The 56,385-nt window shown below is 61.9% G+C and carries 54 protein-coding genes (2 of these 54 only partly in view); 29 read left to right on the forward strand and 25 right to left on the reverse strand.

What is annotated here, in order from left to right; translation table 11 throughout:
• The 4 genes from NKI69_RS15270 to NKI69_RS15285 form a co-directional block, all read right to left on the reverse strand.
• On the reverse strand, nt 1–667 hold the 5' portion of the coding sequence (locus NKI69_RS15270; protein ID WP_352721839.1) for a transglycosylase domain-containing protein. 1,487 nt of this gene lie to the left of the window's left edge; the window shows 667 of its 2,154 coding nt (coding positions 1–667); the start codon lies at nt 665–667; its stop codon lies beyond the left edge, outside the window.
• A gap of 242 nt (nt 668–909) precedes the next feature.
• Nucleotides 910–2,349 (reverse strand): FAD-binding oxidoreductase, encoded by a 1,440-nt coding sequence (locus NKI69_RS15275; RefSeq protein ID WP_023812798.1) that lies wholly within the window; start codon nt 2,347–2,349, stop codon nt 910–912.
• A gap of 239 nt (nt 2,350–2,588) precedes the next feature.
• On the reverse strand, nt 2,589–3,521 hold the full coding sequence (locus tag NKI69_RS15280) for a dimethylarginine dimethylaminohydrolase family protein (RefSeq protein WP_352609863.1): 933 nt from the start codon (nt 3,519–3,521) through the stop codon (nt 2,589–2,591).
• A gap of 22 nt (nt 3,522–3,543) precedes the next feature.
• Entirely contained in the window at nt 3,544–5,127 is a 1,584-nt protein-coding gene (locus NKI69_RS15285; protein WP_031213575.1) for a zinc-binding metallopeptidase family protein, read from the reverse strand.
• Nucleotides 5,128–5,211: 84 nt separating this feature from the next.
• Here NKI69_RS15285 and NKI69_RS15290 point away from each other — a divergent pair, with 84 nt between their 5' ends.
• The 5 genes from NKI69_RS15290 to NKI69_RS15310 all read left to right on the forward strand — a co-directional run bounded on the left by NKI69_RS15290 (nt 5,212) and on the right by NKI69_RS15310 (nt 10,171).
• Nucleotides 5,212–6,108 (forward strand): LysR substrate-binding domain-containing protein, encoded by an 897-nt coding sequence (locus NKI69_RS15290; protein ID WP_023812801.1) that lies wholly within the window; start codon nt 5,212–5,214, stop codon nt 6,106–6,108.
• Nucleotides 6,109–6,227: 119 nt separating this feature from the next.
• Entirely contained in the window at nt 6,228–7,322 is a 1,095-nt protein-coding gene (locus tag NKI69_RS15295; RefSeq protein ID WP_023812802.1) for an ABC transporter ATP-binding protein, read from the forward strand.
• Nucleotides 7,323–7,390: 68 nt separating this feature from the next.
• On the forward strand, nt 7,391–8,506 hold the full coding sequence (locus NKI69_RS15300) for an ABC transporter substrate-binding protein (protein WP_023812803.1): 1,116 nt from the start codon (nt 7,391–7,393) through the stop codon (nt 8,504–8,506).
• 25 nt (nt 8,507–8,531) lie between these two features.
• Complete coding sequence (locus NKI69_RS15305) at nt 8,532–9,365, forward strand: ABC transporter permease (protein WP_023812804.1); 834 nt, start codon at nt 8,532–8,534, stop codon at nt 9,363–9,365.
• Nucleotides 9,365–10,171 carry an ABC transporter permease gene (locus NKI69_RS15310; protein ID WP_023812805.1) on the forward strand — a complete coding sequence of 269 codons (807 nt, stop codon included), beginning with the start codon at nt 9,365–9,367 and terminating at the stop codon, nt 10,169–10,171. Before NKI69_RS15305 ends, NKI69_RS15310 begins: the two co-directional genes overlap by 1 nt.
• On the opposite strand, the gene NKI69_RS15315 is transcribed toward NKI69_RS15310, so the two are convergent.
• Complete coding sequence (locus NKI69_RS15315; RefSeq protein ID WP_023812806.1) at nt 10,168–10,953, reverse strand: 2-keto-4-pentenoate hydratase; 786 nt, start codon at nt 10,951–10,953, stop codon at nt 10,168–10,170. The two genes, NKI69_RS15310 and NKI69_RS15315, sit on opposite strands and share 4 nt — an antisense overlap.
• A gap of 287 nt (nt 10,954–11,240) precedes the next feature.
• On the opposite strand from NKI69_RS15315, the gene NKI69_RS15320 reads away from it, so the two are divergent.
• The 9 genes from NKI69_RS15320 (at nt 11,241) to NKI69_RS15360 (ending at nt 19,120) form a co-directional block, all read left to right on the forward strand.
• Nucleotides 11,241–11,648: a DUF3168 domain-containing protein gene (locus NKI69_RS15320; protein ID WP_023812807.1), complete on the forward strand. Its 408-nt coding sequence runs from the start codon at nt 11,241–11,243 to the stop codon at nt 11,646–11,648.
• A gap of 175 nt (nt 11,649–11,823) precedes the next feature.
• Entirely contained in the window at nt 11,824–12,126 is a 303-nt protein-coding gene (locus tag NKI69_RS15325) for a hypothetical protein (RefSeq protein WP_023812808.1), read from the forward strand.
• Nucleotides 12,127–12,244: 118 nt separating this feature from the next.
• Nucleotides 12,245–12,910, forward strand: a complete 666-nt coding sequence (locus NKI69_RS15330; protein WP_023812809.1) for a response regulator transcription factor — start codon at nt 12,245–12,247, stop codon at nt 12,908–12,910.
• Nucleotides 12,894–14,327 (forward strand): ATP-binding protein, encoded by a 1,434-nt coding sequence (locus tag NKI69_RS15335; RefSeq protein WP_352721843.1) that lies wholly within the window; start codon nt 12,894–12,896, stop codon nt 14,325–14,327. The genes NKI69_RS15330 and NKI69_RS15335 overlap by 17 nt, the downstream gene beginning before the upstream one ends.
• Nucleotides 14,328–14,512: 185 nt before the next feature.
• Entirely contained in the window at nt 14,513–14,950 is a 438-nt protein-coding gene (locus NKI69_RS15340; RefSeq protein ID WP_127292574.1) for an RT0821/Lpp0805 family surface protein, read from the forward strand.
• Between the two features lie 93 nt (nt 14,951–15,043).
• Nucleotides 15,044–16,183, forward strand: a complete 1,140-nt coding sequence (ccmI, locus tag NKI69_RS15345; protein ID WP_352721846.1) for a c-type cytochrome biogenesis protein CcmI — start codon at nt 15,044–15,046, stop codon at nt 16,181–16,183.
• An 8-nt stretch (nt 16,184–16,191) separates the two neighbouring features.
• Nucleotides 16,192–16,635, forward strand: a complete 444-nt coding sequence (ccmE, locus tag NKI69_RS15350) for a cytochrome c maturation protein CcmE (RefSeq protein WP_352721848.1) — start codon at nt 16,192–16,194, stop codon at nt 16,633–16,635.
• 32 nt (nt 16,636–16,667) lie between these two features.
• Entirely contained in the window at nt 16,668–18,659 is a 1,992-nt protein-coding gene (locus tag NKI69_RS15355; protein WP_352721850.1) for a heme lyase CcmF/NrfE family subunit, read from the forward strand.
• Nucleotides 18,656–19,120 (forward strand): cytochrome c-type biogenesis protein, encoded by a 465-nt coding sequence (locus tag NKI69_RS15360; RefSeq protein ID WP_352721852.1) that lies wholly within the window; start codon nt 18,656–18,658, stop codon nt 19,118–19,120. Before NKI69_RS15355 ends, NKI69_RS15360 begins: the two co-directional genes overlap by 4 nt.
• On the opposite strand, the gene NKI69_RS15365 is transcribed toward NKI69_RS15360, so the two are convergent.
• Nucleotides 19,117–19,425, reverse strand: a complete 309-nt coding sequence (locus NKI69_RS15365; protein WP_128303003.1) for a type II toxin-antitoxin system RelE/ParE family toxin — start codon at nt 19,423–19,425, stop codon at nt 19,117–19,119. The genes NKI69_RS15360 and NKI69_RS15365 overlap by 4 nt on opposite strands.
• The gene (locus NKI69_RS15370; protein ID WP_023812816.1) at nt 19,422–19,691 is read right to left on the reverse strand and encodes a CopG family ribbon-helix-helix protein; all 270 of its coding nucleotides are present in this window, start codon (nt 19,689–19,691) and stop codon (nt 19,422–19,424) included. Before NKI69_RS15370 ends, NKI69_RS15365 begins: the two co-directional genes overlap by 4 nt.
• 196 nt (nt 19,692–19,887) lie before the next feature.
• Between NKI69_RS15370 and NKI69_RS15375 the strand changes: the two genes are divergently transcribed.
• The 4 genes from NKI69_RS15375 to NKI69_RS15390 all read left to right on the forward strand — a co-directional run bounded on the left by NKI69_RS15375 (nt 19,888) and on the right by NKI69_RS15390 (nt 26,912).
• Complete coding sequence (locus tag NKI69_RS15375) at nt 19,888–21,441, forward strand: Do family serine endopeptidase (RefSeq protein WP_352721854.1); 1,554 nt, start codon at nt 19,888–19,890, stop codon at nt 21,439–21,441.
• Nucleotides 21,442–21,791: 350 nt separating this feature from the next.
• A complete protein-coding gene (locus tag NKI69_RS15380; protein ID WP_352721856.1) occupies nt 21,792–22,466 on the forward strand; it encodes a response regulator transcription factor in 675 nt (224 codons plus the stop codon).
• A 7-nt stretch (nt 22,467–22,473) separates the two neighbouring features.
• Complete coding sequence (locus NKI69_RS15385; protein WP_352721858.1) at nt 22,474–23,952, forward strand: sensor histidine kinase; 1,479 nt, start codon at nt 22,474–22,476, stop codon at nt 23,950–23,952.
• Nucleotides 23,952–26,912 carry a bifunctional [glutamine synthetase] adenylyltransferase/[glutamine synthetase]-adenylyl-L-tyrosine phosphorylase gene (locus NKI69_RS15390; RefSeq protein ID WP_352721860.1) on the forward strand — a complete coding sequence of 987 codons (2,961 nt, stop codon included), beginning with the start codon at nt 23,952–23,954 and terminating at the stop codon, nt 26,910–26,912. Before NKI69_RS15385 ends, NKI69_RS15390 begins: the two co-directional genes overlap by 1 nt.
• 484 nt (nt 26,913–27,396) lie before the next feature.
• Here the strand turns inward: NKI69_RS15390 and NKI69_RS15395 are convergent, their stop codons facing one another.
• From NKI69_RS15395 to pepN, 3 genes are all read right to left on the reverse strand, one after another.
• Complete coding sequence (locus tag NKI69_RS15395) at nt 27,397–27,657, reverse strand: type II toxin-antitoxin system prevent-host-death family antitoxin (protein WP_023812822.1); 261 nt, start codon at nt 27,655–27,657, stop codon at nt 27,397–27,399.
• A 108-nt stretch (nt 27,658–27,765) separates the two neighbouring features.
• Complete coding sequence (locus tag NKI69_RS15400) at nt 27,766–30,087, reverse strand: PAS domain-containing sensor histidine kinase (protein WP_352721862.1); 2,322 nt, start codon at nt 30,085–30,087, stop codon at nt 27,766–27,768.
• A 187-nt stretch (nt 30,088–30,274) separates the two neighbouring features.
• Nucleotides 30,275–32,920, reverse strand: coding sequence for an aminopeptidase N (gene pepN / locus NKI69_RS15405; RefSeq protein WP_352721864.1), 2,646 nt, complete (start codon nt 32,918–32,920; stop codon nt 30,275–30,277).
• 156 nt (nt 32,921–33,076) lie between these two features.
• Here pepN and NKI69_RS15410 point away from each other — a divergent pair, with 156 nt between their 5' ends.
• On the forward strand, nt 33,077–35,383 hold the full coding sequence (locus NKI69_RS15410) for a xanthine dehydrogenase family protein molybdopterin-binding subunit (RefSeq protein WP_352721866.1): 2,307 nt from the start codon (nt 33,077–33,079) through the stop codon (nt 35,381–35,383).
• Nucleotides 35,384–35,454: 71 nt separating this feature from the next.
• Nucleotides 35,455–36,357 (forward strand): DMT family transporter, encoded by a 903-nt coding sequence (locus NKI69_RS15415; RefSeq protein ID WP_245273271.1) that lies wholly within the window; start codon nt 35,455–35,457, stop codon nt 36,355–36,357.
• Here NKI69_RS15415 and NKI69_RS15420 read toward each other — a convergent pair whose 3' ends face one another.
• Both NKI69_RS15420 and NKI69_RS15425 read right to left on the reverse strand, forming a co-directional pair.
• Nucleotides 36,358–37,170, reverse strand: coding sequence for a helix-turn-helix domain-containing protein (locus NKI69_RS15420; RefSeq protein WP_023812827.1), 813 nt, complete (start codon nt 37,168–37,170; stop codon nt 36,358–36,360).
• A 92-nt stretch (nt 37,171–37,262) separates the two neighbouring features.
• Complete coding sequence (locus tag NKI69_RS15425; RefSeq protein ID WP_023812828.1) at nt 37,263–38,132, reverse strand: uracil-DNA glycosylase; 870 nt, start codon at nt 38,130–38,132, stop codon at nt 37,263–37,265.
• A 352-nt stretch (nt 38,133–38,484) separates the two neighbouring features.
• Between NKI69_RS15425 and NKI69_RS15430 the strand changes: the two genes are divergently transcribed.
• Complete coding sequence (locus NKI69_RS15430) at nt 38,485–38,862, forward strand: hypothetical protein (RefSeq protein WP_023812829.1); 378 nt, start codon at nt 38,485–38,487, stop codon at nt 38,860–38,862.
• Nucleotides 38,863–38,897: 35 nt separating this feature from the next.
• Nucleotides 38,898–39,059 (forward strand): hypothetical protein, encoded by a 162-nt coding sequence (locus NKI69_RS15435; protein ID WP_155930594.1) that lies wholly within the window; start codon nt 38,898–38,900, stop codon nt 39,057–39,059.
• A 187-nt stretch (nt 39,060–39,246) separates the two neighbouring features.
• Here NKI69_RS15435 and NKI69_RS15440 read toward each other — a convergent pair whose 3' ends face one another.
• Nucleotides 39,247–39,891 carry a hypothetical protein gene (locus NKI69_RS15440; RefSeq protein WP_023812832.1) on the reverse strand — a complete coding sequence of 215 codons (645 nt, stop codon included), beginning with the start codon at nt 39,889–39,891 and terminating at the stop codon, nt 39,247–39,249.
• Between the two features lie 10 nt (nt 39,892–39,901).
• Here NKI69_RS15440 and NKI69_RS15445 point away from each other — a divergent pair, with 10 nt between their 5' ends.
• The 3 genes from NKI69_RS15445 (at nt 39,902) to NKI69_RS15455 (ending at nt 42,520) form a co-directional block, all read left to right on the forward strand.
• The gene (locus NKI69_RS15445) at nt 39,902–40,048 is read left to right on the forward strand and encodes a hypothetical protein (protein ID WP_155930595.1); all 147 of its coding nucleotides are present in this window, start codon (nt 39,902–39,904) and stop codon (nt 40,046–40,048) included.
• A 63-nt stretch (nt 40,049–40,111) separates the two neighbouring features.
• Nucleotides 40,112–41,791: an electron transfer flavoprotein-ubiquinone oxidoreductase gene (locus NKI69_RS15450; protein ID WP_352721869.1), complete on the forward strand. Its 1,680-nt coding sequence runs from the start codon at nt 40,112–40,114 to the stop codon at nt 41,789–41,791.
• Nucleotides 41,792–41,920: 129 nt separating this feature from the next.
• Entirely contained in the window at nt 41,921–42,520 is a 600-nt protein-coding gene (locus NKI69_RS15455) for a DUF922 domain-containing protein (RefSeq protein ID WP_023812834.1), read from the forward strand.
• A 4-nt stretch (nt 42,521–42,524) separates the two neighbouring features.
• Here the strand turns inward: NKI69_RS15455 and NKI69_RS15460 are convergent, their stop codons facing one another.
• The 5 genes from NKI69_RS15460 to NKI69_RS15480 all read right to left on the reverse strand — a co-directional run bounded on the left by NKI69_RS15460 (nt 42,525) and on the right by NKI69_RS15480 (nt 46,997).
• On the reverse strand, nt 42,525–43,571 hold the full coding sequence (locus NKI69_RS15460; RefSeq protein WP_352721871.1) for an endonuclease/exonuclease/phosphatase family protein: 1,047 nt from the start codon (nt 43,569–43,571) through the stop codon (nt 42,525–42,527).
• A 70-nt stretch (nt 43,572–43,641) separates the two neighbouring features.
• Nucleotides 43,642–45,105, reverse strand: coding sequence for an AMP nucleosidase (locus NKI69_RS15465; protein ID WP_245273264.1), 1,464 nt, complete (start codon nt 45,103–45,105; stop codon nt 43,642–43,644).
• 116 nt (nt 45,106–45,221) lie between these two features.
• Nucleotides 45,222–45,416: a hypothetical protein gene (locus NKI69_RS15470; RefSeq protein ID WP_023812837.1), complete on the reverse strand. Its 195-nt coding sequence runs from the start codon at nt 45,414–45,416 to the stop codon at nt 45,222–45,224.
• Nucleotides 45,417–45,456: 40 nt separating this feature from the next.
• The gene (locus NKI69_RS15475; RefSeq protein WP_023812838.1) at nt 45,457–45,615 is read right to left on the reverse strand and encodes a hypothetical protein; all 159 of its coding nucleotides are present in this window, start codon (nt 45,613–45,615) and stop codon (nt 45,457–45,459) included.
• A 641-nt stretch (nt 45,616–46,256) separates the two neighbouring features.
• Nucleotides 46,257–46,997 carry a DUF4145 domain-containing protein gene (locus tag NKI69_RS15480; RefSeq protein ID WP_352721874.1) on the reverse strand — a complete coding sequence of 247 codons (741 nt, stop codon included), beginning with the start codon at nt 46,995–46,997 and terminating at the stop codon, nt 46,257–46,259.
• A gap of 99 nt (nt 46,998–47,096) precedes the next feature.
• Between NKI69_RS15480 and NKI69_RS15485 the strand changes: the two genes are divergently transcribed.
• Together NKI69_RS15485 and NKI69_RS15490 are read left to right on the forward strand one after the other, a co-directional pair.
• Nucleotides 47,097–47,354 (forward strand): DUF982 domain-containing protein, encoded by a 258-nt coding sequence (locus NKI69_RS15485; RefSeq protein WP_352721876.1) that lies wholly within the window; start codon nt 47,097–47,099, stop codon nt 47,352–47,354.
• 52 nt (nt 47,355–47,406) lie between these two features.
• Complete coding sequence (locus tag NKI69_RS15490) at nt 47,407–47,691, forward strand: hypothetical protein (protein WP_352721878.1); 285 nt, start codon at nt 47,407–47,409, stop codon at nt 47,689–47,691.
• Between the two features lie 396 nt (nt 47,692–48,087).
• On the opposite strand, the gene NKI69_RS15495 is transcribed toward NKI69_RS15490, so the two are convergent.
• Nucleotides 48,088–48,318 carry a hypothetical protein gene (locus NKI69_RS15495; protein WP_352721880.1) on the reverse strand — a complete coding sequence of 77 codons (231 nt, stop codon included), beginning with the start codon at nt 48,316–48,318 and terminating at the stop codon, nt 48,088–48,090.
• A 549-nt stretch (nt 48,319–48,867) separates the two neighbouring features.
• Complete coding sequence (locus NKI69_RS15500; RefSeq protein ID WP_352721882.1) at nt 48,868–52,182, reverse strand: DEAD/DEAH box helicase; 3,315 nt, start codon at nt 52,180–52,182, stop codon at nt 48,868–48,870.
• Between the two features lie 587 nt (nt 52,183–52,769).
• Here NKI69_RS15500 and NKI69_RS15505 point away from each other — a divergent pair.
• Both NKI69_RS15505 and NKI69_RS15510 read left to right on the forward strand, forming a co-directional pair.
• Nucleotides 52,770–53,246: a hypothetical protein gene (locus tag NKI69_RS15505; RefSeq protein WP_352721884.1), complete on the forward strand. Its 477-nt coding sequence runs from the start codon at nt 52,770–52,772 to the stop codon at nt 53,244–53,246.
• Between the two features lie 95 nt (nt 53,247–53,341).
• Complete coding sequence (locus tag NKI69_RS15510; RefSeq protein WP_352721886.1) at nt 53,342–53,641, forward strand: hypothetical protein; 300 nt, start codon at nt 53,342–53,344, stop codon at nt 53,639–53,641.
• Nucleotides 53,642–53,782: 141 nt separating this feature from the next.
• Here the strand turns inward: NKI69_RS15510 and NKI69_RS15515 are convergent, their stop codons facing one another.
• From NKI69_RS15515 to NKI69_RS15535, 5 genes are all read right to left on the reverse strand, one after another.
• Nucleotides 53,783–54,322: a cell division protein ZapB gene (locus tag NKI69_RS15515; RefSeq protein WP_352721888.1), complete on the reverse strand. Its 540-nt coding sequence runs from the start codon at nt 54,320–54,322 to the stop codon at nt 53,783–53,785.
• Between the two features lie 2 nt (nt 54,323–54,324).
• The gene (locus NKI69_RS15520; protein ID WP_352721890.1) at nt 54,325–54,486 is read right to left on the reverse strand and encodes a hypothetical protein; all 162 of its coding nucleotides are present in this window, start codon (nt 54,484–54,486) and stop codon (nt 54,325–54,327) included.
• 103 nt (nt 54,487–54,589) lie between these two features.
• The gene (locus NKI69_RS15525) at nt 54,590–55,309 is read right to left on the reverse strand and encodes a hypothetical protein (protein WP_352721892.1); all 720 of its coding nucleotides are present in this window, start codon (nt 55,307–55,309) and stop codon (nt 54,590–54,592) included.
• A gap of 14 nt (nt 55,310–55,323) precedes the next feature.
• On the reverse strand, nt 55,324–55,851 hold the full coding sequence (locus tag NKI69_RS15530; protein WP_352721894.1) for a hypothetical protein: 528 nt from the start codon (nt 55,849–55,851) through the stop codon (nt 55,324–55,326).
• A 264-nt stretch (nt 55,852–56,115) separates the two neighbouring features.
• Nucleotides 56,116–56,385, reverse strand: the 3' portion of a protein-coding gene (locus NKI69_RS15535; protein ID WP_352721896.1) for a hypothetical protein. Its footprint extends 192 nt past the window's final position; only the last 270 of its 462 coding nucleotides appear in the window; its start codon lies off the right edge, out of view; it ends in the stop codon at nt 56,116–56,118.

Genomic DNA, 56,385 nt, shown 5'->3' on the forward strand with positions numbered 1-56,385 from the left:
CGCCGCCCATATAGGCGCGGTCGAGATAGAGTTGCAGGATCTCCTTCTTCGATAGATTGGCCTCGAGCCACAGCGACAGGAAGGCTTCCTTGATCTTGCGCTCCAGCGTGCGCTCATTGGTGAGGAACAGGTTCTTGGCCAGCTGCTGGGTGATGCTCGAGCCGCCCTGAACGACGGAGTTCGCCCGCACATTCTCGAAGATGGCGCGCGAAAGGCCGAGCACATCGATGCCGTAGTGATCGAAGAAGCGACGGTCCTCGGTGGCAAGCACCGCCTTGATGACGTGATCGGGCATCTCGTCGACCGGCACGGAATCGCGCTGGATGATGCCGCGCTGGCCGATCTCGTTGCCATAGCGGTCGAGGAAGGTGACGGCGAAGTCACCCTGGGCGCGCCAGTCGCCGGCCGTGTCCTGGAAAGCCGGAATGGCCAGCGCCAGCATCACCACGATGCCGACGGCGCCGAGCGTGAAACCTTCGCTCAACAGTTCGATGATGCCACGGCGCCAGCCGTTGACGCGGAAGCGCCGCGAGAAGATCGTCGCCGATTCCCAGAACTGGCGCGCCTTGAAACCGATCTCGTAGAGCGAGGAATCGATCCACGCGTCGAGCGCCAGCAGCCGGGCGGCGATCGGACCTCTTCTCTTGCGCGGTTCGGGACTGGCCATTCGATATCCGGCTAGCAATTGCACGACCTGAGAACCGCAAACCGGCAACTTCAGGGCGATGCATTCCGCAAGACTATTCCTCCATTTTTCCAGCACTCACAAGGGCGGCGAAGACACAGTATCGGGTTTGTTGCTGATGGGCCGGGCCGGGAATACAACTCGACGCCAACAGCATGTGACAGTAAAAGCCCGCGCCTCCAGCGGCGACGTGTGCTTTTTTATCACTGCAGCACGGGCGCGCCTCAAGCAGCTCGCAGGCTTTCTTTCGGGCGCAAATTCTGGTTCATGCGGAACAGGTTCAATGGGTCGTAGCGCTGCTTGATTTCCAGAAGCCGTCGATGGTTGCCACCATAGGCCGCTTCGACCCGGTCGACCTCGTCCTCTGGCATGAAGTTCACATAGGCGGTGCCGGCGGCATAAGGTTTGGCCGCCTCGCAGATTGAACGAGCCCAGTCGGTGCAAGCCTTGTCCATCGTCGGTTCGCGCCAGCGGGCGTGAACGTTCATGACGAAATGCGAACTGCGCTGTGGAAACGCCGTTGCGTCCTCCTTGACGCGACCTGCCGCGCCGCCGACATGGCCGATAAATATCTCGCATTCGGGTCCCGGCAGCCTGGCTATTGCCCCCCTGACGACCGCAGCCGCCTCCTCGGAAAACTCGGTGAAGTCATGGCTCTTCCAGTAGTTGCGGGCGCCGGGCGTGAGCAGTGGGTCGAATGCCTGCTGCCAGCCGGTGAACGGGCTGGGGCCCACGACATCGGCAATCGGCGTGCCGATGGCTCGAAGTTTTTGCGTCGCCTTTTCCCCTGCCTCGATGTCGCCGCAATAGCACATGGCCAGCACCAGAACCTCCTTGCCATGCCACTCCGCGGGCAGGAAGGGCAGCGGCGGCGCCTGCCGCATGACCACCCAGCAGGTCAACTCGTCAGGTGCGGTCTCGAGCGCCTTGCGATACTCCCGCAGCACCTTTTCGGCATCGGCGAAGGGATGGACGACAAGCCCCGCCAGCACTTGCGGTCCAAACTCATGGAGTTCGAACTCGAATGCCGTGACGACGCCGAAATTGCCGCCGCCGCCGCGCAGCGCCCAGAACAAGTCCGGATTTTCGGCATGGCTGGCCCGGAGCAGTTTGCCATCGGCGGTGACCACATCGACGGAGGCAAGATTGTCGATGGTCAGGCCGAATTTGCGGGTGATCCAGCCGAAGCCGCCACCCAGCGTCAGGCCGGATATGCCGGTGGTCGAGTTGATGCCGGTCGGTACCACCAGCCCGAAGGCCTGCGTTTCCTTGTCGACATCGGCAAGCGTCGCGCCAGGCCCGACCCATGCCCGCCGCGCAGCGACATCGACCCGCACCGATTTCATCAATGACAGATCAATCATCAGGCCACCATCGCAGACCGCACTTCCGGCAATGTTGTGGCCGCCGCCGCGCACCGAGACGAGAAGCCTGTTCTCCCTGGCGAAATTCACGGCACTGATGACATCGGAAGCTCCGACGCAGCACACGATCAGCCCGGGCAGCCGGTCGACCGTGGCATTCCAGACGGTCCGTGCTTCGTCATACGCTGCATCGCCTTCGCTCAGCATTTTGCCGCGCAATTGTGCCGAAAACGCTTCCAGGGCTGCGGCGTCGACTGTCGTTTTGCCGCGTTCAAGCGTGGTGAGGCTCATGGTGTTCATGGTTTCCTCCCGATTTGCAGATGAGCTGTCCTATCCCAAAAGACGGTTTTACTGTGCGCTTATATTAGCTATCGCGCAAGTTTCGCATCGGGCAGCGTTCCGACTCGCAAGCCGGGCACATGGTGCCGCCAGCCGGCGATCTCAGCCGTTTTGCCCGCGCGACCTTGCACCCTCGGCCGCCAGGATGCCGATCATGCTGATGCGAATGTGAGCGAAGCAGCGTAGCGCTATCCCACTCCTCAGGCCGGTTCGCGCTTCAGCGCCTGCGCCATGCAGTGGATGCCGCCGCCGGTCTTGGAAATCTCGTTCATGTCGACGGCCGCGACCTCGAAACCGCGCGCCTTGAGCTGGCCGATCAGCGTCTGGCTGGAGGTCGGCGCGATCACCCGGTCCTTGCCGAGCGACATGAAGTTGCAGCCGAGGGCCATCGTGTCCCGGAACGGCACGTCGATGATCTCGTGGCCCTTGCCCTTCAGCCAGTCGACGATGCCGGGTTCGGTGCAGGCGAGGCAGACGGCGGTCAGCTTTTCGGCGATCGGCACCACCATCAGGTCGATATGGACGTAGTATTCGTCGATGAAGGCGATGCGGGTTTCCCAGCCCTCCTTGTCGAACCAGGCTTGTACTTGGCGCGCGCCTTCCTCCTGCGTGCGGGCGCCGCCGCAGCCGATCAGCACGACGCCGTCCTCGATGACGTTGAAGTCGCCGCCCTCGAACGTACCAGCCGTGACCATGTCGTAGATCGGGATGCCGAGCTTTTCGTAGGTGCGGATTGCGGCATAATTCTCGCCGCGCCGCCACCAGTTGGCCATGGCGGTGATGAAGGCGCCGTAGGGCGTCATGACGCTGGAATCGCGGGAATAGACCTGCATCGGCAGTTCCGGCGTCGGCTCGTGCCAGTGGATGTTGACGCCGAAATGCTCGTAGGCGGCGACAAGGTCCTTGTGCTGCGCCTGGGCAATCTGCACGTTGCAGGGTGCCTCGCGCAGATGCTTTCGCGACAGCGAGCTAGTCGAGAGATGACGCAGGAAATTGGGTGAGCCGAGCAGCACGTCGGTCAGCACGTCGGTCTCGTTGGCGAAGCCCCAGGCGGTCAGCGGCTTGGTGCCGCCGGCAGGGTTGCGGCGCTGCAGCGAAAACGGCTCGGCGACAATGCGGTCATGAACGGTCATGGGGTGCTCCTCGTGAGGGTGTCTAATTGCTCGGTATCCACCAGTCGCGTCCGCGTGGGGTGGTGACATATTCAGGCCAACGAAATCCAATCGGCGGCTCGTAGTCGCAGAGCGGCGCGATCCAGTTCGAGCCGCCTATGCCGCCGCCGGTGCGGGCGACGAATTCATTCATCGCCGCATCGCGGGCGGTTTTGTCCTCGAGCAGGCGAAGGGCGGCGAGCGCGATCGTGCGGGAGGCGCAGGCCACCATCGGGTCGATGGTGGCGGGAATACCGCCCAACGCATTCATCACCCATGACGGATAGGGATAGCCGGTCTCCGAACGCAGCGCCGGGCGGGCGACATAGAAGCGCGCCGTCGGCGCATGCCACGACATGTCGGTGTAATCGTCGGAGGTCGAATTGACCTGCGAGGGCGGCAGATCGCGGCGCAGGATCGCTTCCGCCGCCTGCGGCTCGATCAGGCGCTCCAGTTCTTCTATGAACGGCTCGTCGCTCGCCATGCGCCCGGCATTGACCTGTATTTCGCGCGCGACTGCCTTGGCGTCTTCGTCCCAGCGCGGCGGCCCCACGCTCGACAGTGCTTCATAGGCGATTTCGGCCATGGCATGGTTGGCAAGTCCCGGCCGTGACTTCGACACCCAATGCCGCTCATGGCGGCAGCCGCTCATGCTGGCAGCGGCCTCGGCATTGCGGTCGAGCACCGCGGTGACCTGCTCGGCCATGGCAAGCGTCGGCACGCGGATCATGTACTGGATCTCGGCCAGCCCCGCCGGCAAATTGTCGGCGGTCGCTTGCCCCGCCGTCAGGATCGCCTCGCTGATCGACCAGCCGCCCTGGTGAGGCAGCATGGAATCGCGCAGAGCCTTGGAGGCCATGTACATCATCATCAATGCGTCGTTGGCGCCGGGCGCGCGCGCCGCCGAATGTGCTTGCGGAATGGGTGCGGCACCCGCAGCCAGCGCCCAGCGCTCCGGTTGGTCGCAGATGAATCGATAGATCATCGCGTAGGCCGCGCCGCAATGCGTGTCCCAGCGCGCCGTGTTGCAGAGCGGCAGCATATAGAACGGATGAAAGGAGATCATGCCGGCAAGGCCGTCATAATAACCCTTGGCGGCATGGATCGGCTTGGACCCACGCACCTTTTCCGCCGGTTCGCCGGTGAAGCGCAGCGTGCCTGATATGCCGTGGCGCTGCATCGCGGCCTTGGTCGCCAGCAGCCCGCCGAGGCTCGAAATACCCAGTCCGGAATGCGGGTCGGTGTGGCCGCCGGCCTGGTTGCCAAGTCCCCGGCGCGGACGCTCGACCGTAGCGGCATCCTGGCAATTGCCCGGCACCGCGTCGTATTCGGCGTACATGCCGATGGTCGGGCCGGGGCCATTGGTCCAATGCGCGCAGAAGGCGGTCGGCATGCCGCCGGAACCTTCTTCGACGGAAAAGCCTTCGAGTTTCAGCCGCTCGACATACCAGGCGGCTGATTGATACTCCCGCCACGCGGTCTCGCCGTAATCGAAGATGGTGCGTGTCCACGCGGACAACAACGGCTGGATGCCGTCGAGACAGGCAAGGGCGGTTGCTTGCGCCGAGGTGGCCACCGGTTTCTCCATGGCATGAGAAGAAAGCAGTGAAGCGGGTCGCTAAAAAGTGATATGTTTTCCTGGTTCGTGCAAATTCGGTTCACCTGAGGCTCCTTGCGTATACCATCGACACAAGCGCTGCGTGCGCTCGACAGCTTCGCCCGCCACGGCAGCGTCTGGCGCGCCGCCGACGAGTTGCACCTGACCCGCAGCGCTGTCAGCCATCAGCTTCGCCTGCTGGAGCGCGACCTCGGCTTCGACCTGCTCGAACGCATCGGCAAGGGCGTGGCGCTGACGCCGCGCGGCCAGCGCTACGCCAGCGACGTGCGCAAGGCGTTGACCGTGCTGGGCGACGCGGTGACGCGTGATGCCGGCACCGGCGTCGGCGGCTCGTTCGCCGTCAGTTGCACGCCCGGCTTCGCCTCGCTGTTCTTGTGCACCCATATCGGCGAGTTCCGGCAGATGTATCCTGACGTGGCGCTGCGCATTCTGACGCCGCGGCGGCTCGACGATGTTAGCAACGCCGATGCCGATGCCTTCATTGCGTTTGGTGTCGGCAATTGGCCGAACCGGGCGGTCGAACCGCTCTGCGAAATCTCGTTCACGCCGCTCTGCAGCCCGACGCTGCTCAACAAGATCGGCGGTTTTTCCCGGCCGTCGGACGTGCTGCGGGCCAACCTGCTGCATCTCGATGACACCGAGGATTGGGCGCGCTGGCTGGCGCTCTCCAAGGTGGAAAACCCCGACATTGAGGGCGGCATCTTCTTTTCGGACATGAACCTCGTCTTTTCGGCGGCGATTGCCGGCCAGGGCATCGCCATGGGCGACGAACTGACCAGCCGGCGGGCGCTGAGCGAGGGCCGGCTGGTCAGGCCGTTCGACATCGCGATCAAGTCGCCGCGCTCCTATTTCCTGGTCTCCGAACATGCCAAGGCTTCGCATCCGGTTCTGGAAGCGTTCGCGGGATGGCTGCGGTCGAAACTCCAGGAGAACCGCATTCTGCCGTATTGAGGGCAGTTGGCGACATCTCGCCATAGATGAATGGAATTTGCCGATCACGCGAAAACTATTCGGTTGCGGTGAGCCGGCACCCTGCCTACGATTTCGACAAGCGTTAGGGAAAGGGCAGTATGCAGCAACCCGGCCGTGCCGCAGAGATCAAGGCAATCGGGATCGGCAAGAGCTTCGGCTCGTTCCGTGCGCTGGACAATCTGTCGCTCGATATCGGCCGTGGCGAGTTCCTGACCCTGCTCGGGCCGTCCGGTTCGGGCAAGACCACCTTCCTGATGATCCTTGCCGGCTTCGTTCAGCCGACCGAGGGCAAGCTGTTCAGCGACGGCGTCGACATCACCGACCGGCCGGCAGAGCAACGCGCCGCCGGCATGGTGTTCCAGGGCTACGCGCTGTTCCCACATATGAGCGTAGAAGCCAACATCGCCTTCCCACTCAAGGTGCGCAAGAAATCGGCCGCCGACATCAAGCGCCGTGTCGGCGAGATGATCGAGCGCGTCGGCCTCAAGGGCCACGAGAAGAAACTGCCGGCGCAGCTGTCGGGCGGCCAGCAGCAGCGCGTGGCGCTGGCGCGAGCGCTGGTGTTCGAGCCGGGCGTGCTGTTGCTCGATGAGCCGTTTTCCGCACTCGACAAGGGCCTGCGCGGCCAGATGCAAGCCGAGATGAAGCGGCTGCATCAGGAGACCGGAACCACCTTCGTCTTCGTTACCCACGACCAGAGCGAGGCGCTGGCGCTGTCGTCGCGCGTCGCCATCTTCAACCATGGCAAGCTGCTGCAGGTCGGAGCGCCCGACGAGGTCTACGACCGGCCGGACAACCGCTTCGTCGCCGAATTCCTCGGCGAGATCAACATGCTGCCCCTAAAGGGGGTCAAGCCCGCCGGCAATGGCTCGACTGGCCTGTGCGAAGACCGCGCGGTCAGCATGGGCTGCAAGGCCGAACTCGTGCGCGGCGATGCCATCCTGGCGATCCGGCCCGAATACATGTCGATATCGGGCGAGGCGGCAGATGGTGAGAATGGCATCGCCGCTACCGCCACCAACTCCACCTATCTCGGCGCGGCAACGCGGCTCGACCTGACAACGCTGCAAGGCGCCAAGGTCACGGTCTCGGTGCCGAACGAGGTGGCTGCCGCGGCCTTGAGCAAGGGCAACTCCGTCTGGCTCACCTGGCCGGCGGAAAAGGGTTTCCTCCTTCCGTATGGAGGGCAATGACGAACGGTGTGGCGAGATATCGCAGCACCGTTTTCCGGCACTATCAACAACAAAAAAGGGGAACTGACATGACACATGACACCAAGAAACAAGCCATCGAGAGCCTGTCCGCCAGGGCAGGTCGCGGCGAGATCTCGCGCCGGCAATTCACACAGTTGGCGGCACTCGTGCTGGCCGGCACGCCGATGCTGCTGCGCTCGACAGGTGCCTTTGCGCAGGCCAAGGAACTTGTGCTGGTCAACTGGGGTGGCGATGCCATCACCGCCTACGATGCCGCCTATGGCCAGGCCTTCACCAAGGACACCGGCATCACCGTCAAGATGGACGGTTCGGGTCCGACCGAAGGCGCCATCGCCGCACAGTTCAAGAGCGGCGCGCCGACCTGGGATCTCGTCGACGTAGACCCGTTCTCGGCCATCACGCTCGGCGCCCAAGGGGCTCTCGAGCCGATCGATTACAACATCGTCGACAAGAAGAAGATGCGGCCCGGCTTTGGTTGGGAATACGCCGCCTCGACCTATTTCTTCTCCTATGTCATCGCCTATGATTCCGAGAAGTACGGCAAGGACGCGCCGACCGGCATGGCCGATTTCTTCGACGTGAAGAAATTCCCCGGCAAGCGCTCGCTCTACAAATGGGGCGTGTCGAGCTGGGAAGCGGCGCTGCTCGCCGACGGTATCGCGCCTGCGTCGCTCTACCCGCTCGACCTCAAGCGCGCCCATGACAAGATCGCCGCCTTCAAGGAAAATGTCGTTGCCTATTGGGGCGGCGGCGCCGAAAGCCAGAGCGTGCTGCTCAATGGCGAGGCCTCGATGGCGATCGTCTGGTCGACCCGCGCCTCGCTGATCGAGCAGGATTCGGGCGGCAAGATCAAGTTCATCTGGGACCAGGGCCTGATCTCGCCCGGCGCGCTGGCCGTGCTCAAGGGCAACCCCGGCGGCAAGGACGCTGCGATGAAGTTCATCGCCAGTGCCCAGGACCCTGAAAAGCAGCTGGTCATGTTCGACAAGCTCGGCCAAGGTCCTGCAAACCCGGCTGCCGACGCGCTGATCCCCGCCGACAAGAAGCGCATCAATCCGGTCGATCCCGAGAACATGAAGAAGCAGATCGCGCTCGACATGGACTGGTACGCCAAGAATTACGGGCCGGCGCTCGACGAATACACCAAGATCATCTCGGCCTGATCAGGGGCGGGGTAATCGGGTCGAAATGAGATTTTATCTCTCCGACAGGATGGGCGCGGCGCTGTTGATGGCGCCGCTGCTCCTGTTTCTTGTCCTGGCCTATGCCTGGCCGTTCCTCGGCGTCGTCAAATGGAGCTTTACACTGCCGACGCCCGGCCTCGGCCAGTATGAGGCGCTGCTCACCGACGATCTCGTGCAGTCGGTGTTCATCCGCACGCTGCGCATCGCGGCGGTCGTCACTGTCGTTTCGGTGGCAGCTGCCTACGCCATCACCGTCGTCTGGGTGCGTGGAACCCCGGCACAGCGCCTGATCGCCGAGTTCTGCATTCTCGTTCCCTTCTGGATTTCCGTGCTGACCCGTGCTTTCGGCTGGGTGGCGCTGCTCTCCAATCGCGGCCTGATCAACACCTGGCTGCAGGCGATCGGCTTCATTTCCGAACCGCTGGCGCTGGTGCGCAACGAATTCGGCGTCATCGTCGGCATGACGCACTTCCTCATTCCGTTCGCCGTCTTCCCGCTGGCATCGGCCATGCGCAGTCTCGACGACCGCGTGCTCCTGGCCGCGCGCGGGCTCGGCTCCAGCCGCATGCGCACCTTCTGGACGGTGTTTGTGCCGATGACGCGCTCCGGCATCATCGGCGCGGCGATGATCGTTTTCGTCTTCTCGCTCGGCTTCTTCGTCACGCCGGCGATCCTCGGTGGCGGCCGCAGCGTCATGATCGCCGAGCTGATCTATCTCAGGATCTTCCAGAGCCCGGACTGGGGGCTGGGTGCAGCGATCAGCGTCGTGCTGGTGCTGTTCGTCGGCGCGCTGATGGCGCTTTTGTTCCGCTATGTCAGACCGAAGCAGTTGATCTGATGCCGACCTACCGCCCCGGTCCCGTCTCGCTGATCATCGCCGCCTTCGTGGCGCTGTTCCTGCTGATGCCGCTGCTTGCGGTCATCCCGGTATCGCTGACGCCGAGCCGCATGCTGGCTATGCCGTCGGGCGAACTATCGCTGCGCCACTACCGGGCGCTGGTCGAGGACCCGCGCTGGCTCCAATCGATCCTGCTCTCGATCCGCATCGGCGTCGTCAGCAGCGCCTTTTCCACCGTGCTCGCGCTGTGCTTCAGCCTTGGCGTCTGGATGTTCCAGCCGCGCTTCACCGCGGCCTTGGTCGGCTTCGTGCTGCTGCCGATGGTGGTGCCGCCGGTGGTCTCGGCGATCACGCTCTACTTCCTGCTGACCTCGATCTCGGGGTTCAGCGCGTTCTTCGGCTACGACACCTGGCTTGGCGTCGCCATGGCGCATTCGGTGATGACCGTGCCCTTCGCCACGGTGCTGATGCTGGTCTCGCTCAGCCAGCTCGACCGCCGCATCGACCTTGCCGCGCGGGGCTTAGGCGCCACTGTGTGGGAGCGCGCCACCCGCATCATCATGCCCAACATCAAGTTCGGCATCATTACCGCGGCGCTTCTCTCCTTCGTGCTGTCCTGGGAAGAAATCGGCGTCACCCTGTTCATCACCTCGGTCAACGCCATCACGCTGCCCAGGCTGATGTGGATGGGCCTGCGCGACAACATCGACCCAGCGATCGCCGCGCTCTCGGTGATCCTGATCATCATCACCGTTCTGGTGCTGGCGGTGCGCAGTTTCGTGGCCAGGCAGCGTGGGGGCTATTAGACAAACCGCACGGAGACGCTGCCGAACCTGCCCAAATCGCCAATGACTTCGTCGCCGGCCTCGACCCCAATCGGCGTCACGCAGGTACCTGTAATCACCACCTGTCCCGGTTGGAGCGCTATGCCCAGGCCCGACAGCTCGTTGACGATCCAGGTGAGCGCGATGCGAGGATCGCCCAACACGGCTGCTCCCGATCCGCTATGTTGCGGCCTTCCGGAAACGGAGGCGACCACGGGGTGCTTTGCAAGGTCCACGTCTCGCCAGTCGTCCGCCGCCTCGCCGATGACAAACAGATTGGCGCAGGCATTGTCCGCAATGAGTTGCGGCGCCCCGACGGCGCAAAAATCGTCATAGCGTGAGTCCGGAATTTCGATCGCCGGGTGCAAGGTCGCCACGGCTTTCATCACCTCGGCGATTTCATAGGGTGCCGGACGAGGCGGCAGTTCGCGTCCGAAGCGGAAAGCGAACTCGATCTCGGCCACGCGCATCTTGCTCGTCGCCAGGGAAACCGTCCCGCCGACCTCCACCGCTTTTTCGGCCAGGAGACGTCCGGCCATCGGGCCGTCGACGTTAATGTGCCTTTGTCCGGCCAGACTGGTCGCGGCAATCTTCCAGCCGAAAAGTGGGGCCACCGAGCGATCCATGACATGCGACTGGATGGCGTAACCTTCGAGCCGTGTTTGTGGGCGCAACGCCTCAGGTATGGCGTCGAGACGGGTGCCCTTGTCCCAGTGGCCTACCAACAACCGAGACGCAGCCCTGGTCTTTTCTGCATCGAGCATCATCAGCTTCCGAAATGGCTTCGTGGATCAAAAACGGCAAGGAACATTGCGTCATGCGACCCTGTAGAGCGAGAATATGTGACCAGGAATCGAGTGTCTATGCTCCCGGCGCGGTGCCCGCGGACGATGGTGTTGGTAAAGTCGCCTTTCGAGATCATCGGCATCATTACGATGACGAATCGCCATCGCCTCCGCGCGTCGAATGGCTATATCTGTCAGAACACGCAGAACGCGGACAGGCTTCCGAAAAGCAATAGTCGGCAGCGCAGGAACCGGAGGAAAAGACGATGACCGCGCCAGGCGATTTACAGCAGGCACTGTTTCTCAGGCTGAAAAGCGATGCATCGCTGTCGGCCTTGCTGGGCGGCGCCGGACTGCTCGAACGGCCAACCGATAATGCCGCTTTTCCGTACGTGACCTGGGGCCATACCTCCGCTTTCGACTGGGATACGGGCACCGAGAACACCGACGATCAGTTGATTACGCTGCATGTCTGGTCGAAAGCCCATGGCGACGCGGAAACGCTTGCCATCATGGCCGCCATCCAGGCGCGCCTTGCCGACGCAGCATTGGTGATTGGCCCTCGCGGCCAGACACGACTGTCGCTGGAATTTGCCGAAGCCCGCCATGACGAGGATCTGCTCGTGCATCACGGGCTGCTGCGTTTTCGCGCGATAACGCAGGAAAATGCCTGATGCGCTTTCAATATGGTCAAAACCGAGTCTAGACTGGACTTTCGCGGGATTTCACCTGTTCGAGGCGGTGAAATTCCAGGTTGATTGTCTCGCGTTGCAGGGGTGTGGCGAGCATGTTTTCAGCGACGTTCACCGTTCATTTCACGTTCAGCACCGATGCGTTACAACGCCGGTCATGAAAACGCTTCGCTCCCACTTCCGAACCGCGACACTGGCGCTTTGTGCTGCCGGACTGTTCGCGTCGCAGGCGATAGCGATACCGGTCATCGCGCCGCCCGACCTGGCCAGTCCGATCGTACTGGCGGCGTCCGATTGCTACGCCATCGGCCAACAGGTGGCCGAACAGAATGGCGGAACGCTGGCCAAGGCCTCGCAGTCGACGCGCGGCGGCCAGCCGGTCTGTGTCATCGTCGTGCTCGTTCCGGGCAAGGACGGACAACGTCCGCGCCGTTCCGAAATCGTCGTTCCGCTGAACTGATCTAATCAACCTTAGGCTACGTTTCCCAGGCCGCCGGAATCGGCCTATATCTGCCCCAGTCTTCAATCTGACAAAGCTCTTCAACAGGTAAAGCTCTTCAACAGGTATCGAACTCCGCATGCGTGTACTCGTCGTCGAAGATGACAAGGATCTCAATCGGCAGATATCGGATGCGCTGGTCGATGCCGGCTATGTCGTCGACCGCGCCTTCGACGGCGAGGAAGGCCATTTCCTTGGCGACACCGAGCCCTACGACGCCGTCGTGCTCGATATCGGCCTGCCGCAGATGGACGGCATCAGCGTGGTCGAGCGTTGGCGACGCGGCGGCCGCAAGATGCCGGTGCTGATCCTGACGGCGCGCGACCGCTGGAGCGACAAGGTCTCCGGCATCGATGCCGGCGCCGATGACTACGTCACCAAGCCGTTCCACATCGAGGAGGTGCTGGCGAGGCTGCGGGCCCTGATCCGGCGGGCTGCCGGCCATGCGTCGTCCGAACTGACCTGCGGGCCGCTGCGTCTCGACACCAAGGCCTCCAAGGCCGATGTCGACGGCGTGCCGCTGAAACTGACGTCGCACGAGTTCCGCCTGCTTGCCTATCTGATGCACCATATGGGCGAGGTCGTCTCGCGGACCGAACTGGTCGAGCACCTCTACGATCAGGATTTCGACCGCGATTCCAACACCATCGAGGTGTTTGTCGGGCGGCTGCGCAAGAAGATGGGCATCGACATGATCGAAACCGTGCGCGGCATGGGCTACCGCATGCGTGAGCCGGAGGCGTAACTCGGAACCGCTCAAACCAACCGCAAGGACGCCGCTTTCGCTGCGTTTGTGGCCGCGTTCGCTGACGTTCCGCGTCATCGCCTTTTCCACGGTCTGGGCGATCGTGACGCTCGTCGTCATCTTCACCTTGATAACCACGCTCTACCGCCAAGCCAGCGAACGCGGCTTCGACAGCCTGCTTTCGGCGCATCTGTTCAACCTGATCGGTTCGATCGGCATCTCCGACAGCGGGGCGCTGACTGGCGCGCCAGACCTCGGCGACCTTCGGTTCTCGGAGCCGAATTCGGGCTGGTACTGGTCGGTGGAGCCCGCTTCGGAAGGTGTGCATGGTGATCTTCATTCGTCTTCGATGTTGAAAAACATCCCGTCGCCGAGCGTTGCCGAGGTGCCGTTCAATGCCAGCTTTCAGCGCAGCTACGCAGCCGAAGGCATCGACGGCGAGCAACTCGAAGTTTTCGAGAGCGAATTCGTTCTCGACGCCAAGAACCGGGCCGCGCGTTTCCGCGTCATGGGCAACCAGAGCGAACTCGAACAGGAAATCGCTACCTTTCAGCGCCGCCTGCTGACCTATCTCAGCCTGTTCGGCGTCGGCATGATCGCCATCAACGCGATCGCCATCCTGCTCGGCCTGCAGCCGCTGCGCCGGGTCAGGAACGCGCTAGCCATGGTGCGCGAAGGCACCGCCCAGAGGCTCGACGGCCGCTTCCCGGCCGAGATCGAACCGCTTGCCAACGAAACCAATGCCTTGATCGAAAACAACAGGCGCATCGTCGAGCGGTCGCGAACACAGGTCGGCAATCTCGCCCATTCGCTGAAGACGCCGCTGGCGGTACTGCTCAACGAGGGCCGCGCGCTCGGCGGTGCCAAGGGGCAGCTGATCGCCGAACAGGCCGCTTCCATGCAGAAGCAGGTTGAACACTATCTCCAGCGCGCCCGCGTCGCGGCACAACGCGACAGCGTCGTCTACCGCACGCCGGTGACGCCGCTGGTGCAGCGCATGGTGCGGGTTATGCAGAAGCTCAATCCGCGGACAAATCTGTCGCTGTCGCTGCCGGCGGCCGAGATCGTCTTCGCCGGCGAGCGCGAGGACCTTGAGGAGTTGCTGGGCAATCTCCTTGAAAACGCGATGAAATGGGCAAAGAGCGCGGTGCAGGTTTCGGTCGTGCCCTTGACCGGCAAGGACGACCCGGCCGGCCTGTTTGAGATCGGCATAGAGGATGACGGTCCAGGCATTCCCGAGGACAAGGCGCGCGACGCGCTGAAGCGGGGACGGCGTCTGGACGAGACAAAGCCCGGAACAGGTCTGGGGCTGGCCATTGTCGCAGACCTTGTCAACGAGTATGGAGGCGTTCTGGCGCTCGAACGGTCCGGTATGGGCGGATTGAAGGCGGTGGTGCGATTGCGGAGCCTTCAGTGATGTTCACCAGGGCCAATCGACATAGAGGGACGGGAGATGTTATTGGCGGCATGTCGATTGGTCTCGCAGCGGCCAGCGGCCAAATTTCCGACAAATATCAATACTATGGCCACGCCAACTTCTCCGATGACGCGGCCCCCGGCGCATCCATGGCAGGCTCCCACTCAAGAAAATCGGTTGTTGGCATGAAGATTCGCGTCGCTCTCGTTTCCGCATTGCTGGCCGTTTCCGGCTGCACCACCTTGAGCGGCAAGGGTCCGGCCGTGGCAGTGACACCGGCCTCGACACCTCCTTCCAGCGGCAAGGTGACCACGACGATCATTTCGGCGATGGGCGGCGGCCTCATCAGCGGGGCGATCGGCAACGGCCTCAGCGAGACCGAGAAGCGCAGCGCGCTCGAGGCTGAATACAAGGCGCTAGAATATACGACCAGCGGCCAGAAGGTGACGTGGAAGGGCGCTCAGGCTTCGCGCTACGGCGAGGTGGTTCCGGCCCAGCCGTACCGCGTCGGTTCGCAGGACTGCCGCCAGTACACGCAGACGGTGTTTTCCGCCGGCGCCGGGGTCACGGCGCGTGGAACCGCTTGCCGCAACGCCGATGGCAGCTGGACGCCGCTGACCTGACGACCGTCGGCCGACGATTGGCGGCTGGCGTCGTCAAAGCGTCGCAGCATGCATCTGTTGGCACGGCAGAGCTCTGCCGGTATTGGAAGAACCATGCTGTTCTGGGTCATAGCCGCCATTCTCACGCTGGGTGCAAGCCTGGCGGTGCTGCTGCCGCTGGCCGCCAGCGCCAAGGGCGCGTCGTCGAGCGGCGAACATGATCTCGAAGTCTATCGGGACCAATTGTCCGAGCTTGACCGCGACGCCGCGCGTGGCTTGATCCAGCCGGCCGAAGCCGCCGAGGCCCGCGCCGAGATCGCTCGCCGCATCCTTCGCCTTGACAATGCGGGTACCGCCGGCGGCGCAAACCCTGGCCGAGCGTCGATCACGGCAAGGCTGGTGGCAACCGTAGCCGTGCTGGCGGTGCCGCTGGTCAGTTGGGGGCTCTATGTCAAGCTTGGCTCTCCTGACCTGCCGTCGCAACCGCTCAGCGAGCGGTTGGCCAAGAATCCCGCCGACAGTTCGGTCGACGAGCTGGTGGCGCGGGCCGAAGCCCATCTGGCCGCCAATCCCACTGACGGCAGGGGCTGGGACGTTCTGGCACCGGTCTATCTGCGCATGCAGCGCTTTTCCGACGCGGCAGGAGCCTATCGCAACGCCATTCGGCTCGATGGCGACAGCGCCGTTCGCCAAGCCGGTCTCGGCGAGGCGATCGCCAGCGCGGCAGGCGGCATTGTCTCGGCCGATGCCCAGGATGCTTTCGAAGCAGCCCTGAAGCTCGATCCGGCCAATGCGAAGGCCAGCTTCTACCTGGCCATGGCATTGGCGCAGGAGGGTCGCGCCAAGGAAGCGACCACGGCATGGCAGGCGATGCTGGGCAGATTGCCGCCGGATTCGCCATGGCGCGGTGCCGTCGAGCAGGCGCTCGCCAAATCCGGAGGCTCCGACGTCGCTTCCGGCGGCACCACCAATGGTCCCGATGCCGGCGATGTCGACGCCGCATCCTCGATGTCGCCGCAGGACCGGGAGACCATGATCAATACGATGGTCGCCGGCCTCGACGACAAACTGCGGCAAAATCCGCGCGACCCGGAAGGATGGATGCGGCTCGTTCGTTCCTATGTCGTGCTCGGCAAGGCCGATCAGGCGCGTGAGGCGCTCGGTCGCGCCATTGCCGTCTTTGGAGCCGACAGTGACCAGGCGAAGAAATTCACTGCCTTTGCCGCTTCGCTTGGGCTTGCGGCGACGGAGTAGAACAAGACATGACGCGCAAGCAGAAACGATTGTCGGTGATCGCGGGCGGGCTGGTCTTCCTGGCTGCCGCGACCGGGCTGACTTTTTACGCGCTTGGCCAGAAGGCCTCCTATTTCTACATGCCGGCCGATCTCACCACCGCCAGTGTTCAGCCTGGCCAGCGCATCCGGTTGGGTGGATTGGTCGAAAAAGGCACGATCCAGCGCGGGCAGGGGGCCACGGTCGGCTTTTCGGTGACCGACACGCACAAATCGGTCAAGGTCACCTACACCGGCATCCTGCCCGACCTTTTCCGCGAAGAGCAGGGCGTCATAACCGAGGGTACTTTCGGCCCGGACGGGGTTTTTGTTGCCGATAGCGTGCTGGCCAAGCATGATGAGCGCTACATGCCCAAGGAGGTTGCGGAGGGCCTCAAGGCCAAGGGCGTCTGGCAGGAGAACAAGAGTGAATAGCTCCGGCAGGAGAGCGACAATGGATCACGGGCATGGTTGAAACGGGACATTTCGCCCTCGTCCTGGCGTTTGCGCTTTCGCTGGTGCAGACGGTGGTGCCGCTGTTTGGCGCGCGCCTGAACAACCAGCGCCTCATGGCCGTCGGCGGTCCGGTCGCAGTGACCGGCTTTGCCTTGACGGCGCTGTCCTTCGCAGCGTTGGCGAGTGCCTATGCAAGCTCCGATTTCTCGGTGGCAAGCGTGTGGGAAAACTCGCATTCCTTGCAGCCGTTGATCTACAAGATCACCGGAACTTGGGGCAATCATGAAGGCTCGATGCTGCTTTGGGTGTTGATCCTGACCTTCTTCGGCGCGCTCGTCGCCGCTTTCGGCTCCAACCTGCCGGCGACGCTGCGCGCCAATGTGCTTGCGGTGCAAGGCGCCATCGGCGCCGCCTTCTTCCTGTTCATCCTGGCGACGTCCAATCCGTTCATCCGGCTCAATCCGGCGCCGATCGAAGGCCGCGATCTCAACCCGATCCTGCAGGATCTCGGCCTCGCCATTCACCCGCCTTTTCTCTATCTCGGCTATGTCGGCTTCTCGATCTGTTTTTCCTTCTCGGTTGCCGCTCTCATCGAAGGCCGCATCGACGCGTCCTGGGCACGCTGGGTGCGGCCGTGGACGCTGGTCGCCTGGATGTTCCTGACCGGCGGCATCGCCATGGGATCGTACTGGGCCTACTACGAGCTCGGTTGGGGCGGTTTCTGGTTCTGGGATCCGGTCGAGAACGCCTCCTTCATGCCGTGGCTGGCGGGGACCGCGCTGCTCCATTCGGCCATCGTCATGGAAAAGCGCTCGGCGCTGAAGATCTGGACGCTGCTGCTCGCCATCCTGACCTTTTCGCTGTCGCTGCTCGGCACCTTCCTCGTGCGTTCAGGCGTGCTGACCTCGGTGCACGCCTTTGCCACCGATCCGACGCGCGGCGTGTTTATCCTGTGCATACTGACGCTGTTTATCGGCGGCTCGCTGGCGCTGTTTGCGCTGCGCGCTTCCCGGGTGACGACCGGCGGCCTGTTCCAACCGATTTCCCGAGAAGGGGCGCTGGTCCTCAACAATCTGTTCCTGACGACGGCGACGGCGACCGTCCTCGTGGGCACACTCTATCCGCTCGCCGTCGAAGCCTTTTCAGCCGACAAGATCTCGGTCGGCGCGCCGTTCTTCAATCTCACCTTCGGACCGCTGATGGTGCCGCTGCTGCTCGTGGTTCCGTTCGGGCCTTTGCTGGCCTGGAAGCGTGGCGATGTCTTCGCCGTCGCGCAGCGCCTTATGGTGGCCTTTGCAGCGGCGCTGCTGGCGACGCTGGTCACCGTTCTGTTCATCGACGGCGCCTCGGTGTTCGCAGCCCTGGGCGTTGGCCTTGCCGTCTGGCTGATCCTTGGCGCGCTCACCGACCTCGCCGTCAAATCGGGGGTCGGCAATGTCGCAGCGGGGATCATGGTCAGGCGCTTGCTCGGCCTGCCGCGCTCGGTCTTCGGCACCGCCTTCGCTCACCTTGGCTTGGGCCTGACCACGCTCGGCATCGTCGGCACACTTTGCTTCGGCACCGAGAAGATCCTGTCGATGCATGCCGGTGAGACCGTCGAACTCTCCGGCCATACGCTGCGTTTCGTCGGGCTTTATCCGGCCCAGGGACCGAATTACAGCGAGGATCTCGGCCGCTTCGAACTGATCGGCATCAGCGGCAGCCCTGTTGGCGAAATCAGCTCCGCCAAACGGTTTTATCCGGTGCGGCAGATGACGACGACGGAATCGGGCATCAGGACGATTGGTTTCTCGCAGCTCTACATCTCGCTCGGCGACGAGGGCAATGACGGTTCCGTCGTCGTGCGTTTGTGGTGGAAGCCGCTGGTGACGTTGATCTGGGGCGGCGGCCTGATGATGATGGCGGGCGCGGCGATGTCACTGATGGACCGGCGCCTGCGCGTCGGCGCGCCGTCGCGGCGGCGCAAGCAGGCGAGCGCGGTGCCATCCGCGACCCTGCCATGAACGCGCGGCTTTCTCTGACCTCCATTATCCTGCTGCTGGCGCTGTACTTTGCCGGCACGGCCTCGGCGGTGAAGCCTGACGAGGTGCTGCCTGATCCAACGCTGGAGGCGCGGGCGCGGGCGCTGTCGGAAGGCTTGCGCTGCATGGTCTGCCAGAACCAGTCGATCGACGAATCCGATGCCGACCTTGCCCGCGACTTGCGCGTCCTTGTGCGTCAGCGCCTCGTCGCCGGCGACACCGACCAGCAGGTCATGGACTACGTGGTTTCGCGCTATGGCGAGTTCGTGCTGCTGAAGCCGCGTTTCGACCTGCGCAATGCGTTGCTATGGGGCACGCCCGTCCTGCTGTTGCTGATAGGAGGCGTTTTCATCGTGCTGACCGCGCGGTCGCGCCGCGTGCTGGCGACCAATGCGTTGACCACTGAGGAACAGGCGGCGCTGGACAAGATACTAGGCAATTAGCTTGGCCATTCCTCCGAGGGCCAGTCTCGCGACGTGTGAATGACGCGCAGGATAACGACGCTCTGACGGCCAGCGATTGGGCGCAACTCATAGGCAATGATGTAGGGCAGGCGGTCGATGAGCTTCTCATATGTGCCTGTCACTCGGCCTGGGCGGCCCGTCGCCATCTCACCAAGGCCCTGGCCCATTTCATGAATACGATCCGCCAGGCGTCGGGCGGCAGCAGGATTGTCCTGAGCGATAAAGGCAACTTGCTGCTTAAGATCGTCCAGCGCTTCTCGCGACCAGGCGACGAACCGCTTCACGCCTTGCCCAAGCGCCTGGCTTCCGCCGATTCGATGACTGCGTCGATTTCCGCCATCGCATCGTCGTGAGGCACGACACGGCCAGCCGCCGCATCTTCCATGCCGCGTTTGATGCCTTCAATGATATCGAGTTCGCGATCGACGTAGGCCGAGACCGCCTCGGCGGCGAGGAACGATTTGCTACGCCGGGTGTCGGTGGCGATCCGCTCCAGCTTCAGCTTGGTTTCGGGAGAGACCCGGATGGTCATGGTGGTGCTTGCTGTCATTTATGAAAGCCTTGTGCTGAGTTGTGTACAAGATAGCACATCGGACATGGCAGCCAAGGGGATTGTACGTCCCCTGACTCCCAAACATTACCAAAGTTTCATGTGTCGGAAATGGCGCTGTAATGTGTGCCGCTCTAATTCTCCTTTCCTGAGGATGCCGACCAAGCAGCGTCCGTTGAAAGAGGATAAGAAATCCATGAATATTGCCCCCAATTCATATTCGGTCACCCGCAAGCGTCTCATGGCTGCCGTCGCATCTGTCGCGGTGGCCGGTGCGATCGGCGTTGGCGCGCTGACCAGCGGAACCAGCCCTGTTCTGGCCGATGCCGTGCGCGTCGAGGCGCCGCAGGTGCCGGGCTTCGCCGATGTCGTCGAGCGCGTTTCTCCCGCCGTTGTCAGCGTCAAGGTCAAGGCCAAGATCAGCCCGGCCGCCGATGATGGCTCCGACCCGTCCGACGACCAGGATGGCATGAACAACCTGCCCAACAATCCACAGCTGCGCCGCTTCTTCAAGGAATTCCGTGGCTTTGGTGACCAGGACGGCCAGGGTGGCGGCAACAGGCGCTTCAGCCACCGCGACCGCAACAACGACCAGCCGCGGCCGGTTGCTCAAGGGTCCGGCTTCTTCATCTCGGATGACGGCTACCTCGTCACCAACAACCACGTCGTTTCGGAAGGCTCGGCCTTCACCGTGGTGATGCATGACGGCAAGGAACTCGACGCCAAGCTGGTCGGCACCGACCCGCGCACCGATCTCGCCGTGCTTAAGGTCGACGGCGTCGGCAAGTTTACCTATGTCGACTTCGCCGATGACTCCAAGGTTCGCGTCGGCGACTGGGTGGTGGCCGTCGGCAATCCGTTCGGCCTTGGTGGAACCGTCACCGCCGGCATCGTCTCCGCCCGCGGCCGTGACATCGGCGCTGGCCCTTATGACGACTTCATCCAGATCGACGCATCGGTCAACCGCGGCAATTCTGGCGGCCCGACCTTCAACCTCAACGGCCAGGTCGTCGGCATCAACACCGCGATCTTCTCGCCGTCCGGCGGCAGCGTCGGCATCGCCTTCGACATTCCCGCTTCGACCGCCAAGCAGGTCGTTCAGGACCTGATGAAGAGCGGTTCCGTGCAGCGCGGCTGGCTCGGCGTCGAAATCCAGCCGGTCACCTCCGACATCGCTGAGTCGCTTGGTCTGAAGTCCAACAACGGCGCACTGGTTTCCAGCGCGCAGGACGATGGTCCCGGCAAGAAGGCGGGCATCACGGCCGGTGACGTGATCACCCAGGTCGACGGCAAGGACGTCGCTTCGCCGAAGGAACTGGCACGGTTGATCGGCGCCTTCTCGCCTGGCAAATCGGTCGACGTCACCGTGTGGCGCGACGGCAAGAGCCAGACGGTCAAGGTCGATCTCGGCAAACTGCCTTCGAGCGACAAGCAGGCCTCTGTCGATCAGCAGCAGCCCGCCGCCCCGGCCAAGCCCGACACGCTGGCCGATCTCGGCCTGACCGTTACCAAGTCTGAAAACGGCAAGGGACTGGTGGTGACCGATGTCGATCCCGACAGCGACGCCGCCGATCGCGGCATCCAGCCGGGCGACGTCATCACGTCAGTCAATTCGACCGAAGTGAACGGCACCGAAGACGTCACCAAGGCGATGACCGAAGCAGTCAAATCCGGCCGCAAGGCAGTGCTGATGCAGATCACCCGCGACGACACCAATCGGTTCGTCGCGCTGCCCGTCGCCAAAGGCTGAGGTCGGTCCCGGAGCGTTCTCTCGGCCTTTCCAGGTGGGTGAGGGCGTTCCGGCGGCAGGTTGGACTTTTCCAGTGCGGCAGTTTCAATACCCCGAGCCGCCGTGCGGGAAAGCATGGAGGAGCGCGCGTTAGTCAGTCATCGCGCCTTCCCCCGGCGGCAGCGGGCTTCCCATCGTCCGCTGCCGCACACTTTCAAAAGCGCTTCCGCGATCCGATGCAAACGACATCGGCGGCGAGCAGCTTTATCGCGCACGGCTTCGGGCAATCTTGATCGCGGTGCGCTTTGGCAAAGGCCACAATGCAGATGTCTGCCACTCAACCTTCCGGCGAAATCGCGTATAACAGCCCTATGAAGATTCTCGTCATAGAAGACGATCGCGAGGCTGCGGATTACTTGCAGAAAGCCTTTGCCGAGGCCGGTCACACCGCTCATGTCGCCGGTGACGGCGAAACCGGCTTTGCGCTCGCCGACGCCGGCGACTACGACGTGATGGTGATCGACCGGATGATGCCGCGTCGCGACGGCCTGTCGGTCATTGCCGGTCTCCGGTCCAGGGGCAACACGACGCCGGTGCTGATCCTGTCGGCGCTCGGCGAGGTCGATGATAGGGTCACGGGGCTGCGCGCCGGCGGCGACGACTACCTGACGAAACCCTATGCCTTCTCCGAGCTTCTCGCCCGCGTTGAGGTTCTGAACCGTCGCCCCAGCGCCAAGGAAGCCGAAACCGTCTACCGCGTCGGCGATCTCGAACTCGACAGGCTGTCGCATTCGGTCCGCCGTGCGTCACGCGAGATAACGCTGCAGCCGCGTGAATTCCGCTTGCTCGAATATCTGATGCGGCATGCCGGCCAGGTGGTGACACGCACCATGCTGCTGGAAAATGTCTGGGACTACCATTTCGATCCGCAGACCAATGTCATCGACGTTCATGTCTCCCGGCTGCGCGGCAAGATCGAGAAGGGCTTCGACAAGCCCATCCTGCATACGGTTCGCGGCGCCGGCTATATGCTGAAGAGCGGCTAGCTGCGGCATGGCTCTTTCCGTGCCAGCCATCATGAAGACGACGGCAGCCCGGCTTTCGGCGCTCTACTTCCTGCTCTTCGCGCTGTGCGCGGTGGCACTCGTCTTCTACATGACGTCGCTGTCGGCGCGAATGCTGACCGCGCAGACGCAGGAGACCATCAATGACGAAGTGCTCGGCCTTGCCCGCGCCTACCAGCGCGGTGGCCTGCCGATCCTGGTGCGCGTGGTGGAACAGCGCTCGCGCCAGCCCGGCGCCAACCTTTACCTGATCGCCGACGCCAACGGCCAAATCCTGACCGGCAATGTGCAGAGCCTGGAGCCGGGCGTTCTCGAGAACGAAGGCTGGACCAGCAGTCCGTTCTCTTATCAGCGCTTTGGCGAGGGAGAGCTCGAGCGCCTGCGCAACCTTCCCGCCGAGCAGGGTACCACCACCCAATCCGAGCAGAACGATGCGCAGGCGCAGGGCGAAAAGGGCCACAACGCCATTGCGCTGGTGCTGCGGCTGCCGAACCAGATGATCATGCTGGTCGGCCGCGACCTTGGCGAGCCGGAGCGGTTTCGTGCGGTCATCCGCCGTGCGCTGATGCTGGCGCTCGGCATGATGGGACTGGGCGGATTGCTGATCTGGTTTTTTGTCGGCCGCGCCGCGCTGAAGCGCATCGACAGCGTGTCGGAAGCCAGCCGCCGCATTATGGGCGGCGATCTGTCGGGCAGGCTGCCGGTGACGGGGGTTGGCGATGAGTTCGACCGGCTCTCCGAAAATCTCAATGCCATGCTGGCCAGGATCGCCGCGCTGAATGAAGGCTTGAAGCAGGTTTCCGACAACATCGCGCATGATCTGAAGACGCCGCTGACCCGGCTGCGCAACCGGGCCGAAGCGACGCTTTCGGGCAAGCAAAAGGCTACCGACTACCGGCAGGCGCTGGAAGGCACCATTGCCGAGTCAGACCAGTTGATAAAAACCTTCAACGCCATCCTGATGATCTCCCGGCTGGAGGCTGGCTACTCCTCGGAGAACACCAACCGCGTCGATCTGGCGGAGGCCGTGCGCGATGTCGTCGAACTCTACGAGCCGGTGGCGGAAGAGGCAGGCGTGTCACTGGAAGCAGACGCGCGCAAGGCGGCGTCCGTCGACGGCAACCGCGAACTGATCGGCCAGGCGCTGTCGAACATCGTCGACAACGCCATCAAATATTCCACCGGCGCCAATGCCCAGCCGGCGGTGCGCGTCACGCTGGAGCGAACCGGTGCGGACGTTCGCCTGTCGGTTACCGACAATGGACACGGCATTCCCGACGATGGCGACCGCGCGCGCGCCACGGAACGTTTCGTGCGGCTGGAGAAGAGCCGTTCGCAGCCGGGTTCCGGTCTTGGCCTCAGCCTCGCCAAGGCGGTCATGACGTTCCACAATGGCCGGCTTGAACTCTTGCCTGGCAATCCTGGACTATCCGTGGTCATGAGTTTCCCGGCTCGGGAGGATCACTGATGAGCACTGCAGCGAAGCGGGTGGAGACTGGATGGCGGCTGAAGCCGGCTGCCAGGCTTGCCCCGCTCGACAAGGACCGTGCGCGGCTGGAACTGGCCGAGATCGCTTCCGCCGCGCGCGAAGAAGGACTGACGCGGCTGGCCAAGTTCCTGGCAGGCAAAGGGGAGGGCCAGGATTTCCTTGCCGCCGTCTTCGATCTGTCGCCGTTCCTGCGCGATACCGCACGTCGCCGGCCGCAAATCCTGGACGGGCTGTTCGAGCAGACGATCGAGGCTCGGCTGAAGGCGATCGGCGCCGCCATCGACCAGGTGCATCCAGCCGAAGCAGTCTCGGAATCCGGCCTGATGATGGAGCTGCGCCAGTGGAAGGCGGAGGCGCATTTCCTGATCGCGCTGGCCGATCTTGCCGGCGAGGCCGAAACGGCGCTGACGGTCCGGCGATTGAGCGATCTTGCAGACGCCTGCACCCGTGCGGCCGTCGACTTCCTGCTGCGTGACGCGCATGGCCAGGGCAAACTCAAACTGCCGGATGTCGGCAATCCATCGAAACAGTCGGGCTGGATCCTGCTCGGCATGGGTAAGCTCGGCGCGCATGAGCTGAATTTTTCCTCCGACATCGATCTGGTGGTTTTCTTCGATCCGGAAGCGCCCGCCGTCGTCGATCCGCTCGACGCCACCGAGTTGTTTTCGAGGCTGACGCGCCGCCTGGTGCGCATCCTGCAGGACCGCACCGAACACGGTTATGTCTTCCGCACCGATCTGAGACTGCGCCCAGACCCCGGTTCGACACCGCTGGCGATCCCGGTCGAGGCGGCACTGCGCTACTATGAAGCACGCGGCCAGAACTGGGAGCGCGCCGCGATGATCAAGGCACGGCCGGTGGCAGGCGATCTGGCCGCGGGTGCGGCCTTCCTCAAGGAGTTGCAGCCCTATATCTGGCGCAAATACATGGACTACGCGGCGATTGCCGACGTCCATTCGATCAAGCGCCAGATCCACGCCCACAAGGGCCATGGCGAGATTGCGGTCAAAGGCCACAACGTCAAGCTTGGCCGCGGCGGCATTCGAGAGATCGAGTTCTTCGTCCAGACCCAGCAGCTCATCGCCGGCGGACGCTTCCCTGAACTGCGTGGCCGCGAGACCGTGCCGATGCTCGGCGAGCTTGCGACCCGCGGCTGGATCACCGCCGAGGCGCGCGATGCGCTCGCCCGCCAGTACTGGTTCCTGCGCCGCGTCGAACACGCCGTGCAGATGGTTGCCGACGAGCAGACGCACACGCTGCCGGAAGATGATGAAGGCCTGGAGCGCATCGCCTACATGCTCGGCTTTGCCGATGCTTCTGCCTTTTCTCAAGCGTTCCGTGCCTCGCTGCAGCAGGTCGAACGTCACTACGCGGCACTGTTCGAAACAGCACCCGAACTGTCGACCGGCATCGGCAACCTGGTCTTCACCGGCGATGTCGACGATCCCGATACGCTGCAGACCTTGCACGGGCTCGGCTTCCAGCGGCCAAGCGACATCTGCCGCGTCATCCGTGGCTGGCATTTCGGCCGCTATCGCCTCACCCAGTCGGCGGAGGCACGCGAGCGGCTGACGGAACTGACGCCGGCGCTGCTGCGCGCCTTCGGCCAGACGCGCCGGGCCGACGAAGCTCTGATGCGCTTCGACGAGTTTCTCGCCGGCCTGCCGGCTGGCATCCAGCTGTTCTCCCTGCTGCAGTCCAATCCTGCCCTGCTGAAGCTTCTGGCGACGATCATGGGGGCCGCCCCCCGGCTGGCGGCGATCATCACCCGCAGGCCGCATGTCTTCGATGGTTTGCTCGACCCGGCCTTGCTCACCGAACTACCGGACCGCGCCTATCTGTCGGCGCGGCTTTCCGCCTTCGTCGAGGGCGACCGACTTTACGAGGATGTGCTCGACCGGCTGCGCATTTTTGCCTCCGAGCAGAAATTCCTGATTGGTGTCCGGCTGCTCGCCGGCTCGATCGATCCGGCGCGGGCCGGCCGCGCCTTTTCCGATCTGGCGGATCTCACCATCGAGGCTGCGTTGAAGGCGGTGACGGCCGAATTCGCGGCACGCCACGGCATCATTGCCGGCGGCGTGGTTTCGCTGCTCGGCATGGGCAAGCTCGGCAGCCGCGAGTTGACTGCCGGATCGGATGTCGACCTGATCCTGCTCTACGACCACGCGCCGGATGCCGAAGAGTCCAACGGCGACAAGCCGCTGGCGCCTTCGCATTACTACACCCGCATGACGCAAAGGCTGATCGCGGCGGTGTCCGCGCCGACGGCGGAGGGCGTGCTCTACGAACTCGACCTGCGCCTGCGGCCGTCCGGCAACAAGGGGCCGGTGGCCACCCATATCGATGCCTTCAAGAAATACCAGCGCCAGGAAGCCTGGACCTGGGAACACATGGCGCTGGCCCGCGCCCGCGCCATTGCCGGCGACGCCAGCCTGTGCGGCGAGGTTGAAGCGGAAGTGGCGACGGTGCTTGGACAGCCGCGCGACGCCGCCAAGGTGATGGCCGAGGCTGCGGACATGCGGGCCATGATCGAGAAGGAAAAGCCGCCGCGCGATCTCTGGGACATCAAGCTTATTCCCGGAGGATTGATCGATCTGGAATTCATCGCCCAGGTGGCCGTCATCACCGGGCAGGTCGAGACCGGGCGCCGCGCCACCGGCACCGCCGAGATCCTGTCGCGCCTCGCACCGGGCTTCGCCGATGCCGGGATAAGGCAGGAGCTTGGCGATGCCTACGCGCTCTATCTTGCACTGACCCAGATGACGCGGCTGTGCCTCACCGGAGCCTTTGAGCGCGACGACGTTCCGCCGGGGCTTTCGGATCTGCTTCTGGCGGTGACCGACTTGCCGGATTTCGGTGTGCTGGAAGCACACCTCAAGGAGACGTCGCAGAAGGTCAGGAAGGACTTTGATCTTTTGTTTCGTTCGGGATCACCGTGAAGCGATCGTCCCTTGGAATTGAAGACGTTTCGTGTTTCCAGTCTCATGCAGCTACTCTGTTCGCCGAATCTGCCGGAGCGCGCGGCGTGCGTGAGCCTGCAAAATTCTCTCCCGCAGATAGGCGTAGAAGCGCGGCGGCAGCATACCATAGTCGAATCGGGACGGTTTGCTTCTCGCGATGGGCCTGAGATCGGGACCCGGCGAGAGGAAGTCATTGGTTTCGGTCACGACGATCCATGACGGCGTGTCATCGAGGCAGAGATGGGCTTTGAGTGGCGCAGGTATTTCTACTGCATCGGCAGGATCAGCCGGTGGCGAGTGTGTGACCGGAACGACCGTTATGACTTCACGGCCCTCCACGACCCGGCGCGCGGCGACAATGGCGCATGGTCGGTTTTTGCGACCTTCTTCGGCACCCTTTCGTGTTCTCTCACCCAGAGGTAAGAATAGGAAATCACCAGACCCGGGATAGGTTTGGGCAGGCTCACGGTGTCCAGTCTTTGAGCATCGCATCGAGCCCGGCATATTCGCTCGGTACGGCGCTTTCGGCGATGGCGTTCAGCGTCTCATCATCCAGTTCTTCCGCGTTACGGGCGACTCGTCCCTTGACCAACACCTCGAACATCGCCGCCGACAGGAGTACCGTGTGGGTCCGGCCATTCTTTGTGATTGCGACCGGCGCACGCTGGGCAGCGTCCTGAAAACGCCCGACATTCTGCTGGAATTCTGTTGAAGTCACTCGCATGACAAAGTCTACCTTTCTTATCTAAGGTGGATAAAATAGATAACTTTGTCAAAGCGTTTCACCTCGCGTCCATGAGGTGGGATCAGGCCTGGGATGGTGATAAAATATTCACGCTGCAACCTTGATCGCCGGCACGGCCCTCTTCACCGGAATGCGCACCGACACGATCGTGCCGACACCTTCGCTCGACCGGATCTTCAGCGCGCCGCCCTGAAGCTCGGCCAGCGAACGTGAGATGGCAAGGCCAAGGCCAGACCCGGCATGGCTCTTGGAGAACTGGTTCTGCACCTGCTCGAAGGGCCGTCCTAGCTTGCCGAGCGCCTCCTTGGGAATGCCGCAGCCATTGTCCTCGATCGTCAGCACCAGCGCGCCGGATGTGTTGCGGGCCCTGACCGATATGTGGCCGCCCTGGCCGGTGAATTTCACCGCATTGGACAAAAGGTTGATGACGATCTGCTTGATCGCGCGGCGATCGGCGACCAGCGTCAGCGCATCGGCAATGCGCGTTTCCACGGTGATGGCCTTTTGCGCCGCCTGCAGCGAGACGACGCGAACCGTTTCGCTGATCAGCGGGCCAAGATCGATCTCTTCCCGGTCCAGCGAAAACTGGCCGGCCTCGATCTTGGACATGTCGAGAATGTCGTTGATGACGCCCAGGAGATATTTGCCGCTGCTGTTGATGTCGGTGGCATATTCTTCGTAGCGCTCCGATCCGAGCGGGCCGAACAGCCCTTGTTCCATCAGTTCGGAGAAGCCGATGATCGCGTTCAGCGGCGTGCGCAACTCATGCGACATGTTGGCCAGGAATTCGGATTTGGCCCGGTTCGCCGCTTCGGCCCGTTCGGTTTCCTTCATGTATTTGCGGTTGAGGTCGACCAGTTCGCGCGAGCGCTCCTCTTCGGCCCGCCGCGCGAGGCTGAGATCATGGATCGTTGCCATCAGCCGGCGCTCGCTGTCGACCAGCTTCTCCTGGTGCAGCTTGATCTGGGTGATGTCGGAGCCGACCGAGACGATGCCGCCGTCCCGGGTCTTCAGTTCGTTGACCTGCAGCCAGCGGCCATCGGCCAGCTGCCGCTCGAAAGTGGCGCCGCCCTGCAGACCGCTGGTGTGGGCAAGCCGCCGTTCGGAAGCAAAGGCCAGCATGCGTTCTTCCAGCGCTGCGCGCGCGGTGCCCGGCATCACGTCGCGGTCCGAAAGCCCGTTGTCCTGCTGGTATTTGGAATTGCACATGATCAGGCGCTGCGTCGAATCCCACAGCACGAAGGATTCGTTGATGTTCTCGATCGCCGTTCTGAGGCGAAGGTCGGCAGCCTCGGAACGCAGCGCCAGATGACGCTGTTCGGTGACGTCGACGGCAATTCCGATCAGCTGGATCTCCGGGGCTACCGGATCGATGACCTGCGCCCGTGCGCGCATCCAGATCCATTGGCCGTCGGCGTGGCGCATGCGGAACACCTGGTCGATGTGGTCGATCTCGCGTGCGACGATTCTGTTGGCGAGCTCGAACAGGTCGCCGTCCTCGGGATGGATGATCTGATCGACCTCGCCGAAGGACAGCATCGTGTCGCAGGGTTTGTAGCCGAGCATGTCGTACATCGAGCGCGACCAGTACATCTTGCCGCGCACCATGTCCCAGTCCCACAGGCCGCAGCGGCCGCGAACCAGCGCCATGTCGATGCGCTGATGCGCTTCGAGGTAGATGCGGTCGGCCGCCTGCGCACGCGCGGCCTGGCCGAAATAGGCATAGAGGATGACGATCAGCACGCCGGCCGTCAGCACGAACAGGGTGACGTTCAGCGAAACGGTCTTGCGCCAGGCATCGAAAACCGCGTCCTGTGGCACCAGGGCCGCCGATGCGCCCTTTCCGCCATCCGCCAGGCTGACCGCGGCGTACCAGTCCCGTCCGCCGATGTTGACGTCCATGACGCCGGCACGATCGCCGAACATGAACAAGGGCTGGCCGCCCTCGACGAGGCCGTCCAGCGAATGGCCCTGCCATGGCATCGAGCGCGGCGTGACCGCGACGATCTTGAAAGCGCTGTCGGTGATGACAAGCACATGGCTGCGGCCCATCGCGCCCTGACGGCTGGTGGTCTCCAGCAGATCCTGTATGGCGCCGGGCACCGTTTCCGAGGTGGTGGCGAGCGAACTGGCCAACTGGCCCGCCGCCAGCGTCAGGATCGCCTTGGCATTGCGCTCGACATCGTAGCGCTCGTTCATCAGTGACAGCACGCGCAGCGCTGCGATGACGATCAGGAAGGTGATGATGAGGGCGGGTATTGATCGGCGCAGCAGCGGCTCGGCGGCCAGAAGCCGCCGGTAGGCCGGTTCGGCGATGAGCCGCGTATTCCCGGCAAGACCGTCGCCGCGCGTCTCGCGATGCGCAAAAACCGTCCCTCCGGGCGCGCCCCACGCGTCCGCCTTCGCCATAAATGGCACTCCCCGAATTTGCCTATGCTGCTTGGCGATCCGGCAAACGCCGCACATCCGAATCGTCAGTAAAGAATCAAAGGTGATTCGCCTTGTCCAGTGGTCCGGCGAAAAAAGATTAAAAATCGACTAAAATAACGCCGAAATGGTCGATCTCCCCCACGAGCAAGGGGGGAGATCGCTCTCCCTAAGCCAGCGTGCGCTCGACGATATCGCGCAGATCCGCCGACAGGTTTTCGGCGCCGGCGATCGACAGCAGCGCTTCCCTGGCCTTGGCTTGCCGCAAAGGTTCGAGTGAACGCCACGATCTGAGCGCCGTCGCCAGCCTTGCCGCCACTTGCGGGTTGCGTTTTTCGACCTCGAGCACAGTCTGAGCAAAGAACCAGTAGCCTTCGCCGTCAGCACGATGGAAGCCGGTCTGGTTGGCGCTGGAGAAGGTGCCGATCAGCGAGCGAACTCGATTTGGATTGCCCATCGAGAAGGCCGGGTGGTTGGTCAGGGCCTTCACGGTGTCGACGGTTTGCGGCCCCGGAACGCTGGCCTGGATCTGGAACCATTTGTCCATGACCAGCGGGTCGGACCCATAGGTCGTCTCGAAAGCCGCCAGCGCCTCGACCGCCTCGGGCGAACCGTGGTGACGATGCGCGAGCACGGCAAGTGCTGCCGCGCGGTCGGTCATGTTGGTAGCCGACTGGAAATGCCCGGCAGCGAGTGCTGCTCCACCCGGCTGCAGCGACAGATAATCCAGCAAGGTGTTGCGCAAGGCGCGTCGTCCGGCGCTCGCCGCGTCGGGGCTGAACGCTTCTCTGTCGGCAAGGCTGCGGTAGAGGCCCGAAAAAACGTCCCGGTTCGCAGTGCCGATCGCCAACGCCAGTGCCTCGCGAGCCGCATAGATGGCATTGGGGTCGATGTTCCTGCCGATGTCGCGGGCAATGTCGGCTTCGCCGGGCAATGCCAGCGCCAGTGCTCGATAGGCCGGCTCCAGCGTATCGTCACCGGCGATGCTGCCGGCGAGTTCGATCAGCCGCGGTGCAAAGGCCGGCTGCTTGCCGCCGAGGACCTCGCGGAAAGCGGTGATCAGCGCATCGGTCAGCAATGTGTTGAAGGCCTGCCAGCGCGAGAAGGCGTCGCTGTCATGGCGGGCGAGAAAGAACTGGTCGTCGGCTTTCTGCTCGACGGACAATGTCACCGGCGCCGAAAAGCCGCGGTTGAGCGACACGGCCGGGCGCTCAGTGACGCCTGAAAACCGCACCATGTGGCGACGCTTGCGGATATGGATGACGCCGTCCTCGACGCCGGCGCCTTCGACGCCGCTATACGGCACAGGATTGCCGCCGGCGCCGATCAGGCCGAAAGCCAGCGGGATGTGCATCAGCCGCTTGCGGCTTTCGGACGGTGTCGGCGGCACCGACTGCTCGATTTCGAGCGTGAATTCTTGCGCGGCCGGATTGTGCGTCGAACTGATCGTCAGGTTCGGCGTGCCTGCCTGATGATACCAGAGCGCGAACTGCGACAGGTCGCGGCCGGACGTATCCTCGAACACCTTGATGAAATCCTCGATCGTCGCCGCGTCACCGTCGTGTCGCTCGAAATAGAGGTCCATGCCGGCGCGAAAGACGTCGGCACCGAGAATTGTGCGGATCATGCGCACCACTTCGGAGCCCTTCTCGTAGACCGTCGCGGTGTAGAAATTGTTGATTTCGCGGTAGCGGCGCGGCCGCACCGGATGCGCCAGCGGACCTTGGTCCTCGGGAAACTGGTGGGCGCGCAAGGTGCGCACTTCGGCGATGCGCTTGACCGCGCGCGAACGCTGGTCGGCAGAGAATTCGTGATCGCGGAAAACCGTCAGGCCTTCCTTCAGGCAGAGCTGGAACCAGTCGCGGCAAGTGATTCTGTTGCCTGTCCAATTGTGGAAATACTCATGCGCGATGATCGCCTCGATATTGGCGAAATCGGCGTCCGTCGCGGTCTCCCGGTCGGCCAGCACATACTTGTCGTTGAAGATGTTGAGGCCCTTGTTCTCCATCGCGCCCATGTTGAAGTCGGACACGGCGACGATGTTGAAGACGTCGAGATCGTATTCGCGGCCGAACGCCTCCTCGTCCCATTTCATCGACCGCTTCAGGGCATCCATCGCGTAGCCGGCCAGCTTCTCCTTGCCGGGCTCGACATAGATGCCGAGTTCGATCGTGCGGCCCGATAGCGTGACGAAACTGTCTGCAAGCTGGCCGAGATTGCCGGCCACCAGCGCGAACAAATAGGACGGCTTGGGGAAAGGGTCGTGCCACACTGCATAGTGCCAGCCGTCGCCGAGGTCGCCCCTGTCGACCGGGTTGCCGTTGGACAGGAGCAGCGGCGCTTCGTCACGTATTGCCTCTATGCGCACCGTGTAGACGGACAGGATGTCGGGACGATCGAGGAAATAGGTGATGCGGCGAAAGCCCTCGGCTTCGCATTGCGTGCAGTAGACATGGCTCGAGCGGTAGAGGCCCATCAGGGCTTCGTTGCCGGCCGGCGCCACCTCGGTCTCTATGAGCAACTGGAAGCGACGCGCCGCCGGCGGCTTGAGGATGGTCAGTTGATCGGGCGTCGCCAGCAGATCCGCCGGCTTTACCTTGTTGCCGTCGATCTCTATGCGCTTGAGGGTCAGCCCGTCGCCGTCGAGCACCAGGGGTGCCGACACGGAGACGTCGTCACGACGCTCTATCGTGAGCACGGCGGTGACACGCGTTGCGTCTGGCGAAAGGCGGAAGGTAAGGTCGGTTTTCGGAATGAGGTAGTCGTTGGGGCGATAGTCTTCGAGTTTGAAGACCTGGCCGGTGTCCGTGCGCATTCCGTGGGTTTTCCTGTCGATTGCGTTGGCGGCGGATTGTGTCCGCTGGTCCAAGAAATTTGAAGTCCGCGCTCTTTACACGAAACCGCCCCTCGACAAAACTGAGGCAATGCCTATTTCAGGCGTTCCTTCTCCTGTCATCATCACGAGGCATCCATGACCGTCGTCACACCGAAATTCGGCATGGGCGCATCCGTGCTGCGGCGCGAGGATGCCGCCTTCATCCAGGGCCAGGGCCGCTATACCGACGACATCCAGCCGGCTGGCGTCCTGCATGGCTATGTCCTGCGCTCGCCGGTCGCCAAGGCCAGCTTCACCATCGGTTCGACCGAGGCGGCGAAGGCGGCACCTGGCGTCCATCTGGTGCTGACCGGCAAGGATCTTGCCCATCTCGGCGATCTGAAATCCGGCGTCATGCAGGAACAGCCGGACGGCACCAAGGCTCCGACGCGCGACATCCCGATCCTGTGCCGCGACCGCGTCAACTATGTCGGCGATGCCGTTGCCTTCGTCGTCGCCGACAGCCGAGCCTTGGCGCAGGATGCCGCCGAACTGATCGATGTCGACTATGACGGCGAAGACGCGGCCTCGGGGACGGCAAATGCACTTGCCGAAGGCACGCCGCTGGTCTGGCCGGAGCTTGGTTCCAACCGCGCCTTCAGCTACCACATGGGCGACAAGAAAAAGACCGAAGCGGCTTTCGCCAAGGCCGCCCATGTCACCCGCATCGAGTTCGTCAACAACCGGCTGGTGTGCAACTACATGGAGCCGCGCTCCGCGATCGGCGAATGGAACGTCGAGGAGAAGCGCTTCGTGCTGACCACCGGGTCGCAAGGCGTGCACTCCATGCAGTATATCCTGGCCAGCGTGTTCAAGATCAAGAAAGACCAGCTGCGCGTCATCACGCCTGATGTCGGCGGTGGTTTCGGGCCGAAGAGCTTCGTCTACCGCGAATATCCGCTGGTGCTGGAAGCGGCAAAGCGGCTTGGCCGCCCGGTGAAATGGGCCGGCGACCGCACGGAACACTTCCTGACCGACGCGCAAGGGCGCGACAATTTCGTCACGGCCGAAATGGCGCTGGACAAGGACGGCCGCTTTCTCGGCATGAAGGTGGACCTGCTCGCCAACATCGGCGCCTATATCTCGCAATACGGTCCGTTCATCCCCTATATCGGCGTCACCATGTCGACCGGTGTCTATGATATCCAGGCGCTCGACGTCTCGGTGACCGGCCTCTACACCAACACCTGCCCGGTCGATGCCTATCGCGGTGCCGGCCGACCGGAAGCAGCCTTCCTGCTGGAAAAGCTGGTCGATGCCTGCGCCCACGATCTCGGCCTGCCTGTCGAGGAGATCCGCCGCCGCAACTTCATCCGGCCGGAGCAATTTCCCTATCGGACGCAAACCGGCCGCCTCTACGACACCGGTGAATTCGAAGGCCATATGGAGCGCGCCATTGAGCAATCCGAATGGAAAGCGTTTCCGGAGCGGCTGGCGCAATCGAAGGCCGGCGGAAAAATCCGCGGTCTCGGCATGGCGACCTATATCGAGGCCTGTGCCTTTCCGGGCTCCGAACCGGCCTTCGTCGAACTCAATGGCGATGGCACGGTGACGCTGAAGATCGGCACCCAGACCAACGGGCAGGGGCACGCCACCGCCTATGCACAGTTCCTGTCGGAAAAGCTCAATCTCGACATCGACAAGATCCATGTCCGCCAGGGCGACACCGACGAATTGAAGGCCGGCGGTGGCACTGGCGGCTCGCGCTCCATTCCGCTGGGGGGTGTATCGGCTTCCCGCGCGGGCGAGGATCTGGCCAACAAGATCAAGCGCATCGCAGCCGACGAACTGGAGGCTTCTGCCGGCGACATTGAGCTGTCTGATGGTGTTGCCCGCATCGTCGGCACCGATCGCTCGATCGATTTTTCCGCTATCGCCAAGGCCGCCAAGACATCAGACGATCTCAAGGGCTTTGGCGAGTTCGTGCAGGACGAATGCACCTATCCCAACGGCACCCATATCTGCGAGGTCGAGATCGATCCCGACACCGGCGCGACCGAGATCGTCCGCTACACCATCGTCGACGATTTCGGCGTCACCGTGAACCCGATCCTGCTCGCCGGCCAGGTGCATGGCGGCGTCGTGCAAGGTATCGGCCAGGCACTGACCGAGGACACTATCTATGGCGAGGATGGACAGCTTTTGACGGCGAGCTTCATGGATTACGCCATGCCGCGCGCCGACAATTTCCCGTTCTTCCATTTCGAGACCCGCAACGTGCCTTCGACCACCAATGCACTCGGCATCAAGGGCGCGGGCGAGGCCGGCACCATCGGCTCGACGCCTGCGGCACTCAATGCGGTGACCGACGCGCTCTGGCGCGCTTATGGCGTCAAGCACATCGACATGCCGGCAACGCCGGCGCGTATCTGGACGACGATCCGGGAAGCGTCGGGAGCGTGAGAGCAGGCCCCGGCAGCCCCTCGGCCACAGCCGGCGATGATGCCGGCGGGCACGACACGCTTACCGGCATCATGCTCAAGATCGTGTCGGTGGCGGTCTTCGTCGGAATGCAGACCTGCATCAAAGCCGCAGGCACGGTTCCGGCCGGCCAGATTGTCTTCTTCCGCTCTTTCTTCGCCATCTTCCCGATCATCGCCTTCCTGGCCTTCAGGAAAGAACTCGGCACTGCCTTCACCACCAGGCGTCCGTTCAACCACATCGCCCGCGGCCTTGTCGGCGTCTGCGCCATGGGGCTCGGCTTTTTTGCGTTGACCCGGCTGCCGCTGCCGGAAGCGATCACGCTGAACTACGCGCAGCCGCTGCTGGTGGTGGTGTTCAGCTCGATCTTCCTCGGCGAGGCCATCCGTGTCTATCGCTGGAGCGCGGTCGCGGTCGGCCTGGTCGGCGTGCTGATCATCTCCTGGCCGGAACTGACGCTGCTGAGTTCCGACGAGGCGCTCGACGATCAGGAAGTGCTTGGCGTCATGGCCGCTCTTGTCGCGGCGGCGATCTCGGCCGTCGCCATGCTCTTGGTGCGCAATCTCGTGCAAAGCGAGCGCACAGCGACCATCGTGCTGTGGTTTTCGGTGACGGCAAGCGTCATGTCGCTGCTGTCGCTGCCATTCGGCTGGCAGGCGCTGACGCCGCTCCAGGCAGCTCTCCTTGTTGCCGCCGGCTTCTGCGGCGGCCTCGGCCAGATCCTGATGACGGCGGCCTATCGCCATGCCGAGGCCTCGGTGGTGGCGCCGTTCGAATACACCTCGATGATCCTCGGCGTCGTCGTCGGCTATCTCGTCTTCGGCGACGTCGCCACGCTCCATATGCTTGTCGGCGGCCTGATCGTCGTCGCCGCCGGCATCTTCATCATCTGGCGCGAACGCCAGCTTGGCCTGGAGCGCACCCGCACGCGCAAGGCGTCTTTGCCTGAAGGGTGATTACGACAGCTCGGCTCGCTCCTTCGCCAACCGAACCAGCACTGTCCTCGTCTGTTCATCGGCGGGGAAAAACGATTCGATCGCCAGTTCCGAAAGCGTCACGTCGAGCGGCGTGCCGAAGACAGTGATGGTGCTGATGAACGACAGCACCTGATCGCCATGCGCCAGCCTGAGCGGATGCACGATGGCATTCGGCTCGACGGACACCGGCCGGCTGCCTTTCAAGCCGGACGGGTAACTGCGCAATTCGCGCTCCAATTCGACCAGCACAGGGTCACCGCTCGCGTCGTTCTGGTGTTTCAGGCGCTCGAGCAGATGCGTTCGCCATTCCTGAAGGTTGACGATGCGCGGTGCGATGCCGCCGGGATGCAGGCTGAGGCGAAGCACGTTGACCGGCGGCGTCAGCAGCGAAGCCTCGCTGACATCGTCAAGGAAGGGTGCAATGGCGGCATTGGCCGAAACCAGGTTCCAGTGGCGGTCGACGGCGAGTGCCGGGAAAGGCTCGTGGCCTTTGAGGACGATCTCGACGGCCGCCATCGCCGGCGCCAGCGTCGTGTCGGTCAGGGAGCGTTCGCCGAAGCTGGGCGCAAAACCGGCGGCGAGCAGCAATTGATTGCGTTGCCTCAGCGGTATCGACAATTGCTCGGCCAGATGCAGCACCATGTCGCGCGAGGGCGCGGCGCGGCCGCTTTCGACGAAGCTCAGATGCCGCTGCGAGATCTCGGCCTCCATGGCGAGGTCGAGCTGCGACATGCGGCGGCGGGTGCGCCATTCGCGAATGAGGCTGCCGGCGGACGTTTGGGGTGTTGTCATGAGGCATGATTAGGTCGAGAGCAGACGTATTTCAATTACCTCGGAGGTTATCGGTACGGCATCCATGTCGGAGATTGGCTACTCGCCAAGCCTCAGCCAACTTCCCGCAGCTTTGCCTTCACCTCGAGAAAATCCCGCCACGCCAGCTTCTTGTGCGCGGGCGTTCGCAAGAGATAGGCCGGGTGCAGCGTCGGCATTGCCGGAATGGCGATGCCGGATGCCGTCGTGTGGACGCGCCAGTTGCCGCGCAGCCGCAGGATGCCTTCACTCGTATTGAGCAGGGTTTTTGCCGACGGACCGCCAAGGTTGATCAGCACCTTCGGATTGACCAGTTCGATCTGCCGCTCGATGAATGGCCGGCAGATCTCGGTTTCGTGCGGCGTCGGCGTGCGATTGCCCGGCGGCCGCCACGGAATGACATTGGCGATATAGACCGAAGTGCGGTCGAGCCCGATCGCCGCCAGCATGCGGTCGAGCAGCCGGCCCGATCGGCCGACGAAGGGCAGGCCCTCGATGTCCTCGTCGCGGCCGGGTGCCTCGCCGACCAGCATGACGGCGGCTTCCGGGTTGCCGTCGGCGAACACCAGGTCCTTGGCGGTGGCCTTGAGATTGCAGCCGTCGAACGCCGCCATGTGCTGGCGAAGCTCGTCAAGCGTTGTTGCCGTCGTTGCCAATTGGCGGGCAAGTGCTGCCTGAATTTCGTCGGGAACCGTGGCCGACGGTGCGCGCAAAACAGGTGGCGCATTTGGCCTGTCGCCCCCTTCGGGGCGATTTGTCGAACGCTGCTGTGCGGCGGTGCCGCCCGCAGGCGCCGCGGTCGGCGCGCGCTCCGCCGGCTTTGGCGCAACCTCGGCAAACCGGTTCACCGGCTGGTCTTCAAGCGCCTCGTCGACGCCCGCGCTGGCATAAAAGGCCAGCAGGTCGGCAATATCAGGTCTGTTGTTTGGGGAAGCAGCAGTCATGGATTCACATTCGTCCGCGTGGCGGCAATTTGCAAGGCTGGCCTCTTGCTCCACCCCGTCGGTATGCGCGGATCCTGCACCAGATAGAAGGTCCATCTGGGCGTATAGTCGGTCATCAGGAAGGCGTGCACTTTTATCCCACGTGTCCATGCATCAAGAGTGGACCCGGAATGCGCACCTTCACCGAATGTATGCGTTCCAAACATGAGTCGAACAACGGAATTGCTGGACAGCGGTCAAAGGAAATAGTGCACTCTCACCGCATACTTGGGCGGCGCGCTGGTGGCAGGCTGAGATTCGGAGTAAAAGACAAGTGTGCGGGTGTCTGCACTTACACAGATCGGATATTGTAATGGCAACGGAGAAAATCGACAAACCAGAGGATTTCATAAATTCCTTTTCATTCCACGATGTTAGTTTGGACCGAATAAATATCGATTTCGATAGTCAGACTGCGAAGCTGGTTACACCGGATATGAATTGGAATTACGAAGGCAGCTGTGGATATGTTAAGAGACCGTGCAGCTTAATATTTGGAGGGGCAACCGCGTATTTCATAGACGTTATTGATTTGGAAGGAGTAAGAATAGGAGACATGAGCACAAATCTCATAGGCGAATTGATTTTGGCAAATATTAATCTTAATCTTGGGGGCGGCAGCTCTGGCCGGGGGCGAGGTCGTGGCAGTATTAGTTTTATGTTTAAAACTCTTGAAATAGCCGACATGTAATACCCGCCCCTACCGCCACGGGCGTCTCTCAGCGAATGGATCGGAATCACACCCTCCGGCCCGCGCCTTCCAATGTGCTGGCCACGCGTCTGTCGAGCGGTAGCGCCGAGATCGAGGTGCAGCCGAATTTCGAAGCGGTGTCCTACGTGATCAGCGATCTGACCGTTGTCACGCGGCTGCAGGGGATTCGGGGCTGATCGACCTCAACGCCGCTGACCAACCTGCTTGCCCAGCGTTTCGCCTCGCTTGGCGTTGATCCGGAGACGGCCAACTAGTTGGCGATCACAGTCGAATATTCCCGCAGCGGCGCCCGCATCTTTGCCGCAGCCGGGAGCGCAGGGAGCCACCGTTCGCGTGCCGGCATCGCTTAGATATCGGCATATTTCACCCCGTCGGTATGCGCGGATCCTGCACCAGATAGAAGGTCCAGCGCGGCGTGTAGTCGGTCATCAGGAATTCGAACCTGGCGGTTTTCAACGGGTCGACCTTGCCATTCCGGAACAGCAGCCGGTCATAGGGTTCGAAATCGCGATCGAAATCGGCGAAATTGCTCGACAAAATATTGTCCGGCGTCTTGTTGCGCTGGTCGAAGGAAAGCCCGTCGCCGAACACGCTCGGCCGATTCAGGATCTCCTGCAATTCGAACTGGAATTCGACCCAGGCCTGGCCGCTGTTGTTGAGCACCTCGATGCGCATATACATCATGCCGTTGGCGAATTCGCCGGCCTTGCCGAAGGCCTGGATCGGCTTTGTCGTGCGGATCGTCAGCGTCACCGGCGTTGACGAATTCAGCTCTTCGGTGATGACGAACGGATCGTCCTTCGTCCCGATGCCCGAGGCGCCGGTGATGCGAAAGCCGCCAAGCTCGTCGGAGAAGGAGTAGGCGCCTGCCGCCCAGACCTTCACTTCGTCGGCGGCAGCGTGATGCGGCGCCAGCATCAGAAGGGCCAAAAGGAGCGCCCGGCGGATCCGGCCGGGCGGGAAAAGAAAGCGCGTCGATGAAAAGCCGGCTGGCCCAGGAATGCGCATGGCGTGAAGTATGGCCGATAAGCAAGCCGTCGAACAATTAAAAACGCGCGCTTCGCAGGCAATGCCGGGCGAAAAGCAGTCTTCCAGCCTCGCAATGCGCGACTTTTTGGCCAAAACGGCATTGTCACGTATGCGCCGGTTTCCTGTCGTCAATTGATGCGCTATGCAGCGCGGGAGCCAGCAAGATACCCGAATGGGATAAGCCAGTGCGGAGGGGTTGATGAGCGACATCGAACGCGAAAGCATGGAATTCGACGTGGTTATCGTCGGCGCCGGACCGGCGGGCCTCGCCGCTGCCATCCGCCTCAAGCAGGTCAATCCCGAGCTTTCGGTCGTCGTCCTGGAGAAGGGCGGTGAGGTCGGCGCCCATATCCTCTCCGGCGCCGTTGTCGATCCGATCGGCATCGACCGGCTCTTGCCGGGCTGGCGCGATGAGGACGGCCATCCCTTCAAGACGCCGGTCACATCAGACCATTTCCTGGTCCTTGGTCCTGCCGGCTCGTTTCGCCTGCCCAACATGCTGATGCCGCCGCTGATGAACAATCACGGCAACTACATCGTCTCGCTCGGCAATGTCTGCCGCTGGCTGGCGACCAAGGCCGAGGCGCTCGGCGTCGAGATCTATCCGGGCTTTGCCGCTGTCGGCCTGCTCTACAATGAGCAAGGCGCCGTCACCGGCGTCGTCAGCGGCGACATGGGCATCGAGAAGGACGGAACGCACGGTCCGGGTTTCGCACCCGGCATGGCGCTGATGGGCAAATATGTGCTGATCGGGGAGGGCGCTCGCGGCTCGCTCGCCAAGCAGCTGATCGCCAGATACAAGCTTTCCGATGGCCGCGAACCGGGCAAATATGGCATCGGCCTGAAGGAACTCTGGCAGGTCAAGCCGGAGAACCACCGGCCGGGCTTGGTCCAGCATTCCTTCGGCTGGCCGCTTGACTTGAAGACCGGCGGCGGCTCGTTCCTCTACCACCTCGAGGACAATCAGGTGGCGGTCGGCTTCGTCCTCCACCTCAATTACAAGAACCCCTATCTGTCGCCGTTCGAGGAATTCCAGCGCTTCAAGACCCATCCGGCGATCAGCGGGACTTTCGACGGCGCCAAGCGCCTCGGCTATGGCGCGCGCGCCATCACCGAGGGCGGCTGGCAGTCGGTGCCGAAACTCTCCTTTCCCGGTGGTGCGCTGATGGGATGTGCGGCGGGCTTCGTCAACGTGCCGCGCATCAAGGGCTCGCACAATGCCGTGCTGTCCGGCATGCTGGCGGCCGAGCATGTCGCAGAGGCGATCGGTGCCGGGCGCGCCAACGACGAACTCGCTTCCTACGAGGAAGCCTGGCGCGCGACCGACATCGGCAAGGATTTGAAGAAGGTGCGCAACGTCAAGCCGCTGTGGTCGCGCTTCGGCACCATCGTCGGTGTCGGCCTCGGCGGCCTCGACATGTGGCTGAACACGCTGTTCGGTGTCTCGCCCTTCGGCACGCTGAAGCATGGCAAGGCCGACTATGCGACGCTCGAGCCTGCCGCCCAGCACAAGAAGATCGCCTATCCGAAGCCCGATGGCGTGCTGACCTTCGACAGGCTGTCCTCGGTGTTCCTGTCCAACACCAATCACGAGGAAAACGAGCCGGTCCACCTGCTTGTCGGCGACATGGAACTGCAGAAGCGGTCCGAGCACGATGTCTTTGCGGGCCCCTCGACGCGCTACTGTCCGGCCGGGGTTTACGAGTGGGTCGACAAGGATGGCAATGCCGCCGCCGATCCCACGGCCAAGGATGTGCGCTTCGTCATCAACGCGCAGAACTGCGTCCACTGCAAGACATGCGACATCAAGGACCCGAACCAGAACATCAACTGGGTGCCGCCGCAAGGCGGAGAAGGCCCGGTCTACCAGGGCATGTAGGCCCGCGCCGGCCACAGCGTGCAAAGACCCCGACGACGGCTCGGGGTCTCCCGTGGCATGTGAAACATTAGGACTGTTGAAACTGCCGCGCGCTTATGGTTCCATTCCTTGACGATAAGGAGATGGCCAATGCGCCTGGCGGTTCTGGCATGCCTTGTGGCGATCGGTGCGCTGTTCGGTTTGGCTTCGGCGGCCTCGGCCGGCACCAGGGTGGTGGTCAAGACGCGGACCTACGACATCACCGGGAACACGGGGCTGGCGCTGATGCAGGCTATGGACCGCAAGGGGCCGAAGCACGGCTTCATGACGCATGCCATCGCGCTGACCGGCTACGCGGTGGACTGGGACCTTGACACCAGCCAGGACAATGGCGTTTGCCGCTTGCGGCGTGCCAACGGCACGCTCAATCTCTTCTATACGTTTCCGCGTGTCGCCTCGGCCACCACTCCGACGCTCCGGAAGCGCTGGACGCGGTTCTTCGCCGGCGTCCGCGCCCATGAGGAAACCCATGGCCGCATCGCCAGGGAGATGATGCGGGCCACGGAAAGATCGATCTCCGGCCTCAGGATTGCCGACGACCGGTTCTGCTACAAGACACGTCGCGAGGCACAGCGACGTATCAAGGCCACCAATGCCGCATATGAGGCCAAGCAGCTCGCTTTCGATGCGCGCGAGCATCGCGACGGCGGCCATGTCCAGCATCTCGTCATCGCTTTGGTCAGGCCCTGATCCATCAGCCTGGCGTCTTGCCGGTCTGAACAATGGCCGCGGTCGCGGTTTCATGTTCATCGAGCGGCTTTTGCTGGTTCGGCCTGAGCGAGAACTCCACCATGACCGGAAGGTGATCCGAGCCGGTGTCTTCCAGCCGTGTCGCGGAATGGATGGTCACACCGCCCTTGCTGAAAACCTGGTCGATCGGCAGGCCGGCGAAGCGCCGCAGCAAGTCCGGCAGCTTGATGTGGATCCAGGTCGGGCCGGCGGAAGGCATCACGGTCAGCCCGCCAAGCGCCGCGACCCGCCGCACGGCGGCACTCCACGGCGCGGCATTGCAGTCGCCTGCCATGATGGCCGTCCCGCCGAGCGCGGAAAGCGGCTCCGTCAACTCGCCGATCTGCCAGTACTGCTCGCGTGGCCACGGCCAGCTGAGATGGATCGCCGCGACATCGACGTCGATGCGGCCGAAGTCGACGGTCGCTGTCGCCATGGCGCCGCGCCTTTCGCAACGCGCCTCGGTGCCGGCGGCAAAGGGCCGCCGCGAAAGCAGCGCGACGCCGAATATGCCGTTGGGATAGGGACAGAGGATCCGGTATGGATAGGCGCTGCTGATATAGCCAAGCTCGGTCGCCCACATCGCCGATACCTCGTCCAGGGTGATCACGTCGGGACTGGTCCGGCCGATCAGCGACAGCACCTTCTTCGGCGTTGGATTGTCGTAGCGCAGGTTCATCTGCAGCAGCTTGTAGATCGCCCGGTCTTCGTTCTTGGCTTCATAGGCGGCCTGAACCGGCCACAGGCGGGAGAAGGACAGCGACCCGGAAGTGGTGGCGAAGGCCGCCACGGCAAAAAGCAGTGCCACGGCCGCCTGCAGGCGAAATGTCGTGGCCAGCAGCGGCAGTGCGCAAAGCGCCATCAGCACGGCAAGGTGGACGCGGAAATGCGAGAAGGAATCGAAGGCGGGATGCAGCGTTCCGAAAAACCCGGCCACCAGCGCGATCGAACAGGCCAGCATTGCCAGGAATGCAACCGAAATCAGCAATGTCCCGAAGCTCGCTCTCTCCATGCCGCCTGCTTATCGGCAGAAATGCGGCCCAATCAAGATGAGAAATGCCTACGCGATGCGTGGTATCGGCCTACTGGAACGCCGTTTCCGAAAAACTTCTGAGCTTGCGCGAATGCAACCGCTCCATCGGCATTTCCGCGAGCTTCTCCATCGCCCTGATGCCGATGGTCAGGTGCTGCGCCACCTGGCGCTTGTAGAATTCGGTCGCCATGCCGGGCAGCTTCAACTCGCCATGCAGCGGTTTGTCCGAAACGCACAGCAGCGTGCCGTAGGGAACGCGGAAGCGGAAGCCATTGGCGGCGATGGTCGCCGATTCCATGTCGAGTGCGATGGCGCGAGATTGCGACAGACGCTGGACCGGGCCACGCTGGTCGCGCAGTTCCCAGTTGCGATTGTCGATGGTGGCGACGGTGCCCGTGCGCATGATGCGCTTCAGGTCGTAGCCGGTAAGGCCGGTGACTTCGGCGACGGCTTCCTGCAACGCCACCTGGATCTCGGCCAGCGGCGGGATCGGCACCCAGACCGGAAGATCGTCGTCCAGCACATGGTCCTCGCGCACATAGGCATGCGCCAGCACATAGTCGCCCAGCGCTTGGGTGTTGCGCAGGCCGGCACAGTGGCCGAGCATCACCCAGGCATGCGGCCTCAGCACCGCAATATGGTCGGTGATGGTCTTGGCGTTGGAAGGCCCGACGCCGATATTCACCATGGTGATGCCGCCATGTCCCGATTTCTTCAGATGATAGGCCGGCATCTGTGGCAGGCGGGGAACTGCGACGCCTTCACTGGGCGCGCTTTGCCCGCCCTTGGTGATGACATTGCCCGGCTCGACGAACTCCGTGTATCCGCCGCCGCCATTGGCCATCAGGTCGCGGGCGCGGGCGACGAATTCGTCGATGTAGAACTGATAATTGGTGAACAGCACGAAGTTCTGGAAATGCTGCGGCGTGGTCGCCGTATAGTGCGACAGCCGGTGCAGCGAATAATCAATGCGCTGCGCCGTGAAAGGGGCCAGGGGCCTCGGCTCGCCGAAGGCGACTTCGAAGGTGCCGTTGGCGATCTGGTCGTCGGTGCCATCGAGATCCGGCACGTCGAACAGGTCGCGGATCGGCCGCTTGATGCGCTCCGCCGTCGCGCCGTCGACATGGGTGCCTTCAAGGAAGGCGAAATGCAGCGGGATGGGTGTGGTCGATTCCGACACCGTGACCGCAACCCCATGATTGCGCATGATCAGGCGCAACTGCTCGACGAGGTAGCTTTCGAACAGGCCCGGCTGGGTGATGGTGGTGGAAAAATGCCCAGGCGTCGGCATATGGCCATAGGCCTGGCGCGAGTCGATCTGGGTGAATGAGTTGGTGGTGACGCCGATCTCCGGATAGAAGGCCCGGTAGCGCTTGCCATTGTCGCCGCCTGCTGCCGCCAGCTCTGCGAAGGAGTCGCGCAGGAACTTGGTGTTGCGGTCGTAAAGCGCCTGCAGTGCCTTGACGGCCTTTTCGGCGCTATCAAAGCTTTGCCGGCCAAAAGGCTCCGGCATGACGACAGATTCGATGGCTTGTGGGTAGATTCGCTTTTCCATGGCTCAATATAGAGACTTGGATCGGCACTTGGGAGGGGTGTCGCGACCGAAGGCGGCCAAAGCGCCGTTTTTCTTCAACCGCGCTGCAGGCTGACCAGGAGCACAAAGCCGACGCCGGACTTCTTCAGGGCTGGTGCGTCGATCGTCGAGCCGGCATCGGAGCGCATCATCGGCACGGCCAGAACCGGAGCGGCCAGAACCGTCAGGATAAGCGCCGCCCGCGGCAGAAGCCGAAGGGTCTTGAGAGTGTTGGCGGCGATGCGGTTCATGGTGTTTCAGCTTTTCTTTTCGAGGTCTTGGTTTCTTTGTTCAGTTGCGAAGATGGGTGGGGCAGGCGAGGCGGCAGGTTCTGGAACTGGCTTCGTCCCAGGCGCGGGCCGGACGGCCCGCTTCGGCGACGAGGATGGCGAAGAACATTCCAAACAGGCTCACCAGCAGGCAGACGATGGTGAAGCGGCGAGCAAGCATTGGGTCGGTCTCCTTCAACACGCCGGAGAATGCCCTGATGCAACTGAACCGGCTCTGATGCCGGCGTTCATCTGCGGTTCAAGATGGTTGACGGGGCTTCGACGGCGCCGGCGTCGGTTTGGATAGCCGCCGGCGGGTATCGAGCATCACCGGCGCAGGATGTGTCGACAAAACGAAAACGGGGCCCGTCGAGGCCCCGTCATCATGTCGTAAGGGTGCGGTCGATCAGAGCTTGTGCCAGACTTAGCTTTTATTTTACGGAATGCGTTGGGCGCATAGCTGGAAACATGGCTTCGGTCCGGGTGATTTGGTGCGGACGAAGGCACCGTCAAACAAATTGCTAAAGTATCTCCCGCACCGAGTGGACCCCCACGGGGGGACTGGGGCTACCCCTCTCTAACATTTGGGGATACGAATTTTTCTCATAAAGGTCCGGGACCATGGCGCAGCGATACGACATCCGCGAGGACGCCGAGGGCTGTTGGACGGTGTATGACGTCTCCCCGGACGGCCAGCGGACCCCGAGGGGCACCCTGCGGTGAGCCTGGACAAGATGTACGCGGAGGACCTTGCGGCTCTCCTCAATGCGAACGAACTGAAACGCAGGCTCACACGAGGCCCTGAGATCAAGTGGTGATCGGTTAGCTTCCCGTACGGGCGGCTTTCTCGGCTTTCCTCAACCTTGCAGCTTCGTTCTTTGCGAACCGCTCGGGGCCGATCTGAGTCACGAGTTCTTGGAGCTGTTTCTGCTCAGTGATCGCCCATTGTACGATAGAGTTGGCTAGACGGAACAGAATCGCCACGGTCCCGGGGTCATCTGAGCCGTATAGGCGAGCAGCATGTAAGACCTCGTTGCCGGTCATTCTGACCACATCCATGGCTACAGTTATCTGCTTTGGAACACCCTGCTTTTCCAGTTCATGAACCGCATCGTCGAAGTTGTCTTTCTGGGTGACAAACTTGCAAAGGCCTTCGATGCACATGCGAAGCAAAGCCGCCGCAGCCCTAGGACTGGCGTCAGCGACCGCTGCAGCCTCCTCGAAATCCTTTTGAAGCTGAGGAGGAAGATCTTGGGGAATCGGATGATCACCGGAGTGGCTCGGGTAAACCAGCGTTCCTTCGAACCAAAGCGAACGACCTCCGCATGCTACGCACTTTGAAATCCCTAAGTCCGCGATTATCTCCTCAACATGCCCGTTTCTTCCACCGACCATCTTGAAGTCTTTCTTGTACGGGATGGTCCACGTTTGTAGAGAGACCACAGGACAGCGTGGACACTTGAACCGCGTCTTCCTGAACCCCGGAGTGTAATCACCTTGAACGGGAGCGTCCCTAAGTCCACTCGTGATATCGATGGTCTCGGTGCTGGGTAGCGTCGCCATTGAGTCCCTCGCTTTGGGATTACTCTGCTCTTTCGCAGATGTGTAGGCAATCCGCCGGGCCGTCGTGGCAGCGCAAGAACCTGGGTGGTCACTTTACAGATGGCAGAGCATTGGTTCAGCCCCAAGGTCCCCGTGAGGACCCCTGAGGGGCACCGCTACAACGTTGGGAGCGTGGAGGCTGCATCCGAGGTTCTCCTCGGGTGGACCAAGCGTGGCCCTAAGTGGAACCTGGCCGTGAGGGTCTGCATGGCAGCACTGGCTGATCAGGCGACCACTCAGGAGGTCCGAAGGTGCTTTAGGTTGGCTGCTCGGGAGGAAGGGGTCCTCATGCCGGATATCGAGGACCACGATCCTTGACTCGATTCCTAGACGCGCGCACGTATGTCGCCCGAAGCGGGAAGGGAAAAATATGGCAAACCGAATCGACGTCGATCAGAACAAAGATCACATCGGAGGTAACTTCGATTGGGACGTGGCACCGAGCTGCTGCGACCTGCTTAAGGATGCTGTCGACGAGGAGAAGTTCATCTTTGTCAGCAATTTCGTCAGCGAGGAATCGAACACTTTTTATATGTTGCCGGTAACCAATGAAGGGCGCTTTGCTCGTGATACCGGCATTACCATCAGCTTCTGCCCCTGGTGCGGAACCAAGATTGTTGGAAAGAAAAAGTACGCTCAGGAGAATCCAGCTTAAGGGCAGGTTGGGGAAAACTAAAAATACCTGTGGTGCAAACACTTGGGACTCTTGTCATCGAGTCACTTGTGGCCTTACACCGGAGATAGTGCAGTCGAAACCGCGCCAATGATACTCGATTCCAGACCGAGTGGAGGTGGCGATCACTGCGCTAGTCGGAGGGGGACGCTGGGCGTCCAAACCTCAGCGTCTCCCACCGGCACCCTTATCCGTAACGGAAATTCCCGCACCGGATTGGTTTACGAATGCCGCTATTCGGGAGGCACGTCAATGCACGGTACGCATGTTTTCTTGTGCATAACGCACACTCTCAGGAACGAGCCCCCCTCTTCAGAAAACAAGCTCAGCTCTCAGAAAGAACGGGCCACAGGAAACTGAGGCCTTTCAGGAAGAGGACTATGCCCCTTTGTCGTGGGCGATGTCCGCCTTGAGCCTGTCGACAACGTGGTTCAAACCTTCAATCGCTCGCTTGTAGTGGGCGATGATGTCGGCGTTCATGTTCGTCGCCTTCCCATCTGAGTCAACGTCGTTCATCTGCTGCTTACCGGATTCGAGCCACTCGACGCCTTCGCTCATATTGGCGATAGCCTCAGTGTGTCGTGCAATCAAATCTTCACGCCATCCCATATACGTCTCTCCCCATTGTTGGAGCAGAGCATATACGCTTCCGAAACGCTGTGCGAAAGTAGAAAAAGCAAACCGAAATACTTAGAAGGGGAAACCATGGAAAAGATACTAACGGCGGGAGCAATCATTATCGCTGCCTCCATACTCGTACTCGGGTCCAGTAGGCAGCCCCTCATCTCGGGTCGAGAGCTAATCGTCTATGATCGCCTGTCGGGCAAAGCCGATAGATGCATCATCCCGGTGACCGTCGATGTCTTCAAATGCCCACAGGAGTGAACTCGGAAGAACATCGATCTATCTCGGGTAGTTAGGCCCGCACGCTCCAGGACCGTCTTGAGTAACCTTGAACCATCTATCGACATCTATCTCAACCAACCTGGCCGAGTTAACCGCAATGCTCTTGACGCTCAGCGCGAATTTTTACAGCGTCCAGCGCCTGACGACGCCCTTGTGATCGTGGAGACGACCGGTGCGCAGATTAGGGTGCCGAAAGGACCGCCCAACACAAACGGTCAGCGTGTTGTAGCTTGGATGACTACGGGACGCCTTTCACGGGCTGCAGATGATGTGCAAATCGATTCCCACGGTCTCCTTTAGGTAAGTCAGCGCGGCGGCAAGTACGGCGGACTGACCGTCCGTCCGCTTCGTCTTCGGAAGTCCCGGTTGCACGATTAATATCTCCGCTCGGATGGGCTGAAACCGATTCAATTTCATAATGCGCGTAAGGTCCGCTGCCTTCCCCTTCAAGAAGCGCGTTGGGCGGGCTCCCTCTTTCAACGCTTCATCACGCGACTTCAGGTGCTGGCAAAGCTGATTGAATTTGCCCACCCAGCGAACCGACCTTACAGCCTGCGATGAGACCTCGACCACGTCCTTTACACGCTCACCGGCGGTAGTGCCGCCAGAGAACTTGCAGTGTATCAACGCCAGCCTGATAAACTCATCCTCGACCCTCAGGCAGACCAAGTCGGCTGCTTCACCACTGGCGTCGTCGTCAAACACCACGTCAAATCCGTCAGCAATATACTTCTTGGCCACGTGCCACTGCACAGAGTCGTCGCGACGGACGCCTCCCTTCCACATTGACTCTTTAGTGATGTCTACCCCACCCCATTCCCATGCTTCAAAACGGGCATCATCGATCTTGAGATCGTAGGGAGACTGAGGGACAATATGCAGATTGGCGTCTAACTCGGAGAGGTCGACAAAGCGGAAAAGGGGCGGATACTCCGAGAGGTACCACGCAAGTTCCCCTCTGATGCGGCCGACTTCCACTGTCACAGGGTCCCCTGACGTCTGGACGACGGTGAACGTATTGGGGCCGCCCAGCGCGAATCGGAACATTCCCCACGATCCGGTGAGAGCCTCAATCAGCTCAAAGTCGATTGCATTATTGGGTCGATCTATTCCGACGATGGACAGCTCAAAGGTTGTCTGCGATGCCGTGTTCTTTCCGGTGGAGAACTCAATCCGATCTTCCGCCTGACGAAGCATTTCTACCGGCCACTCAATACTGAGCAGTTCTGCGTCCGGCAGATCGGTCACCACGGTGGGCAACAGTACGTGGTCGATCAATTTGCTGGTATCAATTCCGATGTCGATAAGCTTGTCGCCCACAACCTCGCACCACTCATTGAAGCGCGGGACCGAGCCCTGCTCGCGTGACCAGACGCGCCCTTTCGCCGAACATCCTATGGTGACCTGCTTGCCATTTTCCCACCCGATGCCGCTCAACAATGCCTTCACCGATCCAGCCTTCTCAGCTTGGCTCAGCGCCTCCGTGACCTCCGCTCCTGTGTATGACGCGTAGGACAAGTTCCGGCGACCATGCTTCTTCAGTCCTAAATTTTGAAAGATAAGGCGGTTGATACGACCCATTGACCGAAAGATGACGTCGCCACGAAGCGGCGTCGAGGCACCTACCTTTATGGCTAGCGGATCGAAGTTGGTCTGGTGATCGGTCGAAGCCAGGTAAAGCAGCTTACGGGCCGTGTCATGGTGCAGAATGAAAAGCGTCCAAGTTCGATCTTTGACCGCCTTTGACCGGCTCCATTTCACTGTCGGCTCTGACCGCGTGACGAAAAACAAGGTCTTCGACTGCTCATGCAGCCACACTCGATAGGGCGAAAGGCTGGCTGGGAGGCCTTCATGGAACTTTCGCGGCGTCCATTGTTCCGACTCGTAAATTAGCGTGCTGAGAGTGGGACGGAGAAGTTTGTGCGAAATAGCGACATCCTCGTCGTCGCTATCCTGATCGAGGCGCTTCGCTTCGTTGAGGAATTTCGTCAGGCGGGCGTGATCGTTCGCAGCCTCGGAACTCATCTCGCTAAGCAATTCGTTCCAGTCGGCGTCTTCGCTGTAGAGTCGTTCCAACGCCACTGATACGTTTGGTTCAGCAATATTCGCAATCACCGTCGCATCGCCGATGTCGTTCGCAGCGGTGCGGGTAAAGCGACCGGTGAATTGCAGCAGGATCGCAAGGCTCTTATGAAGGTCATGGATCGCTGCGACCTTAAGCTGAGGCAGGTCAAACCCTTCGCCCAGCATGTTCACACATACGACAATGCGGCTCTTTCCAGCTAGCAAATCGGCGATGCGCTGGGGGGCGTCAGGCAAATCGGAGTGCACCAACATCGGGCTCAACTCCGGTGCCCGCCTCGCATAGATCGCATGTACCGCTTTGGCTCGGTCAATGCTGACACACCGAGCCATCATCAGGTGGTTCCATCCATCCTGCAGGTCGGCCCGCAAACGGGCGACCGCCGTCTCTGCAATCGCCTCATCTGCGCGTGCAGGCACGGCTTCATACACCGGCTCAAAGGTGATCGGCTTGAAGTAGCCATCCGCTTGAGCAGTGCGCAGCGGATAACTGTAGATCACCTGGCCGTCGACCACATTGCCGTCGCGGCGGAAGGGCGTAGCGGTGAATTGCAGGATCGGCTTGCTTGCGAAAGCTTCGCGGAAACGGGACCAACGCGTCGCCCCAATATGGTGCGCTTCGTCGATTACCAACACACCCACGCGCTTCACGATCTCGGGCCAAAGTGGCTCCGCAGCGCTGTCGGCCAGCGAGTCCATCGTGCCAATAATTACGTTGCAGCGATCAAATATCTCGAGAGCGTCCGCCGTTTTTGGAACCTTGGTGACTATGCCAACAATCGGATTGAATGCATCTGGCGCCAAGACCCGAAGAAAACGCAGAAGACCAAAGGTCAGAAATTTCCTCGCCGTCTGGGCGCGAAGAGCATCAGATGGCACGACTACTAACATCGGCGTGCGGACATAAGCCGCGAGCGTCGACAGCATAGTTTCGGTCTTGCCGGTTCCAGTCGGCATGATGACAGTTGCCGTTGCCGTGCTAAGGCTCCAATGAGCGCCGATGGCGTGCAGGGCACCGATTTGCGGAGATCTTAGGCCGCGCTTTTCTGCGTCGACTGAGCCGTCAGGACTACGGCTCTCAGTGCGAAAGAAGAATCGGTCAGCCCATTGGTGCGCGCGATCTTGGGTCACGGCGGGCCAACCACGATTAGCGGCATCAGCCTCAATGTCGTCAACCAGTCGGTGACTGACCCACAAAAGATCACCACCTATAGCTCTGTAGAGGAGGCCATCCGCCTCTGTCGGCCGCTGCGCCATCCGTCTCGTGGTCACGATAACGCGTTCACCTGACACTAGCGCGTAGAGTGGCTCTTTAATCCGCGCCGAGACGGCGACTTCTCCGACTTGTGTTGCCGTGACGGTCTCAGCGGCCCTCAGTACGGCTCGGACTTGGCCAACCACCACCTTTATCGGGCCGTAGTCAAGCTGAGGCAGCTTCAATTCTACCGTGGCGGCATTCTCTTCAAGAAATTTCTGTTGAGTCACCACATCCCCCTCAGTTGACTCGAATGATTTTAATATAGTGGTTCTGCACATCGGCGCCACTAAGTATTGAAGTTATTCACCCGTGGATGTGATTACTTCCTCGATTTCGGATGCGTCGCTTCGGCCTGCATCAATCTTCGGGGGGCTTGGGCGCTTGTCGTCACAAAACCCTTCATTGGAGCGCGAGGTGGCTGTATGGGTTCCTGCGGTTAGCTTGGGTTCAGTCGAGGGGCACAGACGAAGACGCGGTGAGATCGACTACCGGGCCGAGGAAAGGCACCAACATGTCAGAGAGTACACTTCCGCAGCAGAGGGCTCCCAAGCTCATTGTAGTAACCGCCTTTGATCGCGATGGTCGCGGGAAGCGAACCCAGCAATAGGCGAGTATGGTGACCCGACGACAATCTTTGTAGGCGGCGATGTGCCAGATATGGAGTAGGGGGCGGTGAAACGACGGGCGGGTCTGAATTACCCGTTGCAATGCAGTGAAGCCTTATGCAGCTTGTTCGCCAACACATTGAGCAGCGGGTTGTCGGCCTCCCGGTGCTGAGCGTATCGCCCATGGGGGCTGAAACTGGGGATGGAACGTGCGCCCTGTCATTGTCCTTACTGCATTACTCGCAGCACTAAATATCGCATACGCAGAACAATGTCCGCTTGATCGTGTGGTCTGGAAGGACACAAAAACCGATCGGGTATTTGCGGCAGAACGCGCGGCGCAGCACCTTATATATCAGTGCGGAGAAAAGTTTATCAAGACGGAGACAGAACGTGCAGGCTGCGGCAACCTGCACGGGACGTTTTATGTTGATGGCTACATGTCTGGTCAGCGCATTTACGCGATATTCCATATCGATGATGCCTCTCCGTGTTGTTGGTGGGACTCCCAGTTGGCACCAAACGCCGCAATAGAAAAAGAAGTCCCTCGGTGGAAGCCCGTCGGAAAAGCGATTGAAATTACTCTGAAGGACCCGTCACTTACTATTTCTGACAACCCGCCCCTGTATCAAGTAATGGGGCCGCTTGGGGGTGGGAACTTTGTTGCAGAGGAATGTAGACGCTGACGCTCACGTCCAAGAGAGCCTTTGCGGTAGTCGTTTCTCCACACTAGTGCAGCGTCTACGGTAGCTCTCTTCATTCCTAGTCTGATGTGTGAAACATGGGCATCGGCAATCAAGCCATACATTGGAAAGCCGAGATCATGACGAACTTTAAGATCGTATTCTTTGGAAAACAGGGCCAAGTCATCGGGCAGCGCGTCGTCCCTTGCGAAAGCCATTGGGACGCGTGTGCTTGGGGATGGGGCAACATGCCTTCGAAGGCGGAGGATTTCCATGTTGAGGAAGCGCAGTTCGAGGAAAAGTTGTCTGCATCTGAGGAAGAGGATGACGGGGTCATTCTCAGGGCCTTCTACATCCTGAGAAAGCGGGCGAAGCTGGCCAAAGCTTTCCACCGATAGATCAACCACTTGGCGCCCATGCGCTGACTGCCGAAAACGCATGGGCACCTGAAGGCAACCCGCGCCCCTGCCTGATCCCATCAGAACGGATGTGAGATACGAAAGCGGGAATGGAGGAAGCGCGGGAAACTTCGATAGGCTTTAGCTGCCGCTGGCGATGGCCAAGGCCGTCTTGAGTTCACCAAGTTCACTCTCAAGCATTTCGTCGGCGGCGACAGTCACGTCCACGTCGGGGCCGCTGAGGGCGGGGAAGAACGCTTCCATTTCAGACTTGGTCACCTTGGGTGCCCCTGCGGCCAACACGCGCTGCGGCTTGGTGTCGGCGGTATAGGGCAAGCCCGTTGCAGGATCATGGGTGCCACTCTGGATGCCCACTTGGACCTCGGCCATTGCCATACGGCTAGACCGTGCAGCGGCTTCCTGCATCTCGGTGTAGCCTGGCCGATCATCGCCATACCTGCGCTGCGGGACGTCCACGGTGCGCAGCGCGTCACGAATGGTCTGAACTGTGTCGCGTTCCTGCTTAAGCTGTCGCTCCAACTCCCGACGTTGGGAGATCAGCGAGGCGTTTTCCTCGGTCAGTCGAGACACCTCTGCCGTGAGCTTGCCGACTTCGGTGGAGTGGTCGAGGGTTTCGAGTTGGGCGAGGAGTTCCTCGCGGGTCACTGGTTTCTTGGCCATAGTCAGATGTTGCCTCCTTCGTGGCTGCCACGTTCGACGACGTCGATTAAAGAGAGCAGGAGGTCTAGCTCAGCGCAGACAGGTGCGTAGCGAGACTGAATGACCGCATCGGCGTTGAAGGCCTGAATGGCGGCGCGGAGAGCTATAAGAGTTTCGGGGGTCATGAAAAGTTTCTTTCAGTGAGTTAGGACAAGGGGAATAGGGCGAGAAGGCACGCGGTGAGGGCCGCGAGGGTGTAAGCTGTAGTGATGTAGCCGAGCATTGAGATCACTCGGCATCAGGCAGCGACTGGAACCAGAGGTCATAGGCCCCCGCCAGTCTCGACCCGTCCAGATTGCCAGCAACCATATCGGTCACAATGCGCCGGGCGAACGGGTCATCGGTACGGGAGGCCGCGTAAACGAGAGCGTCCCAGCGATCCCCACCGATGTACTCGGAGGCAACCGGAGCCGTTTCCATCACTGTCGTTTCAATCAAGTTTGAGGCGGTGGCGGCGTCCAAGCCGGTGGCCTCGGACAGGCGCCCAAGGGTGTCCTCAAAGTCGCCTGTTGCAACCATCGCGTTGAGACCATCGTCAAACGCGGTAGGGTCAAAGCAATCGGCAATCGCGTCGAAGGTTTCCGAGGGGCCGGGCTCCTGATCGGTCTCGATCTCAAGTTCCTGCTGGAGGGCCTCAAGGTCCGCTTCGGACAGTTCCTCGATGTCGATGTCTTCGAAGGGGTCGTGACCGGCTGGGACGGCGCGGGGGTCGAAGGCGGCAGGGGGCGGGGCACTGGAGTTCCCCTGAGGCCCGGTGAGGCCAAGCTGTTCAGCAATGTCGAGGTCGACATAGGTGTTCATGCCGGGGATGAACACTTTGCCCTCGGGGGCAGGACCGCGAGCGGAGCCGCTGGCATAGCCGGGGTTGTCGGAACGATCGGTCCAGCCAGATTGGGGGTCGATCGGATTGGGCATACGCATCATGCCGTCATCGGAAGAGTAGGACATAGGGTGATTTTCCTTCAGAGAAGTGCAGCGGCCTTGAGGGCTCGCTTGGTGTAGTCGAGGATGGTCATAGGCTGACCGTCATTGGTGGAGACGGCCGAGGACCAGAAGGCCTTGCCGTAGATGTGTTGGGCGTTGCGGACGAGGTCGTGGCCGAGACGCCTGTGGGTTGCCCCTGAGGCCTTCTTGATGAGCGTGGCGGGGCCGATGGTCTTGCGGAAGTCCCCCATGAGTGCACCCGCACGGGTCTCAAGGAACCGCTCGCGGTTATCCCAGAGGCCCCCGGCAGGGCCAGCATGGAAGTAGACTTGCATCCACCCGATCAGGGCAACGGCGTGGACGACAGCTTCGGTATAGGTCCGCTGTTCCTTGTGCTGCCAGTTGGCCAGGAGGCCCTTGGCCTTGGCGACCTGCGGGAGCTTCGGGTGGAGGTCGCCGGGGCCGAGGCAGAACGACTGCGGCAGGGACACGCGCCGCTCAAGGGACCTCAGGTCGAACGCCACACGCGCGGCGAACTTGGGGTCCGTTTGCATGTAGATGCCCATGGCCTTTTTGAAGATGGCCAGTTCGTTTCGAGCGGGGAGGCGAGCAAGTGGGTCACCCCGAGAACTCGCGGCATCCCGGTGGGGTCCGCAGTAGCGGGAGACGCCGGAGCGATTGCGAGTGCAGCCGGGACAGTCGCAGGGTCGGGTTTCGTTGAGGACTTGGCGGCAACGCAACTGGTAGCCGTGGTCAGAAGATTGGACGCCCACACGCCAGTCGCGCGGGTGTCCCCGGGTGACGGGAGATGCCATAGGGGTTCCTTGGGGTTACTGAAAAGCGCCGTAGTTCTTGAGGCCGGATGTCGCGATATCCATCATGGATGTCATCGGGTTCGGCCTTACGCTGTTGATGGCATTCTGGGTCTGTATCTGTTGGGACTTGCCAGCCATCACATAGTTCGCTGCGGCACCCTCTCGCTGGTCCTTGGCATTGGCGATGGACAATGCCGACTGGCGGGACTGTTCGGCCACTCGAAGGCCAGCGGTGCTACCGGTCATGCCAGAGCCTGAGGCCACCGCGAGGGACTTCGCGCGATC

The sequence above is a fragment of the Mesorhizobium sp. M0491 genome (genome assembly GCF_040321265.1).
Taxonomy (GTDB): Bacteria; Pseudomonadota; Alphaproteobacteria; order Rhizobiales; family Rhizobiaceae; genus Mesorhizobium.

Coding starts and splice junctions, on each gene's coding strand:
- NKI69_RS15390 (WP_352721860.1), top strand. CDS start 23,952: ATGAGCACTGCAGCGAAGCGGGTGGAGACTGGATGGCGGCTGAAGCCG.
- NKI69_RS15420 (WP_023812827.1), bottom strand. CDS start 37,170: ATGACAACACCCCAAACGTCCGCCGGCAGCCTCATTCGCGAATGGCGC.
- NKI69_RS15300 (WP_023812803.1), top strand. CDS start 7,391: ATGACACATGACACCAAGAAACAAGCCATCGAGAGCCTGTCCGCCAGG.
- NKI69_RS15525 (WP_352721892.1), bottom strand. CDS start 55,309: ATGTCCTACTCTTCCGATGACGGCATGATGCGTATGCCCAATCCGATC.
- NKI69_RS15520 (WP_352721890.1), bottom strand. CDS start 54,486: ATGACCCCCGAAACTCTTATAGCTCTCCGCGCCGCCATTCAGGCCTTC.
- NKI69_RS15450 (WP_352721869.1), top strand. CDS start 40,112: ATGAGCGACATCGAACGCGAAAGCATGGAATTCGACGTGGTTATCGTC.
- NKI69_RS15340 (WP_127292574.1), top strand. CDS start 14,513: ATGAAGATTCGCGTCGCTCTCGTTTCCGCATTGCTGGCCGTTTCCGGC.
- NKI69_RS15280 (WP_352609863.1), bottom strand. CDS start 3,521: ATGACCGTTCATGACCGCATTGTCGCCGAGCCGTTTTCGCTGCAGCGC.
- NKI69_RS15395 (WP_023812822.1), bottom strand. CDS start 27,657: ATGCGAGTGACTTCAACAGAATTCCAGCAGAATGTCGGGCGTTTTCAG.
- NKI69_RS15430 (WP_023812829.1), top strand. CDS start 38,485: ATGGCAACGGAGAAAATCGACAAACCAGAGGATTTCATAAATTCCTTT.
- NKI69_RS15425 (WP_023812828.1), bottom strand. CDS start 38,132: ATGACTGCTGCTTCCCCAAACAACAGACCTGATATTGCCGACCTGCTG.
- NKI69_RS15295 (WP_023812802.1), top strand. CDS start 6,228: ATGCAGCAACCCGGCCGTGCCGCAGAGATCAAGGCAATCGGGATCGGC.
- NKI69_RS15360 (WP_352721852.1), top strand. CDS start 18,656: ATGAACGCGCGGCTTTCTCTGACCTCCATTATCCTGCTGCTGGCGCTG.
- NKI69_RS15475 (WP_023812838.1), bottom strand. CDS start 45,615: ATGCTTGCTCGCCGCTTCACCATCGTCTGCCTGCTGGTGAGCCTGTTT.
- NKI69_RS15310 (WP_023812805.1), top strand. CDS start 9,365: ATGCCGACCTACCGCCCCGGTCCCGTCTCGCTGATCATCGCCGCCTTC.
- NKI69_RS15495 (WP_352721880.1), bottom strand. CDS start 48,318: ATGGGATGGCGTGAAGATTTGATTGCACGACACACTGAGGCTATCGCC.
- NKI69_RS15485 (WP_352721876.1), top strand. CDS start 47,097: ATGGCAGAGCATTGGTTCAGCCCCAAGGTCCCCGTGAGGACCCCTGAG.
- NKI69_RS15480 (WP_352721874.1), bottom strand. CDS start 46,997: ATGGCGACGCTACCCAGCACCGAGACCATCGATATCACGAGTGGACTT.
- NKI69_RS15370 (WP_023812816.1), bottom strand. CDS start 19,691: ATGACAGCAAGCACCACCATGACCATCCGGGTCTCTCCCGAAACCAAG.
- NKI69_RS15355 (WP_352721850.1), top strand. CDS start 16,668: ATGGTTGAAACGGGACATTTCGCCCTCGTCCTGGCGTTTGCGCTTTCG.
- NKI69_RS15455 (WP_023812834.1), top strand. CDS start 41,921: ATGCGCCTGGCGGTTCTGGCATGCCTTGTGGCGATCGGTGCGCTGTTC.
- NKI69_RS15470 (WP_023812837.1), bottom strand. CDS start 45,416: ATGAACCGCATCGCCGCCAACACTCTCAAGACCCTTCGGCTTCTGCCG.
- NKI69_RS15320 (WP_023812807.1), top strand. CDS start 11,241: ATGACCGCGCCAGGCGATTTACAGCAGGCACTGTTTCTCAGGCTGAAA.
- NKI69_RS15385 (WP_352721858.1), top strand. CDS start 22,474: ATGGCTCTTTCCGTGCCAGCCATCATGAAGACGACGGCAGCCCGGCTT.
- NKI69_RS15435 (WP_155930594.1), top strand. CDS start 38,898: ATGGATCGGAATCACACCCTCCGGCCCGCGCCTTCCAATGTGCTGGCC.
- NKI69_RS15315 (WP_023812806.1), bottom strand. CDS start 10,953: ATGCTCGATGCAGAAAAGACCAGGGCTGCGTCTCGGTTGTTGGTAGGC.
- ccmI (WP_352721846.1), top strand. CDS start 15,044: ATGCTGTTCTGGGTCATAGCCGCCATTCTCACGCTGGGTGCAAGCCTG.
- NKI69_RS15415 (WP_245273271.1), top strand. CDS start 35,455: ATGCTCAAGATCGTGTCGGTGGCGGTCTTCGTCGGAATGCAGACCTGC.
- NKI69_RS15380 (WP_352721856.1), top strand. CDS start 21,792: ATGAAGATTCTCGTCATAGAAGACGATCGCGAGGCTGCGGATTACTTG.
- ccmE (WP_352721848.1), top strand. CDS start 16,192: ATGACGCGCAAGCAGAAACGATTGTCGGTGATCGCGGGCGGGCTGGTC.
- pepN (WP_352721864.1), bottom strand. CDS start 32,920: ATGCGCACGGACACCGGCCAGGTCTTCAAACTCGAAGACTATCGCCCC.
- NKI69_RS15285 (WP_031213575.1), bottom strand. CDS start 5,127: ATGGAGAAACCGGTGGCCACCTCGGCGCAAGCAACCGCCCTTGCCTGT.
- NKI69_RS15410 (WP_352721866.1), top strand. CDS start 33,077: ATGACCGTCGTCACACCGAAATTCGGCATGGGCGCATCCGTGCTGCGG.
- NKI69_RS15445 (WP_155930595.1), top strand. CDS start 39,902: ATGGCCGATAAGCAAGCCGTCGAACAATTAAAAACGCGCGCTTCGCAG.
- NKI69_RS15465 (WP_245273264.1), bottom strand. CDS start 45,105: ATGCCGGAGCCTTTTGGCCGGCAAAGCTTTGATAGCGCCGAAAAGGCC.
- NKI69_RS15440 (WP_023812832.1), bottom strand. CDS start 39,891: ATGCGCATTCCTGGGCCAGCCGGCTTTTCATCGACGCGCTTTCTTTTC.
- NKI69_RS15530 (WP_352721894.1), bottom strand. CDS start 55,851: ATGGGCATCTACATGCAAACGGACCCCAAGTTCGCCGCGCGTGTGGCG.
- NKI69_RS15400 (WP_352721862.1), bottom strand. CDS start 30,087: ATGGCGAAGGCGGACGCGTGGGGCGCGCCCGGAGGGACGGTTTTTGCG.
- NKI69_RS15460 (WP_352721871.1), bottom strand. CDS start 43,571: ATGGAGAGAGCGAGCTTCGGGACATTGCTGATTTCGGTTGCATTCCTG.
- NKI69_RS15275 (WP_023812798.1), bottom strand. CDS start 2,349: ATGAACACCATGAGCCTCACCACGCTTGAACGCGGCAAAACGACAGTC.
- NKI69_RS15510 (WP_352721886.1), top strand. CDS start 53,342: ATGGGCATCGGCAATCAAGCCATACATTGGAAAGCCGAGATCATGACG.
- NKI69_RS15330 (WP_023812809.1), top strand. CDS start 12,245: ATGCGTGTACTCGTCGTCGAAGATGACAAGGATCTCAATCGGCAGATA.
- NKI69_RS15375 (WP_352721854.1), top strand. CDS start 19,888: ATGAATATTGCCCCCAATTCATATTCGGTCACCCGCAAGCGTCTCATG.
- NKI69_RS15515 (WP_352721888.1), bottom strand. CDS start 54,322: ATGGCCAAGAAACCAGTGACCCGCGAGGAACTCCTCGCCCAACTCGAA.
- NKI69_RS15325 (WP_023812808.1), top strand. CDS start 11,824: ATGAAAACGCTTCGCTCCCACTTCCGAACCGCGACACTGGCGCTTTGT.
- NKI69_RS15305 (WP_023812804.1), top strand. CDS start 8,532: ATGAGATTTTATCTCTCCGACAGGATGGGCGCGGCGCTGTTGATGGCG.
- NKI69_RS15490 (WP_352721878.1), top strand. CDS start 47,407: ATGGCAAACCGAATCGACGTCGATCAGAACAAAGATCACATCGGAGGT.